The following is a 50258-nucleotide window of genomic DNA, read 5'->3' on the forward strand; positions in this document are numbered from 1 at the left end:
ATTGGAAAATTAAATTGGTTGATACAGTAGCGGATAATGGCTCGTCAGCAAAGGTTGTAATTGGTAATACATTCTCTAGCATCGACAAAGTAGATTTACGTACAACTGGAATGACACTGTATAAAAATAATAGTTTAATTGCAACGGGTGCTGGGGCGGCCGCATTAGGGCATCCTGCACAAGCTATTGCCTGGTTAGCTAATAAACTACATGAATTTAATATTGGATTAAAAGCAGGTGAGTTAATTTTACCAGGTGCGTTATCTGGTGCAGTCTCAGTGAATAGTAAAGACAGTATTCAAGCTGACTTCGGATCACTCGGATCAGTTTCTGTTACATTCATATAGGTTAAAGTGTTGAGAAAAGGGGGGATAGATGTGAAGAAAGTAAAGGCGGCTATAATTGGATCAGGTAATATTGGTACGGATTTAATGTATAAATTAAAAAATAGTAAAGTTATAGAGCTAAATGCCATGATTGGAATAGATTCCGAATCGGATGGTTTAAAGAGAGCGAAAGAAGCCGGATATGAGGTTTTTGATAATGGAATACAAGCAATTATTGATAATCCGAGTTTAGCTGATATTGTATTTGACGCAACTTCAGCTAAAGCACATAGTTATCATGCGAAAATATTAGAAGAGCTTGGGAAAATAGTAATTGACTTAACTCCGGCTGCATATGGGCCATTTGTTTGTCCTGCTATTCGAAATAATGATTTTTTAGATAAGCAAAACGTTAATATGATTACGTGCGGGGGACAAGCAACAATTCCGATTGTTCATGCTATTAATGAGGTAGCAAATGTTACATATGCAGAGATAGTTGCTACAATTTCCAGTTTAAGTGCAGGTCCAGGTACAAGGGCAAATATTGATGAATTTACAATTACGACAAAGCGTGGAATTGAAGAAATTGGTGGGGCTGATAAGGGGAAGGCGATAATTATATTAAACCCTGCAGAGCCACCTATATTAATGAGAGATACGATTTATTGTGAAGTTAAGGATATGGATGAGGTTTCTATCTATGAAGCAATTCATAAGATGGTTGAACGGGTTAGGACGTATGTTCCTGGTTACTCTTTGAAACAAGAGCCAATGTTTGATGGGAATCGTGTAACTGTATTTTTAGAAGTTGAAGGAGCTGGAGATTATTTTCCTCCTTATGCCGGTAATTTAGATATTATGACAGCTGCAGCATTAAAAGTAGGTGAAGAATTTGCAACGCAAATCGTTTCAGAGAAGAAAAGAGGTGTAATGAATGAGGCGAAATAGTGAAAGACCAGTGAGAATAACGGAAGTTTGTTTACGTGATGGAAGTCATGTAATGAAACATCAATTCACAGAAGAGCAAGTTCGATCTGTAACAAGGACATTAGATGAGGCAGGTATGCATTATATCGAAGTGAGTCATGGAGATGGTTTAGGTGGCTCTACTTTACAATATGGGAAGTCATTAGTTAACGAAATGAAGCTCATTGAAGCCGCGGTAGATGAGTGTAAGCAAGCTAAAGTAGCTGTCTTGTTAATTCCTGGTATTGGAACGATTCATGAATTAAAGCAAGCTGCAAATATCGGTGCGAAACTTGTTCGTGTAGCAACACATGTAACAGAAGCGGATGTTTCCGCTCAGCATATTCAATTTGCACGTGAGTTAGGTATGGAAGTGTGCGGTTTTTTAATGATGGCACATTCTGCATCGGTTGAAAAGTTAGTAGAGCAAGCAAAGCTTATGGAAAGTTATGGTGCAGAAGCAGTTTATGTAACAGATTCTGCAGGAGCTTTATTGCCTCATGAAGTACGTGAACGTATCCGTGCTTTGCGTCAATCTTTAAATATTGAAATTGGTTTCCATGGTCATAATAATCTTTCGGTTGCAGTAGCAAATACAATTACTGCAATTGAGGAGGGCGCGACACGTATTGATGGAAGTGTACGATGTCTTGGGGCAGGAGCTGGAAATGCCCAAACAGAAGTATTGCTCGCTGTTTTGGATCGTATGGGATATAAGCTGGATATAGATTTATATAAGATGATGGACGTCGCAGAGGAGGGTGTTGCCCCTTTATTACCAGTACCACAAGAAATTCAAAAAGGTAGTCTAGTAATGGGATATGCAGGGGTATACTCTAGCTTTTTATTACACGCTGAAAGGGCGGCACAACGCTTTAATGTAGACGCACGTGATATTTTAATAGAACTGGGAAAAAGAAAAGTAGTTGGAGGACAAGAGGATATGATTTTAGATGTAGCTGCAGAATTAGCAAAGATAAAAATGGAGGTGTAACATATGGCTTTAGTGAAAGGGGCAGATTTGGAAATCGTTGACTATTTACTTCAAGCTGAAAAGGAAAGAAAAGAAGTAGTAAAAGTAACGGATAAGCATCCTGATTTAACAGTAGAGGATGCTTATAAATTGCAAAAACGTTTAATTGAACAAAAAATGAGCGAAGGTTCTAAAAGAGTTGGTGTGAAACTTGGATTAACGAGTAAGGCAAAACAACAAATGATGGGGATTGATGAAGCGATTTACGGATATTTATTGCACGATATGCTTGCATTCGAATGGGAGCCATTGCAATATGAAACGTTGATTCATCCGAAAGTAGAGCCAGAGATTGCTTTTTTAATAGGTGAGGATTTACAGGGAACAAATGTGACAGTTGACGATGTATTAAAGGCAACAAAATATGTTGCGCCAGCTTTAGAGGTGATTGATAGTAGATATTTAAATTTTAAATTTACATTACCTGATGTAATAGCAGATAATTGTTCCTCTTCAAAATTTTTGTTAGGAAGTAAATGGATTGATGTTAAGAATATAGATTTAGCAAATGTAGGAATGGTTATGTCAAAGAACGGTAAGATTGCTACGACTGGGACAGGAGCAGCTGTGCTGGGACATCCAGCAGAGGCAATTGCTTGGGCGGTAAATAAACTTGGTTTACAAAATGAAGGATTTAAAAAAGGTGATATTGTATTAAGTGGAGCATTATCTGAAGCGATTGCATTTAAAGCCGGAGATTCTATCATTGCACAATTTGATGATTTGGGAAGTGTAGCAATGTTTTGTGAATAAATAGTAAAGCGAGAGATAAAAATGCCCATTATACAAATTCAAATAATAGAAGGTAGAAAGCAGGAGCAAATTCAAAATCTAATATTTGATGTTACAGAGGTAGTTGCGAAAAACTTAGATGTAGATGTTAGACGGGTTCGTGTTTTAGTGAATGAAATCCCAAGTTCGCATTGGGGAGTAGGCGGAAGGTCTAAAGAAAGTTTAAAAGAAAGTTAGTTAATAATAAAAGCAATTTTCATTCTTATATGAATGAGGATTGCTTTTATTATTTTGAAATTTTTAAATAATATGTTAAAATTTAGTCTTAGTTTTAAGGAGATGAGGGGGAATATACATGCAAATACTACTAATACGCCATGGAGAATCTAAAGCAGATATTTTACATGTACATGAAGGACGAGCTGACTTTGAATTAACAGAAAAAGGAAGAAGGCAAGTGCAAAGGCTTGTACAGAAAGTGAAAGCAGATTTTCCGCCAGATTTCATTTGGGCAAGTACATTAAAACGTGCTCGTGAAACGGGTGAAACATTAGCGGAAGGAATTGGGTGTCCAATTCAATTAGAAGAGGAATTAATGGAGTTCAATAATGGAGTGCAAGCAGGTCTTTCATTTGAAGAAGCTAAGAAATATCCCGAGCCAAAGTTTCTTCATGACCGATTTGAAAACGGGGAATCATTTATTGAATTTAGAATGAGAATAGAAGGAATCTTTTCTAAAATCGTAACAGAGAATACGTATGACCGAATTGCCATTGTTGCACATGGTGGTGTAATAAATAGTCTATTACGTGCATTTTTCAAAATGCCCATTTCAATGGATTATTATTTTAAAATGGGAGATACGGGAATAAGCTTAATTGAAATGGATGGCGAACAAAAAACGGTACATTTTATTAATGATACGAATCATTTGGATGGGATGTAGAGAATTATGTACAAAGTTGTATTTTTCGATGTTGACGGTACGCTTTTAAGTGAGATTCATAGAAGTATGCACGAAAGTACAAAAGAAGCGATACATAGGTTAATAGATAAAGGGATTCATGTAGTTGTTACGACAGGGAGACCATATAGCTTATGTTCGCAATTTATGGAACTAGGCATAAATACGTTTATTTCTGCAAATGGTGCCCATATAAAATGTGGTGAAAAAGTTATACATAAATCAGTACTTTCACGTGAAATCGTTCATGATATCTCGAGATTTGCTGAATTACATGGTCACAGTATTTCTTATTTTACCGAGGATTTTGCAATGAACGGAATAGCCTCGGATAATGAGCGTGTAATGCAAGCGCTTAGCGAGACGTTGAATTTAGAGAAGTATCCTGAAAAAAGCAAGGATTTATCTAAAGAGATTTATTGTTTATGTCTGTATGCGGATGAAATGGAATCTCAAAAATTTATTGAAAAGTACCCGATGCTTACATTCGAACGTTTTCATGGTTATGTCATAAATGTATTGGAAGATAGTAAAGTATCGAAGCTCACCGCAATTCAAAAAGTATTGGATCATTTAAATATTTGTAAATCAGAAGCAATTGCTTTTGGCGACGGTAGAAATGATATTGAGATGTTGCAGTATGTAGGATTAGGTATTGCAATGGGGAATGGCGGAGAAGAGTTAAAAACAAGAGCTGATTTTGTTACAAAGAAAGCGAGTGAAGGTGGTATTTTATTCGCCTTAGAAAAGTTTCATATCGTCTAACATACCTTTATTGAAATAAAGGTATGTTAGGATCTTTCATATGCTCGCACAATAAAATATGTATTTGTCCACGATGATGATAAAAGTGGGCAACAATTTCCAGCAACCATTCAAAGCGTGAATAAGAAATACCCCAATAAGCAGTCTTCATTTCTGCTAATTGTTCATTGGAATAGGATAAAAAAGTTTTAGAAAGTAAATCGTAGCCCTGTATCATCGTTTTTTGCATTTGCGCAATTGTTTCGGGTGTTTGTTCTTTATAGAAAGTATGCAGCTCTTTTTCCGTACTACCATTTAAAATGAGTAAATCAGCATGGCAAATAAGAGAAAGATGTGCATACATTTCAAATAATGAACGCTTCGATTGAATCGGAGCTATTTTCAAATCAATTTCAGTATATTGATCCAGCATTTGAATAGAAGTATCAACAGCAACTTTAAGTTGATGCAATGCAGATTGTACAAACATTGTAATTCTCCTCGTCTCCGTATATAATAGTTTCTTGAGGGTATTATATCATACTAAAAATTCCGAAAATTCTAGTAGTTTGACTAGCATATTGAAAAGTATTATATTGTAAAAGGTCATATGAAACGTGAAATAGAATGGAATGCAATTATTGAGTTAGGAGTTAGACCAATGAGTTTGAAATATGGAAGAGATACAATTGTTGAAGTTGACTTAAATGCAGTAAAACATAATGTAAAAGAATTTAAAAAACGTGTGAATGATGAAAATATTGCAATGATGGCTGCTGTAAAAGCAAATGGGTATGGCCACGGAGCAGTTGAAGTTGCGAAAGCTGCTATTGAAGCGGGAATAAACCAGCTTGCAGTTGCATTTGTAGATGAAGCGATAGAGTTAAGAGAAGCAGGAATTAACGTGCCGATTTTAATTTTAGGCTATACGTCAGTAGCGGCTGCGGAAGAAGCAATTCAATATGACGTTATGATGACTGTTTATAGAAGTGAAGATTTACAAGGTATAAATGAAATCGCAAACCGTCTTCAAAAGAAAGCGCAAATTCAAGTGAAAATTGATACAGGGATGAGTCGTATCGGTTTACAAGAAGAAGAGGTTAAACCATTTTTAGAAGAATTAAAACGTATGGAGTATGTGGAGGTAGTAGGAATGTTTACACATTACTCTACGGCAGATGAAATCGATAAATCATATACGAATATGCAAACAAGTTTATTTGAGAAAGCTGTCAATGCAGCAAAAGAATTAGGAATTCATATTCCGTATATTCATAGTTCAAATAGTGCAGGTTCAATGGAACTTAGCAATACATTTCAAAATATGGTTCGTGTAGGTATCGGAATTTATGGAATGTATCCTTCAAAAGAGGTAGATCATTCAGTTGTTTCTCTACAGCCTGCGTTGTCGTTAAAATCAAAAGTAGCCCATATTAAGCATGCGAAGAAAAATCGCGGTGTAAGTTATGGGAATACGTATGTAACGACTGGTGAAGAATGGATTGCCACTGTACCGATTGGTTATGCTGATGGCTATAACCGTCAGTTATCTAATAAAGGGTATGCATTAATAAATGGAGTTCGAGTACCTGTTATTGGTCGTGTTTGTATGGATCAGCTTATGTTAGACGTTTCAAAAGCAATGCCAGTACAAGTGGGAGACGAAGTAGTATTCTACGGTAAACAAGGCGAAGAAAACATCGCAGTAGAAGAAATAGCGGATATGTTAGGTACAATTAACTATGAAGTTACATGTATGTTAGACAGAAGAATCCCGCGAGTTTATAAAGAAAATAATGAAACGACTGCTATTGTAAATATACTAAGAAAAAACTGAATCGATATGATTCAGTTTTTTTATTTTTGACAAATGAAAAACGCTCTATTTGTACCGTGTGATTGAATATTCTTAAAACCTACGGATTCTAGCAAATAAATTATTTCTTCATTTGAATAACAAGCTTCTTCAAATGAAAAGTCACTTCTTGTCCAATTATTATCTATGTCATGTTGAAATAGTATAAAGTTCATGACTGCTTTTTTATTTTCATCATCATATGTAGAATCAATCGTACAAACATATTCATCCGCTGTAATATGAAATGAAGCAATCAGATTTTCAAGAAATCCTTTTTCCATATTCATATCAAATACGAATGTACCTTCGCTATGAAATACGGAGTAGACATTATGAAAAACACTTTTTAATTCATCTAATTTCAAAATATGGTTTAAGCTATCGCCAGTAGAGATAACATATTGAAATTGCTCATTTATATTGAAATAGCGAGCATCATCGACGATAAAGGTTGCGTTTGGAGCGTTTTGACGTGCGTATTCAATCATTTGGGCAGAACCATCTATACCAGTTACTACAAAATGATTATCGATTAATTTCTTAGTTAGGTGACCAGTCCCGCAGCAAAGATCTAAAATATGAGAATGTGGTGGTGCATATTGTAAAACAAGTTTTTCCAAAAGTAGATAGGAGTGTTCAGCAAAATGCCCCCAATGTTTATCCCACTTTAATGGGCAGTAAGACCCCCACCTCAAGATTCAGCGAAAGCAAAGAAGTTAGGTGGGGGATCAACTGCCCATAAAAGTCCGATTGGTTCAACTAATAATCAGTGGGGGATGAAGAAAACCCCCACTGATTAAAGTTTCACTTTATTATAAATGGATGCGAAAATATCATAATCAGAATATATTAGTTTTTTAGACACATGCATTCACCTCAAAATTCATTACATTATAGTAGTCATGCTTCGTTTTCATTTCAAAACCACATTGTGTATAGCGTTGTAAAGCATTGTTATTTTTCGTTTCAACGTCTAATTCAATTGTTGAAGCTCCTTTTGTAATAAGGGTATGTACCATGGACATAAGAATATCTTTTCCGTATCCTTTACCTTGATAGGAAGGATGAACGGCGAATCCTGATAGTATAGTAGATTGCTCTTGCTTCGAAACTGTAATCGTTCCTATCACTTTTTAGTTCAATATTCATTTTATAATTCCTCACATTCGTATTTAAAAATAGGATGGATGACTTAGCCACTTCTCTAACTCCACACTGCCCTGAATAGATAATAACCGGTACAAATATCGATAGGGATGTCTACATTCTACAAGATTAGGAATAGGCATAATGGTTTCGTAACCTTGTTTAAAAGCATGAGCTTCCTTTTCTGTAAATACATATTCTAAGCTGATAAAATCAAGTTCTCGGGGAGCAACTGCGTAAGCTTCTGTATCTACTAAGCCTGTAATAGTTGTACCATCAGATAAAAACTGAGTAGGGTCCATATCAATTAAAACGAGCGTAGCTTCCTTTGGTGTTGGCAAGGAAGAAAGTTGTGATTCAAAAGTAGAAAATGCGTTACGGATGCTCGTATTATCGGAATAAAACCTATTTACAAGTTCTTTACTGACTTTTAATATGTGAGACTTAAATTCTTCTAGTGGAACTTGGAAAGTACCTGATGGATTTCCTATAAACTCTGCTTGAAACGAATGAATTTCTGCTAGTCCTTTTCCAAGGCTGAATAAAATTGAATCAGATTGTCCGACAAAGGATTGCAGCGTACTTCCTGTTAGTTTTTCGACACTAACATACTTTCGGCCATTTAAAACATGTTTTTGCAAAATAGTGGGGATGGGCAAGTTAGTATGCTTTTTCAATAATTCGTGTATATATTCTAAATGATGTACGTTCCTTGGATCGATTCCAAAAAGGTTTTTGCATCCCCACCAAAAATCATTGTTTGGTTCTTCAGTCATTTTTGAGGAACGAACGATGACTTCTTCATCTTTAGTTTGGACGAGAAACACATCGCTTGCATGGTCTTCATAACTTGGATGTAAAGTTTGAACAGATAATATAGGTGAAGCGAAGAGTTGTTGTAGCATGAAGGTGCTCCTTTTCTGTAAATTCGATAAATTCATTATATAACAGAATGTGTACGAAGTGGATAATGATAGGGACAACATAGAACTTAAATAAATTTACGGTGAGAAATCAGTGTGAAAATTATATTTTTCTACTTTTGTATGAATTGTCAAAATAATTTTTGATGATAAATCTGTAAAAATACAAAATATAAATCTCATATTTTTCAGTAAATGAAGAGCTAAGCACACTTTCAATAGGGGTATAAAGTAGGTTATGAAAAATATTTCTCAATAATAAAATGAAGAGAAAAATGTGAAGAAATAGAATAGATTCCTTTATAATAGTTTTAAATTGATTAATATAATTAATTATTAATAATATTAGATAGGAGAGAATATGATGGCAAACGTACTCGTAATAAATTTCCCTGGAGAAGGTCATATAAATCCGACTTTAGCTATTGTAAGTGAGTTAATTCGGCGAGGGGAGACAGTTGTTTCGTATTGTATTGAAGATTATAGAAAGAAGATTGAAGCAACAGGTGCACAATTCCGAGTGTTTGAGAATTTCCTCTCTCAAATTAATATTATGGAGCGAGTAAATGAAGGTGGGAGTCCTTTGACGATGCTGTCTCATATGATGGAAGCATCAGAACGTATTGTTACTCAAATTGTAGAAGAAACAAAAGGGGAAAAGTACGATTATTTGATATATGATAATCACTTTCCAGTAGGACGTATTATAGCCAATGTTTTAAAGTTACCTAGTGTTTCTTCTTGTACAACGTTTGCTTTTAATCAGTACATTACTTTTAACGATGAACATGAATCAAGAGAAGTAGATGAAACGAATCCATTGTATCAATCTTGTTTAGCGGGAATGGAAAAATGGAACAAACAGTATGGAATGAAATGTAATAGTATGTATGATATTATGAACCATCCTGGTGATATTACAATTGTGTATACTTCAAAGGAATATCAGCCGCGTTCAGATGTATTCGATGAATCGTATAAGTTTGTTGGCCCATCAATTGCTACTCGAAAAGAAGTAGGTAGCTTTCCTATGGAAGATTTAAAAGATGAAAAATTGATTTTCATTTCTATGGGAACAGTTTTTAATGAACAACCTGAGTTATATGAAAAATGTTTTGAAGCGTTTAAAGATGTAGAAGCGACAGTCGTATTAGTTGTTGGTAAGAAGATAAATATAAGTCAATTTGAAAACATTCCGAATAACTTTAAGTTGTATAATTATGTGCCGCAATTAGAACTATTACAGTATGCTGATGTATTCGTAACACACGGCGGTATGAATAGTTCAAGTGAAGCACTATATTACGGTGTCCCGTTAGTTGTAATTCCGGTAACAGGAGATCAGCCTTTAGTTGCGAAACGAGTAAATGAAGTAGGGGCTGGAATAAGGCTTAATCGCAAAGAATTAACTTCTGAAATGTTACGTGAGTCTGTAAAGAAAGTGATGGATGATGTAACGTTTAAGGAAAAAAGTCGTAAAGTTGGAGAGTCACTTCGAAATGCTGGTGGTTATAATAGGGCAGTTGATGAAATATTAAAAATGAATTCATACTCAAAACTTAAATAAATGTTTGGAGCACACTTACTGTAATATGTAAGTGTGTTTCTATAAATAAATTACATAAAAAATCATTGTAAAGGTGAAACTTTTGTGTATATAAACTGATATCTTTGAATTAGCATTGAAATTACGTTAAAATAATACTAAGAAAATATATAAGTTTTGGGGGTAATGAATGAAGAAAGTATTTGAATACATATTATTAACAATTGGCTCGATTATTGTAGCGGGTTCATTGGAGCTTATTTTAGCACCTAACGGATTAGTAGATGGCGGGGTAACGGCTATTGCTATTATGGCGAATAAAGTTGCTGGGTTGCCGCTTTATGGGGTGTTCTTAGGAATTAATATCCCGATTTTATTATTTACTGCAAAAGTAATGGGAAAGAAGTTCTTTATCCGTACGTCCTATGCAAATGTTGTGACAACACTCGGATTGATTTATTTAAAACCATTTCCAGCAATTACAACTTCTGAATTGTTAATTGTTCTTTATGGAGGAGTTCTATTTGGTGTTGGTGTAGGGATTGTAGTAAAAATGGGCGGAGCAATTGATGGATCAGAAATGTTAGCTGTTTGGATGAATAAACATTTTAAAGTGCCAATTAGTACATTTTTACTTGCTGTAAATGCAGTTATTTTCATCTTTGTTGCCATTTTGTTTTCAATTGAACAAGCGATGTTCTCATTAGCAATTTTCTATATTGTTACGAAGATGATTGATTTCATATTAGATGGTATTAATCAAGGAAAGAGCGTTATGATTATTTCTGGTAAAAATAAAGAAATAGGCGATCTACTTATGAAAGAACTGCAATTATCCGTTACATATCTACATGGAGAAGGTGGTTTTTTAGGAGAACATAAAAGAATCATCTACTGTATTACAAACCGTTTCATTTATCCGAAAATGAAAGATCTCGTTCTCTCTGTAGATCCAACTGCTATAATTGAAGCGTCTTATTCAACAGAAACAACTGGTGTCAAACGTCCGGGAAGGGCAGCGAGATCAGAAAAATAGTGAATGAAATAGCTCCACGTAAGTTATACTTACGTGGAGCTATTCTTATTTGGGGAACCAGGCCTTTTTCAATAATTGGACAACGGTTTCGATACGATTCTCTGGAATACTACCAAAACCGAGTAATACATATGACTCCTCCCTCACATTATGAACAGAATCGTATGTCGAGAGAGGGTATAACTTAATACGTTGTTTTGCAGCTGCATGAATAAGTTCTTGTTCGTTCATACCATTATGAACGTGAAGTACAATATGAAGTCCAGATTGTTCACCGAGTATATGCACGTTATTCCCCATTTCGTTTGTAATAGATTTAATTAAAGAAATATGCTTTCTTTTATATAACGTACGACTTCGGTTAATATGACGTTCCCAATCCCCACTTTGAATAAAGGTAGCAAAGGTAAGTTGTTGCATTGTAGAAACCGTTTGTTTATACATGCCACCAAGTTCTTTATAGGTTTTTAGCAGATGAGGTGGTAAAACGATATATCCCATTCGTAAAGAAGGTAAAAAAGATTTCGAAAAAGTTCCCATATAAATAACACGTTCATTTGAATCTAGTCCTTGTAAAGAAGGAATAGGTTTTCCAATATAGCGAAATTCTCCATCATAATCATCTTCAACAATATACCCTTTACAATCATTCGCCCATTTTAATAACTCGAGTCTTCTAGATAACGGCATAATGATTCCGAGTGGAAATTGGTGAGATGGAGTGACATATGCCACATTGGAACCTGATTCACGTAAAGCAGAAATATGAATTCCTTTATCATCTAAAGGGATAGGGTGAACAGGAAGTCCAGAACTTTGAATCATAGCAGGTATACGGTGAAATCCAGGGTTTTCGATTCCGTATTCTTTTTTTGAACCAAGTAGTTGAAGGAGTAGCCAAAGAAGAGGCTGCGTACCTGCTCCAATAATAATTTGATCAGGTGAAGAATGTACCCCGCGAGCATGATATAAATATTTTGAAATATGTTCTCGTAGAACGAGCTCACCTTGTGGATCCTCTTTGGCAAATAATTCATTTTCATACTGAAATAAAGTTTCGTGTAATGCTCTTTTCCAGTTTGTTATGGGAAAAGCTTTTTGATCAATAAGTCCTTGACTACAATCATAATCATATTGTTCTTTTTCTTTATTGTTAGCACTGTTTGACACAATTTGTTGTTTCTTTTGAATGACATCAATATCTACTTCCGCAACAAAAATCCCGCGTTTCGGTTTGCTTTCTACGTAACCTTCAGCTAGTAATTGTTGATAAGCGGATTCAACTGTAATACGGCTCACATTAAGCTGCATAGCTAAATTTCTGTGAGAAGGAAGGCGTGTACCAGCACATAGTGATCCATGAGAGATTTCGCGTTTCATATATTCGTAAATTTGTAAGTAAATAGGTGTTTTATTTTGTAACACTAAAGGAATATTCAGCTCCATTTGTAGACGCTCCTTTTAATGCTGGCCTTATAAAAAAGAATAGAACTGCCACTTAAGTTAAGGGCAGTCGCTTTCTATAATGATGATATAACATTTAGAAAATTTTATAAATAGTAAGGGGCGAATCATAATGAATGTTAAAGCAGTAGTAACAGAAGCGGATTTACACGATGTATTTCCCGTATTACAACAATTAAGAACGAAAATTTCAAGAGAAGAGGCAAGTTCTTTATTTCAAAAAATGAAAGAAGAAAATTATAAACTATTTTCGCTACGTAATGAAGATGAAGAAGTTGTTAGTCTAGCTGGTGTAGCGATTTGTACGAATTTTTATAACGAGAAACATGTTTTTGTGTATGACCTTGTAACTGCGGAAGCTCACAGATCAAAAGGGTATGGTAAGGTTCTGCTGTCATATGTAGAAAAATGGGGGGAAGAAAAAGGATGCAGTTCTATCGTTCTTACATCTGCGTTTCCAAGAATTGATGCACATCGTTTTTATGAAAGAGAGGGCTTTAATAAGGTAAGCTATTCTTTTTATAAAGCGTTATAATATTAAGTAGGTTCCATATGTACAAATATATGGAACCTATTTTCTTTTTCAGATTTGAGCTAGGAACAGGTCTAGCAATATAATTTGTCGAATATTAGAAATTAAAAATGGAATCTTGAATTTAGAGAATGTTAGGAGCGTTTAAACTTGGAAAAAATAAAGAAATTATCTATACCAAATGATGTAAGAGTCATCATTATTTCTGATATTCATGGAGAATTAGATCTTTTTAAGGAACTATTATATAAAGTTAATTTTAACGATGAGGATTATTTAATTATTAATGGTGATCTTTGTGAGAATGGAAGAAATAGTATTGGCGTCGTAAACTATGTCATGAATCTTGTAAAGAACAATTCAAATGTTCATGTTGTTGAAGGGAATTGTGAAGTTATAGTTGAAGCGCTTGTAAATGAAAATCCTGCTTTAATAAATTATTTGTGTACGCGGAAAAATACAATTTTTAATGAATGGCTAGCGCAATTGAATATTAACGTTCATGAAGAAAGTGATATCCGTGAATTGAAAACAAAATTAATGAGCCATTTCTCAAAAGAAATAAAGTGGCTAACAGAGTTACCAACAGCGATTGAAACGGAAGATTATATATTTGTACATGCTGGCCTTGAAGATAGAGAGGATTGGAAAGAAACAGAACGAAAAAATGCGATAGCAATGCCGGAGTTTTTCAATCAATCACATAAAGTAAATAAGTATGTAGTTGTTGGACATTGGCCTGTTGTAAACTATTCAGAGAAGGCACCATCTAACAATCCTGTTATTGATAAGCAAAAAAAGATTATTGCAATTGACGGCGGAAATACGATTAAAGAGGCAGGGCAATTAAATGCATTTATCATTCATAGGAAACCAACAGGTGATAAGTTTTCTTATACATATGTAGACTGTTTTCCAGAGTATGAAGTAATAGCAGATTTTCATGCCGATGCAACAATGCAGGGCGGGGTTACCTATCCACATTATTACATAGAGCCTATTGAGAAGAAGCAAGATTACACAATATGTAGGCAAAAGGAAACGAATACATTACTTTCTGTGAAAGATGAATACATTAGGCAACTTGATTCAGGTGAATACACAGTGAAAACGGATATATCTTGTGCGCAAATAAGCGTAAAAAAAGGGGATATTGTTTCTCTCATTGATGGTAGCTGCTCAGGATATGATTTAATTAAAAAAGATGGAGTAGAAGGCTGGATAGAGAAAGGGATTTTAGTTGAGATAGAAAAGACGAAAAAGAAAATATTTAGCTGAAATAGGAGGGATGTAACCTCCTATTTTTTTTAAGAAGTAGATTGCTTGCTATCTTTAATAAGTAAATAAATCGTACTCGGTAAAATGACAAGCGTCATTCCTAAAATAATCGCTAGTATGGCATAACCTCTATATGGAGCAGAAACGATAAATGGAAGCCCCGCTAGGAAAATACCTGCTATCATCATTGAAATACTACAAATATTTGAAGCTCTTTTTTCAAGGTGCTTATCATTCCATTCCAATGAAACGGTTGATTTAGTCGTATCAATTTTGGAACTGAAATAACCTATTAATATAAATAAAAGCCCTAATGCTAAAAATATGAAATAATCAAGAGGAAGTGAAAAGCCAAGGGCGATAAGGGCAATGACAATATCAACAAAAAATAAGAATAGTAACATTGTGTTGCCGATCCAATGGAGAAATTTCTCGTTACTCGCTGCTTTAGATAAAGCTAAAAATAAAAAGAATAAGAAGGAACATATAATTATATTTACGATCACAAAAGTACTTTTATCCATCATTGACGTAGGTGTTCCATTGAAGTCCCATTTCGTAACAATACGTAATGGTAAGAAGAAATAGAGAATAATATTTGTCGTAATAATAGTGAGAAACAAAGTGATACTAAATCGATTATTCATTGAATCACCAGCTTTCTACATGAATAATTGGTATCTTATAACAAAATTATACAATATAATAAACGATATTTGTTTTGATTTTTCAGAAAAAACATTATAATTATATATGAAATAAAGAGGAACGTAGGAGGAAATTATGAAAAGCGTAATCGTAAAAGGGGATAGAGTAACAATTCGTACAATTGAAGAATCAGATATAAAAACATTATGGAATCTCGTGTTTAAAGAAGAAAATCCAGAATGGAAAAAATGGGATGCACCGTATTTTCCGTTTTCAATGCAAGAATACTCATCCTATAAGGAGAAGATGCAAACTCGTTTAAAAGAAGAACCTCTATCCAATTTAATTATAGAACATAACGGTCAAGTTATAGGGACGGTCGGATTTTATTGGGAGTATAAACCGACGCGCTGGTTGGAGATGGGAATTGTCATTTATAATCCGGCTTACTGGAATGGCGGCTACGGTACAGAAGCGTTAACGTTATATCGGGATTTACTATTTGAAAAGATGGAGATTGGTAGAGTAGGGCTCACGACTTGGTCTGGTAATGAACGAATGATGAAAGTAGCGGAGAAAATAGGAATGACTTTAGAAGGTAGAATGCGCAAATGTCGTTATTATAACGGAACGTACTATGATTCTATTCGAATGGGGATGATTCGTGAAGAATGGGAAGCGCTATTTGTAACAAAGGGGTGAAGGGATATGTACGCTATTATTGCTACATTTGATCGTGTGTTTACTAATAAAATTACAGAATTGCAAAATGAATTAACAAATATCATTGGCACAAATCAATTAGCCGGAGTAGAACCTCATATTACGTTAGCTGATTATAATGAGTTAGATGTTCATTTGTATAAGGAGAAATTAGGAGAGTTTGTAGCTATGCAAGAAAATACGGACCCAGTAACTTTTCCTTCTGTTGGAGTTTTTCCTACTAACGGAACGGTCTTTCTAGCGCCGACTGTTACCGATGAATTGTTAAAACTTCATCATTCTTTTCATGATTATTTAAAAATTTTTCATGACAACCCAAATTCATATTACGTACCGGGAAAATGGGTTCCGCATTGTACGATTGCAAATAGATTATATACAAAGCAGTTTTTACGTGTAATGGAATATATTTATGAAAAATTTGATCATGCAACAGCTTCAATTGAGAAATTAAAATTAATAAAGGTGAATTATGAAAATGGCTCTGCCATTTCTTCTCGTATATTAGCAGAATATAATTTAAAAAGAATGGAGACATCGAGATGACATATGTAATTAGAGAAATGAAGCAGGAAGATATTCATGCTGTACAATCAGTAGCGAAAATAGCTTGGCATGATACATACGAAGGCATTATTCCGAGAGAGATTCAAGACAGTTTTTTAGACGAGGCTTATTCTGATGAAAAAATGAAATATCGTCTTGAGAATACACATTTATTCGTTGCAGAAGAAGAGGGAGAAGTAATTGGCTTTGCAAATTTTTCACCTGTTAGGCTGCAAAACGAAGCAGAATTAGGAGCGATTTATTTGTTACCAGATCAACAAGGAAAAGGGATAGGAAGTGCTTTATTACAAAAAGGGTTAACGGTATTAAAAGAAATTCGGAAACTATACATTCATGTGGAAGCAGCGAATGAAAAAGGAAAACGTTTTTATGAAGCGAAAGGTTTTGCACAATTAGAGGAATTCGAAGAAGATTTTGAAGGACATATGATGCAGACAGTAAGGATGGTTTTATACATATAAGGAGGACTAGAAGTGAAGATTTTTGATTTTAGTGAAAAAGTAGGAAAGCAAATCACAGCATTTCAATCTAATTTCATAATGTCGAAAATAGTAAATCATCAAGGGAATATACATATCGGTGCTATGCATTTAAAAGAGAATGGAATAATTGGATATCATGAAGCAGTTGTATCGCAACTGCTTCTTATTGTGGACGGCGAAGGATATGTATGTGGGGCAGATAAAGAAAAAGTGAAGGTGGAAGCGGGACAAGCTGTGTTTTGGGAGAAGGGCGAAGTTCATGAAACGAGTACGGAAAAGGGATTGATGGCAATTGTGGTTGAGTCGGAGGAACTTGAACAAGCAATATTAATGCCTATTAAAGAGGAGAGTTGTGAAAAATGATAGAAAAGGCAAACCGGGAAGACACGAACGAAATAATACAATATGCAGCTCAATCGCTTTTTGAAGGCACGAGGGGAAATTGTCAGTTAAGTACAGAGAAAGCAATTGAAATTACAAGGCCGATTGTAGAAAAGGGAGCATATTATTTAGTCGTTAAAGAAGAAAACAATGTAATGGGATGGATATTAATAGGAGAAAATACGGACTATTTTTCTCATGAAAAACTAGGTTTTATATATGAATTGTATGTTTTTCCAGAGTACCGCGGGAAAGGATTATCAAGAAAATTAATGGAGGCTGGTATTAAGGAATTACAAAAGAATTATTCAGAAATTCGTTTGAATGTATTTGCTGGAAATTTTGCAAAAGAGATGTATGAACAGTTTGGTTTTGTTGAAAGGCAGGTAATTATGACTTTGAAGTGAGAATAATAGTTTAAACGGGAGAAGTGAAAGAATGAGAAAAGAAAATGAGTATGTTGCGTATTTACAAAGGTTGTATCCTGAATTACAAATAAATTCTGTTTATATAAATGAAATAGGTCAAAATAATGATGTGTTAATTGTAAATGATAATATAGTATTCCGGTTTCCGAAATATGAAAAAGGTATTCAGAAACTTCGAATAGAAACACAGTTACTAGAGAAAATAAGACCCTTCATTACGCTTCAAATTCCCAATCCAAGTTATCAAGGGTTTCAAAATGAAGTACCAGGGAAAGTATTTGCAGGTTATGAGATGATTGAAGGAGACCCGTTTTGGAAAAATGTTTTTACAGAAATAAATGATGAAAAGCAATTACAGAAACTTGCGTACACATTGGCGAGATTTTTAAAAGAGTTGCATGAAATTCCGTTATCTACATTCGAAAGTATTATGCAATGTGATAGTACTGATATGTATTCAGAAATAAATAGTTTATATAGCCAATTAAAAGAACATGTTTATCCATTCATGAGAAATGTAGCAAGAAAAGAGGTCTCAACATCGTTTGAGTTATATTTAAATGAAAGTAGTCATTTTAACTTTACTCCTAGTCTTGTTCATGGGGACTTTGGCATGACAAACATTTTATATAGTGCAACAAAAAAGAATATTTCAGGGGTCATAGATTTTGGGGGAGCGAGCATTGGAGATCCGGCTTATGATTTTGCTGGCATATTAGCTAGTTATGGAGAAGAGTTTTTACAACTATTTGAAGCCTATTATCCTAACTTAGAAGCAGTAAAGGAGCGAATGTATTTTTATAAGAGTACATTTGCGCTTCAAGAAGCATTATTTGGCGTACTAAATAATGATAAGAAAGCTTTTGAAGCTGGAATAGCACAATATGTATAAAAGCCGATTTTAAATCGGCTTTTAATTATCGATACATCGTCCACATCCCAATATCTTTAAACCCTAATCGTTTATAAATTCGTCCAGCAGCTGGGTTGTTATAAAATAAACAAAGTGTTCGGCCTTCATTCGTAAAGTCCCGAATCATTTTTTGTAATATAAGCGAAGCGTAGCCACTCCCTCGATAATGCGGGTGTGTACATACACCAACTACCATAGCGGATAATGAATTTTCAGCAGATGTAGAGGCGGATGCAATAATAGCACCGTCTTTTTCAATATAATATGTACGTCCTGTATTTGCTTCGAGAGCTTGTCTTAATATTTTCTCTGATTCATTAGCAGTCGGGAATTCAGCAATGTTACTTCGTAATTGCATAATTCGCTCTACATCATCTAGTGTGGCAAGTTTAATTGTTTCTTGGGCAGGCGTACTAGGCAAGTTGTCGGCATCTATACATTCGCAAAAATACATTTCATTTTTGGAGCCTAATTGTAGACTGGGAGCAGTTTCAAACCTTTCTACAATAGTTGACTTACCAGAGAGTTTAAGCGGCTTATATGCGGAAAGAAGTGTCTCATAATCAGTGGTAACAAGTTCTTCTTTACTATAGGGTATAAATGAATCGTGGAATCGGAGTAGAATTGATTTTAATGTTCCATTCTCTTTAAATACGCCCCATAATTCTTGAAAATCTGTGTCATAACCGAAAGCTTCAATATCTCCAATAATAAACAAGTTAATGGCTGCTTCTTCTTTTAGGTAAGCGAATACTTGTTCATGATCTTTCTTTGTTAATTATCGCATCATAACGAATCCACCTCTTTTTTTATTTTTCTAAATATTACAACTTAAGTTTTTTGAAATCAATATAAAATTTTATGTTTAGTTCACAAACTTTCGGAAAAACTAGGAAAGATATGACAAAGGAGGTTATGAACGGTGGATCATCCAATTCAAGGATTAATGAAAGCGGCAATGGAAAATTTAAAAGAAATGGTCGATGTAAATACGATTGTTGGAGAGCCTGTTCAAACGGCTGACGGTGGTGTAGTGTTAACGGTTTCTAAAGTAGCGTTCGGGTTTGGAGCAGGAGGTTCTGATTTCCAAACGAATGATGGACAACGAGCGAACGGTAACCCTGCATTTGGTGGCGGTAGCGCGGGTGGTGTTTCTATTACGCCAGTAGCATTTCTTGTGGTGAATAAAGATGGAGTAAATATTCTTCATTTACAAAATGCGACACATTTAGCAGAAAAAATGATTGAATTAGCTCCACAAACAATTGATAAAATTCAATCGATGTTCCAAAAAGATGAAAAGAAAGAGGGAAATCATCATCCTCAAAACCCAGATGAAATCCTTTAAAAACGCCTGCTTACGAGCAGGTGTTTTTTCTTGTAATCACTATGTAATAAAACACATGAAATTGTAAATAGTTTTTGAAGTTTTTTCTATGTTTCTAAAATTTTTCATGTTAAAATATGCTATAGAATTGAAACATATAAAACGAAGGTGGCTAGGTGCTTTGTCTGGAGGATCTGACCAAGTAAAGAATATGATATATATTAATGGTAATCGTCGGGGTCATTGTTTTATTACATCAGGAATTACGTTTAAAGAGTTTGCAAGTAACATCCCTTCACCGCTTCATCAAGTGTTGCTTTTGAAGCATAACTTTGAATGGACAGATTTTCATTATCATACTTTATTTGAATATGTTGAGGAAGAAAATATACATAAGTTAATTCAAGCAGAGATTGATGAATTTGATGAATTTTGTTGGGTAGATTTTGATGATGCAAGCGATTTAGATGAACTAGAGCCAAAAGAAATTGCAGAGCTTTTATATTTGGCTCACAAAAAAGAACCACTTGCAAGAACGTTCTTTCCGCTATTGAAAAATAGATTTGTTTATTTTTCACATGATGACGGATGGTACAACAAAGTGTATTATCGTAGAATTGCTGATTTTGTAGGAATGTTAAGTAAAGTTATTCCTTATAAACTCGGTGTTTTCGGTAAGAAACGTTTTTCTTTCTTCCAAAAATCGAAAATTTTCCCAGCAATTTCTAAAGAAGTGATTATGGGGCTTATTCCATTAATGGAAGATGGTCTTTATATTGATCTGGCAGGAAAAATTGAGTCAAGAAGAGGTCTTGAAATTCCGGTATATGTAGTGGGTTCGTATGAAAGTACGGATGAGGTACTAGATAATATCGATGAATTGAAAGAAGAAGCAACAGAGACTGGTTGGCTTATTTTTGATAAGAAAGAACAAGAGTGGCAATGGGTTGTAGACTAAGAAAACTTGGCGCATGCAGTCAAGTTTTCTTGTCTTTTGAAAGGAGTACAAATGAAGAAGTATTATACAATTGTGGGTATTGTAAGTATTATTCTTGTGGCAATTTTACTTATCACTTGTCCGAAAGAATCAGATTTTAAATTGTATCTAGAAGATAAGTATGCATTGAAATGTGATGAGAGTAGTTTTGAATGCACACAAAATGTAGATGGTAAAAAAGAAAAACTAAAATTTGAAAGTACAGATGCACGAAATGGTGTATTCTTTATGACTGTAAAGCAAACATTTAAAACAGAAGCTGGTGTTACGAAAGAATATAGCGGAGTAGGAATGTTTGGTACATTTCTTTTTGTTTCAGAGAAGACTTTCTAGTAATAGAAGGTCTTTTTCTTATGCTTATGTTCATATAGATGAAGTAAGACAAGCATAGGAGGGGTATTGATGAAGAACACATGTATTGTTTGTGGCGGTGAGGAGTTTTTCTCTTCTACATTATACGCACGTACGAAACAAGATTGGGCATATGCACCAAATATGTACCGTTTTGAAAAGGTGTTTATTGAGCATCGGGATGAAGAAAATTATCCAGTGTTTCAAGAAATTACAGCGAAACATTGTTGTGGATGCGGTCATATTATGTTGTATCACGAATGAACACACCAAGTATAACTTGGTGTGTTTTTTTAAAAAGCTGACAAAGCAAGCGGATAAAGTAAAGTAAATAAAACAGAAAAACTACCAAAACCAATTGCGGTATATCCAAGTGTTCTTGCTCCAAAATTGACAGCTAATAAGCCGACTAAAATCGCAAGAGAACCGAGTGTAACTGGATAAAATGCAATGGAGAAAAGCGAAAGAAATAAAGCGACATAGCCTATCATTGCACCGGTATTTGTACCTTCTATTTCATTTGCAATTTCTTTACGCTTATGTCTAATTGGAATGCCAGCTGGTGATATTTCAGCTGCATACTCTTCGTTTTTTTCACCACTTTTAAAATGATGATTTCTTTTTCTTCGCATGTACATCCCTCTCTTTCAATTGGGTGTACCTATAGTATCTTTCATAAAAGAAAGAACATGAGTATGAGTTAAACCCAAGTAAAGCAAAAATTGGAGAATAAAGATTCCTTCATTAGCATGTACATCTCCTTATGAAGATAAAACAGGGATTTTGGAAAATGATGTAGAATGAAATGAGTGACAAAACGTGAAGGTAGGGGATTGCATGACAAAATTTAATTGGCATGAGTCAGCAGAGAAAAAATGGGATAGTAGTGCAGAATTTTGGAACCAAAATAGTCAGGAGATGTGGGATAGTGGGAGTAGGAGTACGATTATTCCATTTTTTGAACAATACGTGAAGAAAGAAGCCAAGGTGCTTGACGTTGGTTGTGGTGATGGATACGGTACATATCAATTAAGTCGCGCGGGCTATAAAGCAGTTGGAGTGGATTTATCAGAAGTGATGATTCAAAAAGGGAAGGAGCGTGGAGAGGGACCGGATTTATCCTTTATAAAAGGAGATCTTTCTTCCTTACCATTTGAAAATGAACAATTTGAAGCAATTATGGCAATTAATTCTTTAGAATGGACCGAGGAGCCATTACGAGCATTAAATGAGATAAAGCGTGTTCTAAAAAGGGATGGATATGCATGTATTGCAATTTTAGGACCGACAGCAAAGCCGCGAGAGAACAGTTATCCTCGTTTATATGGCAAGGATGTTGTTTGTAATACGATGATGCCTTGGGAATTTGAACAGTTAGCGCAAGAACAAGGTTTTAAAGTTGTAGATGGTATCGGTGTATATAAGCGCGGAGTAAATGAGAAGATGTTAGGTCAACTATCTACAGAGTTACAACAATCGTTAACATTTTTATGGGTATTTATGTTAAAAAGCGCATAAAGAAATGAAAGAATTTTTAGGAGGTAAATAAGTGCAGAAAATACAAAAAACTGATACAATATCATCAGAACCAATTAAAGGGGGACTAGGGTATATGACAACTACTACAACAGTTAAATCCGACATTGAAATCGCACAAGAAGCGAGTATGAAAAAGATTCAAGAAATTGCAGCTGATTTAAATATTTTAGAAGATGAATTAGAGCCATACGGGCATTATAAAGGTAAGTTATCTCTTGATATTTTTAAGCGCTTACAGAATGAGAAAGACGGTAAAGTTGTTTTAGTAACAGCGATTAACCCAACTCCAGCTGGAGAAGGTAAATCAACAGTAACAGTTGGTTTAGGTCAAGCTTTTAATAAAATTGGTAAGAAAACAGTAATTGCACTTCGCGAACCATCTCTTGGGCCAACGATGGGACTAAAAGGCGGAGCAGCAGGTGGTGGTTTTTCACAGGTTGTACCTATGGAAGACATTAACCTTCACTTTACTGGAGATATCCATGCGATCACAACTGCTAATAACGCGTTAGCGGCGTTTATTGATAATCATATCCAACAAGGAAATACACTTGGAATTGATACGCGTAAAATCGTTTGGAAACGCTGTGTTGACTTGAATGATCGTGCTCTACGTAACGTAGTAATTGGTCTTGGTGGACCGGTTCAAGGTGTACCACGTGAAGATGGTTTTGATATTACAGTAGCATCTGAAATTATGGCCGTATTCTGCCTTGCAACAGATATTCAAGATTTAAAAGCACGTCTATCGCGCATCGTAGTTGCTTATAATTTTGCAAATCAACCTGTAACGGTTAAAGATTTAGGTGTAGAAGGTGCGTTAACATTATTATTAAAAGACGCATTAAAACCAAACTTAGTACAAACGCTAGAAAATACACCAGCTATCATTCACGGCGGACCATTTGCGAATATCGCTCACGGTTGTAACAGTGTTATCGCTACAACAATGGCAGCAAAATTAGGTGATTATGTTATTACAGAAGCTGGATTTGGTGCTGATTTAGGTGCAGAGAAGTTTTTAGATATTAAAGCTCGTGCAGCTGGTATTAAACCAGAAGCAGTTGTTATTGTTGCGACGATTCGTGCGCTTAAAATGCATGGCGGCGTAGCAAAAGATCAATTAAAAGAAGAAAATGTAGATGCATTAGCAAAAGGTATGGAAAACTTACAGAAGCACGTTGAAACAATTCAAAGCTTCGGTGTGCCTTTCGTAATTGCAATTAATAAATTCATTACAGATACAGATGCAGAAGTTGCATACTTACAAGAATGGTGTAATGAGCGTGGCTATGCAGTATCCTTAACAGAAGTTTGGGAGAAAGGTGGCCAAGGTGGAGTTGACCTTGCTGAAAAAGTGTTAAAAGAAATCGAAAAAGGCGAAAACAACTACGCACCACTTTATGAGTTAGAATTACCATTAGAAGAAAAAATCCGTACAATTGCTCAAAAAGTGTACGGTGCAAAAGATATTGAATTTGCTCCGAAAGCACGTAAGCAATTAGCTCAATATGAAGGAGAAGGTTGGAGTAACCTACCAGTTTGTATGGCGAAAACACAATACTCTCTTTCTGACGATGCAACAAAATTAGGTCGTCCATCTGACTTTATCGTTACAATTCGTGAGTTAAAACCATCTATCGGTGCAGGCTTTATCGTTGCGTTAACAGGTACAATGTTAACAATGCCAGGTCTTCCAAAACAACCAGCAGCACTTCAAATGGATGTAAATGAAGATGGAAAAGCAGTAGGTTTATTCTAAAAGGTTGTAATTCATCTCGTTTATCTGTAAACTATATATACATCAAGTGGCGCCTTTCCATCGAAAGGCGCCTGTTTTTTGGAGGAAATTATGTTTGATCCAACTGCTTTTGATAATTTAAAAGTAATCGTAGAAGGTGCTGTGTATGATTTTGATCTACATGGAGATATTCTTGTAACAGATCGAAAAGATATGATGGATCTTGCTTCATTAAGTCGTATATATCATATCTCATTTCAATTAACAGAACCGTTTGAACCGTTAGTAGAAGCAACATTTTCATTATCTGTGGATGCAAAGAACTTGTCTGGTGAAATACTAGAAGTGCCTCAGTTTACACCTGGTTGTGAGATGAAGCTAGCATTTTCATTCCCGTTAGAACAACCAGAAGTAAAATGCGAAGAAATTGAAACATTAATGCGTTCTATATGGGGAAAAGAAAGAATGATTATGCAGAAAGTTTCATACGAATATAATAAGCAAGCGATTTCATATCATAATAAGGTAGAGGTTCTATTTCAAAAAGCGATTACAGAAGACCATGTTGATGATTTAATAGCTGTTATTTCACACATGATAGAAACGGTGCGAACAATACAGCATTTTCTTCAAAAATAGAGATAAAGGAGAAAAACAAATGATAAAAGATATGCAACCATTTTTACAACAAGCTTGGGAGAAGGCTGGTTTTAAAGAGTTAACTGAAATTCAAAAACAAGCGATTCCAACTATTTTAGAAGGACAAGACGTTATAGCTGAATCTCCAACTGGAACAGGAAAAACATTAGCGTACTTATTACCCCTTTTACATAAAATTAATCCTGAAGTAAAACAGCCACAAGTTGTTGTTTTAGCGCCAACACGTGAACTTGTCATGCAAATTCATGAAGAGGTTCAAAAGTTTACAGCAGGAACTGAAATTTCAGGTGCATCTTTAATTGGTGGTGCAGATATTAAGCGCCAAGTTGAAAAATTAAAGAAACACCCAAGAGTAATTGTCGGTTCACCAGGACGTATTTTAGAATTAATTCGTATGAAAAAGCTAAAAATGCATGAAGTAAAAACAATTGTATTTGATGAGTTTGATCAAATTGTAAAGCAAAAAATGATGGGCGCAGTGCAAGATGTAATTAAATCTACGATGCGCGATCGTCAATTAGTATTTTTCTCCGCTACAATGACAAAAGCTGCAGAAGATGCGGCACGTGATTTAGCAGTTGAACCACAATTAGTACGTGTAACACGTGCAGAATCAAAAAGCTTAGTTGAGCATACGTATATTATTTGTGAGCGACGCGAAAAAAATGATTACGTAAGAAGAATTATGCATATGGGCGATGTAAAAGCAGTTGCGTTCTTAAACGATCCATTCCGTTTAGATGAAATTACTGAGAAATTGAAATTCCGTAAAATGAAAGCAGCGGCTCTTCATGCAGAAGCAAGTAAGCAAGAACGTGAAGCAACGATGCGTGCATTCCGCGGAGGGAAATTAGAAATTCTACTTGCTACTGATATTGCAGCACGTGGAATCGATATTGACGACTTAACACATGTAATTCACTTAGAATTACCAGACACAGTAGACCAATACATTCACCGCTCAGGACGTACTGGACGTATGGGTAAAGAAGGAACTGTTGTATCTCTTGTAACACCGCAAGAAGAGCGTAAATTACTACAATTTGCGAAAAAACTAGGTATCGTATTTACGAAGCAAGAAATGTTCAAAGGATCATTTGTAGAAACGAAACCGAAAGCACCAAAGAAAAAGAAACCAGCGTTTACAGGGAAGAAAAAGCCTAGATAAATGATGGGGAAGGCGTAACTATTTGTAGTTACGCCTTTTTTGTTTGTAATCAAGTGATAATGGGAATTGTATTAGTGTTTTTAATGTGCCTATATATGCTTCTACTGGGGGTATCGAAAAAAGGTAGTTTATTTATTTGGTTTATACGAGGAAATAATATAAAAAAAGTCGAATATTAAATTGGATTCAATGGATATAACATGATCGAAAGAAATGATTATTTTGACGGACTAGATGGGATGAGTCAGTCGATAAATTTTGCAAAGAAGTACATACCAACTCAAAAGGAATAATGATAGTACATGTAGAAACCTACTTAGAATATAAAAAACATTAGGGGGAAATGAAATGATTCATAAGGTCGGACAAATTATGCTGTATGTAAACAATCAAGATGAGGCAGTCAATTTTTGGACGGAAAAGGTAGGGTTTCATGTAGTTGCAGAGGAAGATAACCAACAAGGAATGAGATGGATTGAAATCGCTCCGAAAAGTGGGGCAGAAACAAGCATTATATTACATAATAAAGAAGTGATTTCTAAGATGAGCCCAGAATTAAATCTTGGTACACCGTCACTAATGTTCTTCTCAGAAAGTCTGGATCAATTATATACAGATTTAAAAAATAAAAATGTTACTGTTGGTGAAATGGTAACTATGCCTTCTGGTAAAGTATTTAACTTTGCTGATAGTGAAGGGAATTATTTTGCGGTTATGGAAAAGAACCGATAATAATATTGCTATGTGAAAATCCCCCTCAAACATATTGAGGGGGATTAAATCTTTGAAATGAATTTTTCATTGGAGAGTTGATTAATATAAAATGCACCTTTTTCAATAGCAGTTTCCATATAACCGACCATTTGATTAAACGTAAATACCTGTAAGTCTTCATGCAAATGTTGCTCTGGATACAACATATCTTCAAAAAGATACTTTCGAAAAGCCAAAACGTTTTCTTTAGAAACCTCTTCAATATCCACAATGTGAGCCTCTTGATTGAGAAGAGAGAAGAGCTGTTGTTCTTTATCGTAATGATGAAGCAACTTTGCATTTAACAATTTAAAATCGTTATAGTACATAGGTGCAATCGTTTCGTCATTTTCTATTCTATTTTTTAGCCAAGGTAGAAAAAAGCCGCTTAGCCAATTGTCATCGGCAATGAGGTGGGTGTAATAGCCTAAAAGAAAAGGGGAATCCATATGGGCTCTATATTTTTGAAAAAAAGAATTGAAATCTATCCTTCTCGTATAGTTTTTCGTCGTGCCTGCGTAAAAATGTGAAGTTCCTTTTTCTTCTGTTGAATGAACCGCATCAGGGGCTACACCTCCGAGTATGAAAGAAGTTTTATCTTGAATACATAGTTTTTCGGCAATACCGTTAGCGATAATAGCATGCATAATTCGTGATCCCATGAATGACACCTCGGTTTCAAGTATTCATTTCAGGAAGATGACTGAACAGTTAGTATTACTTTCCCTGTACTTTTTCTACTTTCGACCCATTCATGTGCTTTCCCTGCATCTTGGAGTGGAAAAGATTTCGTAGCCGTTATTTGCAAACGCCCGTCACGCAAATAACGGAATACTTCATTTGCAGTTGCTTGGAGTAGTTCAGGACGTTTTTTTCGTGTAGTTCCAAAGCTAAAACCGAGTATAGAACGGCAACTTGCATGTAAATCTTTCGTTTGGAAATTGCCAATTTCACCACTAGCATTACCGAAATGAACGAGGCGACCGTAATAAGCAAGACATTTTAAACTTCTTTCCGAAACAGTTCCAGAAATAGAATCTAAAATTACATCAACCCCTTCACCGTTTGTCAGCTCATTGACTTTCTCTGCAAAATCTTCATTCTGATGACAAATTATATAATCAGCTCCAGCATATAAAGGAATTTCTTTTTTTGCTTCACTTCCGACAGTACCGATAACTGTTCCAGCCCCTAATAGTTTTGCAAGTTGAATAGCTGTAGTACCGATTCCACCAGCAGCCGCATGAATGAGTACTGATTCGCCTTGTTGAAGCCTTGCAACATTTGCGAGTAAATTATAACTTGTAAAAGATACAATCGGACAAGCAGCTGCAGTTTGAAAGTCGACTTCATCAGGTAATACGAAAGTAAGATTTTCATTTGAAACAACGTATTCTGCATAAGATCCATTTTGAGGAAAAGCAATGACACGTTGTCCAGGGTTTATATTTTTCACATGAGAGCCGACACGTTCTACTATACCAGCGACATCTATCCCTGGAATAAAAGGTAGTGCTTTATTTCCTTTTTTGCCATAACGTGATTTAATGTCAGCGAAATTTACACTTGTAGCAACAACGCGAATTAAAACTTGATTTTCTGAAATAACCGGCATATCCACATCTGTATATTTCATCACTTCAGGACCACCGAACGATGTTACAATGATAGCTTTCATTATTTATCCCCCTAAATTTGACTATATAAATCATTTTAAATCTTTATCAGAAATTGGAAAATTATATAATAGTTATGCAAGGTTATAAGTGAAGCTTATGAACGTATTGAATCATTATATTAATTTATATAAAAACTTTTGAAAAAATCGAACGAAATATGGATTACTTGCCAATATAAAGTGTAAGACAAAGGAGGGATGGTACATGAAGGATGAAACAGTGTATACAGATTTGATCCAATTAACTTTATCAGGCAATAAAGAAGCGTATAGCGAATTGTATGATGTAACGATTCACGAAGTATATAAGACAGCACATTTTTTAATAGATGATAAAGCGGATGTAGATGATGTCGTTCAAGAAATATACATACAACTATATGAATCGCTTCGTAAGTATGATAGCGAGAAGCCATTTCGTCCTTGGCTAATTGGACTTGCGATTAAACAAATTCACTCTTATAGAAGAAAGAGGTGGATGCGACTACGAATTATAAAAAAAGCAGAAGAGCAGAGAAAACCGGTACAAATTGATTTTTCTAACGATGTTGTAAGTAAAATATCAAATCAAAAGCTAATCGAACTTATTCATAAATTACCGTATAAATTGAAACAAGTTATTATTTTAAGATACTTGCACGACTACTCACAAGAAGAAGTAGCACAAATATTACATATTCCAATTGGTACTGTGAAATCTAGAATTCATTCGGCCTTAAAGAAACTACGTCAAAAAGAGCAAGTAGAAGAAATCTTTTTAGGAGAGGTAGGGAATGTGAAATGAGTTTAGATTGTAAGGTTCGAGAATCTATACAAGAAGAAGCGAAGGGGATTGTTGCACCGCCGGAGTTAAAAGAAAAAGTAATCGTTCAAATAAAAATGAATCGTGGTGGAAGTAAGGTGAAAAAACGCCTTATCGCAGGAGTTCTTGCAGCGGCCTTTTTAATCCCGACAACTGGTTTTGCGTATCAATCTATTATGGCAGATGGTATATACGGGTCTTTTGAAAACTTAAAAAAACATGCTGGAACGATGACATTAGAGGCGTACATGCGTTTTAGTGCAAAGCTATCAGAAGCGAAAGATGAAATGGGGACAAAAGAATATGAAGTGTTTACAAAAGAACTAAAGAAATTAACAAATGCAAAGCTTGCGTACGGAGATGCGAACGGTAATATTGATTATGATGCATTATCACCAGAAAAAAGAGAAGAAATGAAAACGGTAAGTATGGGCCTTCAACCATACTTTGATAAATTAAATGGTCATAAATCTAGTAAAGAAGTATTAACGCAAGAAGAGTTTGATCGCTATATGGAAGCTTTAATGACACATGAAATAGTACGAGTGAAAACAAAATCAACTGGTGCAATAAAAGTAGAAGAAGTACCTGAGGCATATAAAGAAAGATTTATGAAAGCGGAGCAGTTTATGGAGTATGTAGATGAAAAGGTGAGATAAGTAAAAAAGCTCAGAGTCTAAGCTCCGAGCTTTTCTTATTGAAACGTAAATATATTAACCACCTATGCCTTTTGCTAGCAATAGGAAGTATACAACTACTAATATTAAGCCATTTAATGCAGTACCAACTATTCTGAATAACCAATTTTTTGATGCGATTGCAAAAATAATACCTAGTAATGAAAGTATACCTAGTAATGAAAGTATACCTAGAATCGTAATAATTAAGGTTAAATTTGTATGAGGTCCTCTTAGAATAAAGAAAGAACATATACTTGCGAGAAACATTAGACACGAGAATCCAAAAAGTCTATACATAATAATTCTCCCTTGATTGAAATGTAATTTGGCTTAGTACGTGATTTTCTTTAGTTTAACATAAATTTCCTAGTACAAATTGACTATATACACTATAAAAAACGAGTATAAAATATACGTGATTTCATACTCGTTTTAATATTACTTAAATTTCCTTACTGCATGAATAGCTACTCTTACAAGCAATATCGCGCTTATAAATAAACCACAGTAACCAACGACACTTAAAAATTGATCATTTGGTTCTTTCGCATTGTTTGCTAAATGCAATACGCCTACTGAAATCCCACCAAATGCAGTTCCAATAAATGCAATGAGGAATTGTGAGATGAATGTAGTAATAAATGATGCATTTGTTTCGTCAGAGAAAAAGCCGACCTTTACGGATAGTTCTCCGTTTTCTAGTTTTGAACTTAAATCATCTAGTTTTCTAGGAATGCGTCGCATGGCAGGTAACATAGAAAGTAATTCGTTTGTTGCAGCTTCTTTTAGATTTGAATAATTGTTAATTGGCATGAAACTAGCTGCATGATCTCTCGCAAAGCGCTTTGCTTCATCCATTAAATTGAATTCAGGATTTAGTTGTACCATCGTTCCTTCTAGCGTAATGAGAGAGCGGAAAGCACCTGCAACCATTGGATAAAATGCTAATTCAAATTCAGCGATTATTTGAAATAACCCTTGCATGAATTCTTCAGAACTATTTGTAGAAACGTACGTACTTTGGATTAATAATTGACTGATAGATTGTTCTAATCCTTCTTTATCAACATTTGGTTTCTTTTCAACTAATTGAAGCAGTCCATCAAGCAAGACATATGAATTTTTGCGCTCAAAGCCGATAAGCAGTCTCTTGAATGCATCTTGTTGTAGTGTTCCTAAACGTCCGACAGAACCAAAATCAAGTAATGCAGGAGTGCCATCACGAAGAATATACACATTACCTGGATGAGGGTCTGCATGGAAAATACCTTTAAAGAAAATCTGTTCTAAAATACAATCAAAGAGTTGTCGTTGTACTTTTTTCGTATCAATTTGTAATTCATTTAATAATGCTGACCCACTTTTAACACTTACTCCATCTAAAAATTCAAGCACAAGTATTTTTGAATTACTGTATTCTTGATATACTTTCGGTATTTTTACTGTCGTTTCACTATTTTTTAGTGAATCTGACACTTGTTCGAAGTTACGAGCCTCAATTTTGAAATCAATTTCTTCTTTCATTGCGATAGAGAAGCCATGTGCTAAATCAAGAAATCCGATATTTTTAGCCCAAGTTGATTTGTTGGAAATCCATAGAGCGAAGTGAATTAAAATATCTAAGTCACGTTTAATTGTCTCAGAAATATTAGGACGTAGTAGTTTAACGACGACATCCTGGTCGTTATCTTTCAACTTCGCTTTATGTACTTGGCCAATAGAGGCAGCAGCTAACGGTTCCATTTCAAAGGAGCTGAAAATTTCATCTTTTGGTATATGTAGTTCCTTTTGCAATATTTCTTCAACTTGTTGTTGTGATAAACGTGTTACATTTTCTTGAAGGTTGGATAACTCGTAAATAAAAACTGGAGGTAGTAAATCAGATCGAGTTGATAAAACTTGTCCGAATTTAATAAATATACCACCGCATTCTTCCAGTGTATTTCGAAGGGAAGTGGCGAGCTTACGATCTACTTCTGGTGAGCGCTTTAAAGCTAAATATTTTCCCATTCCGTGTTTTATTGCAATAGAAGAGACGCGCATATATCTTTTTTGTCTACCAATCTTAGCGAAGAATTTTGAAATAGGATTTCTGCTTTCTATTAATACGTCATCCATTTCGCCACGCTTAATAGGATCAAATAATTCAAAAACTAGGTAACAAAGCATCGATACAATTAATGAGCTTCCTAGCCAAAAATATCTATCAACACCGACAATCGATTCATCTTGATAGCGTAAATATAAAAACCAATACATAGCTGACGTAAGTGAAACACCTAAAGTGGCCGCACTTGCTTGTTTGAAAAAATTTAATTTTGTACCAATTAGTCGACCACTAATAAAAGACATAATGACTGCTAGTAGAAAAAATTGAAAAAACATTGTATCATTCCTCTGAATTTTATTCGATTACTGTATTATACTGGAATACAATTATTCTAACAACAAGCCAAGGAAATATAATCCTTGACTGGCAAGATTTAATGAAGTATTCAATTATATTTTTTCATATGTGCAGTATCTTTTTGTATAAAACAATCTAAAAGGGAATAGCCAGCTATTAAACTAATTATCGTAACAAAAGTTGTATTGATAAGAATAATATTAGTTATATAAGGTAGGTATGCACCAACTGGTGAAAAGAGTAGAGCTGGAGAAAAGGAAATGAATAGTGTAGGCACAGTAATGGCGATAAATTTATCCGGTTGAAAGCGCCAGTTTTGTTTACTTGTTTCACGATTAATGGATTGAAGGAATCGTAATAAAATGCCGACTATAAGAGGGAAGAGTGTAAAGTAGAATAATCTTGGATAAACGTTAAAGTTTACTTGTGCGTCTGTATCTAAATAAAATTGAATTTTCACTCCGACAAATAATAATAAGACGATAAATAATGTAAAGCAGAGGTATAGCATCACTTTTTGCATTATATTCCACCATCCTTTACTCAAAATATATTCAAAAAAAGAAGAGATATACAATAACTACTGCTGTATATCTCTTCTTTTACGGTTATTTAATAGTGGCGTTTGCTTTTTCTTGCTTCGTGAAATAATCTATAATGCCCATCGCACTAATTTCTATATCTAGATGTAAAATGTTATAAACGGAATGATCTGATGGAACGTTTAACTTTGTAAGGTGAGAAGAGACCTTATCCATTAATACAGTTTGCAAAGCTTTAGTAGCCTCATCGAAATCATTATATTTTTCAAAGACCTCTTTACCAGTATGAACGAAAATAGGTAACCAATGTTCTAGTTGCTTATATACTTCTGTAACATTGGATGATGCGCCGTAATGGCCGAAATAAATAGTATTTACATTCATACTTTGAATATGATTTTTAGAAGCAATCATCGCATCTGGTTGGAATTGTGAAGGGGACGTTGATGGTAGATATAGTTCTACACCAACGTCTGCAAGTTCTCTATAATAAATTCCAATTGTATCGCCAGTAAAAATGCCGTTTGTTAATGAATCGTGAATGCTAATATGGTGCTTTGCATGTCCCGGTGTATCATAAAATGTAAGGATGCGGTCTTCTGCAATTTGTAACGTATCACCATGTTGTACAATATGAACACGTTCTTCTTCAATTGGAAGAATTGGATCAAAAAGTTTATCGAAATCTTCTTTGTACACAGCTTTTGCACCTAAAATGAGTTTTGTTGGATCAATCATATGACGAGCACCGCGAGAATGCACATATAAAGTAGCATTTGGGCACTTTTCCATCATTAAACCAGCAGCACCGGCGTGATCTAAATGAACATGTGTAACGATAATGTTTTTAACTTCGTTTAAATCAATATGTAATTGTTGTAAGCCGTCTAAAATATACGGAAGAGAAGGGGCTGCACAAGTTTCAATTAAAGTAATATCATCACCTAATAAAACGTACGTACCAGTTCGTTCATTATGTTGTAAATCAAAATCATCAATCAGATATAGGTGAGAAGATAATTGTTCTACTTTTTTCATCTTTACCACTCCTTATATACGGTATGTAACTATTATACGCTAAAAATACAAAAAGGCAGAAAACGAAAGTTTCGTCTTCTGCCTTTTTGTAATGTTCTTATTGTCTTTGTTGTTTATTAATAGACATAACGAATAGTCCAACAATGCCGCCAACTAATGGAAGCATAATCTCTCCCGCTAAATTAAAGTAGGAGCTTAAGAATAAACCATTTACATCGATTACCCAGCCAATCACATACAATAACATCATATATAGTACGAAATAAAACTCGCGATTTGAAATCGTTTCATGTTGTGCAGTTTTCATATTGAACACCATCCTTTTCTATAATAATAGAATATAAACTGTCACATTTTGTTCACAATTTAATTGTAAAACTTTCCATCATAAAAGTCTAGTAATTTGTGTCGAATTTTCGAACGAAAATAAAGCGTTTACAATCGTGGGAAGAAAATACGTAATAAGAGCTGTATATTCACGAATGTAGTATAGTATAAACATAGAATGATAGTGAAGAGAGGGGCAAGGATAATGACAGTTTATGATTTTTCAGCTAAAACGATAACAGGGGAAGAAAAATCGTTAAAAGATTACGAAGGAAAAGCGCTTCTTATTGTAAATGTAGCTAGTAAATGCGGGTTTACACCACAGTATAAAGGATTACAAGAAGTATATGATAAATATAAAGAACAAGGGCTAGAAATACTCGGTTTCCCTTGTAACCAATTCGGAGGACAAGAACCAGGTACAGAAGCAGATATTACAAGCTTTTGTGAATTAAACTACGGTGTAAACTTCCCGATGTTTGCAAAAATTGATGTGAAAGGTGATAAAGCTCATCCGCTGTATACATACATGACAGAACAAGCACCAGGTTTACTCGGTATGAAAGCAGTAAAATGGAACTTTACAAAATTTCTAATTGGAAAAGACGGGAAAGTAGTAGGGCGTTTTGCGCCGCAAACGAAGCCGGTTGATTTAGAGGTTGAGATTGAGAAGGTACTTGGGAATAACTAGGAGTTTCACTTAATTAAAAAATGCCTCAAAGAACTACTTTGTTCTTTGAGGCGTTTTCTTTACATTCACATTACCAAGATTAAATGGCTGAATGGAAGTCATTTGATTTAGGCGGAGAAGTTGCTTTTTTCATAAGTACTTCCCATAAGTGTACGGATTTTTTCCATTCTGCTGCGGCTTGTCCTTTTTGATATATAGCACTCTCATAATTGAAAGTAAGTTGTTGCATATCCGTCGAGTTGTAAAGTGTATCAACATGGAGAGCATATTCTCGGAATGTTTGACTCTCGTCTCGTCGTATACCAATTCGTGCAAATTGTTTTAGGAGAGAATCGTAAGCTTTTGTATAAACAGCATCATCTTTTCGATATTTATAGAAAAGAATGATAAAAAATGTAATCCATTTCATTCTAGTAGCGAAGAGAGTGTAGCCGATGATACTAATTGGTATCGTAGAAAGGAATACGTACCACCAAGAAAATTTATTTTTAGCATTTGTAATTTTTTTAGTAGGAGTTTCTTCAGTATCTTCTATTAAACTTTTAAGCTTTGCTTCATTGTTTCTTTCGTGCATTTGCGCGTTTTGAGAATTAGTTTCTTCGCTATTTTGTAGAGTAGGAGCAGGAGTATTATTTATAAAATTATAGGGATTCGTAAATCCTTTTGTCGGTTCGAATGGAATCCATCCGTATTCTGGGAAATATACTTCGACCCAAGAGTGTGCGTTATCGTTCGCGACTTTATAAACATCCTCACCTTCAGCACCCACCAGCGTATTGTCAAGAGTTCCTTCTGTATAACCTTTTACCCAGCGAGCTGGAATCCCGGCAGAACGAAGTAACACGATCATAGATGTCGAAAAATTATTACAGTAGCCACTTTTTGTATCGAAAAGAAATTGATCTACATAATCTTGGTTTTTGGTAGGGAATGAGACATTCGTTGTTTCATATACAAAAGAATGGTCGGTGAAATAGTTTTCAATAGCTAATACTTTATCGTATCGGGTGTCTTTATCCTTTGTTAGACTACTAGCTAAGTCTTTTACTCGCTGCGGTAATGCTTCTGGAAGTTGCGTGTACTTTGTTATGAAATAAGGATTTGTTTCCTGACCTTCATTCGTTTTTACAGCTTTTAAGTTTTCTATGGAAAACTCCGGGACCTCATACGTTACTTTATATGAATGTAAAGTAGTGGAAGAGTTTCCGTCCATCGTATAGATTTTTTCAGAAAATGGGTCAACGCTGTATGATATATCAGAAGAAGCCTCAACTGATATTAACCCTGCTGGATAGGTAAGGTGAGGATAACTTTTTTGCATGGTGATTGTTGCCTTAGTTGTCTCCGTTTTTGTATTTTGTTCGTACCAACTCACCACGTCATTTTTATTTTTAAAAGAAATCTTCTTTTGATTTTCAGAAACTTCCCATCCTTTTCCGGTATAAAAATCTTTCGTTTCTACTCTCCAATATTGTTTGTTTTGCGTTGCGGCTGTAAAAACAATTGTAGGATCTGCTTTAAAAGGACCACCTAATCGTGAGTCATCTAAACCATACCCAATTTTAGAAACTTCTTGCTGTTTACTTGCTTCGGATGTGTTGAATTTTAAAAAATCCATTGGGTTGGGCCATTGAGGACCAAATTTTGGAGCGAAGTATGCGATGGTTGCTGACAATACAATAAATATTGTAAGAGGTCTAAGTAATTTTGAGATTTCTCTAGCATAATTTTGTAAGTGTTCACTCTCTTTTATTCGTTCTATGCGAAGAAGACTAAGCATAAAAAAGCCGATGACAACAGTACGAATAATAGCGTAGTTTGCATTGTATAAATGTAAGTTATGAAAAACGGTGATATAAATAATAGTCAATATAAGAAATAACAACCCACGTTTTTTATGAATCATCCAAAAAGAGATGAAAGCACTCAAAAACCAAAATGATAAAAAAAATAAAAGTGTTGGAAAAACTGGAGAAATATCTAGCAAATTCCCTTGAAATAACAGAGAGGAATTTTGAGAAATATCATTAAAAAATTTTGTTAACCAAGATGGATTTATAAAAGCATTTTTATAGTATAAGAAATGAATGGTGAATAAAATCGTGAAGACTTTTATTGGAATCTGCCACTTTGTTTGAAAAAAAGAGAGAGTGAAGCAAATCCCTATAAATATTACAAAAATATCTAATCTACCTACGTTTGTAATACCGATGAGGGGCCTTAGCCATTCTAGTAAAAGTAGAAATGCGCATGCATGCATGAAAAATCTAGTCATATCCCATTGTTTTTTTGTCTGTAATGTTATCATTTGCTCACCTCAAAAAACACGTTTGTATACTGGTTTCCATAAACCACATTTACAAATATTTTTCGTTTTTGTAGAGTTTCTAGAATACTAAGTTCTCGATGTGATAGTTGATTTGCTTTTTCTTTTACGACAAACACCATTAATTTTCTATTTTTTATAGCAGCATAGTCAGCTGCCTTTTGAATATCGGGAGAAAGATCACTTGTCACGAGTATAATCGTTACGGGCTCATAAACTTTTCTTAATTCCATTTCTACACTTCGGGAGAGCGGGAATACACTGTCCGCTTGTACTTTCGCTAAATGACAAAAGATTTGATGTAACTGACTATCTCCATTGTTTAAAGGGAAAAAGGTTCGTTCTTTTCCGACAGATACGAATGACGCCGGTGAATTTTGCTTCAAAACAGATCTGACAATAGAGGCAGTAAATGTGACGACTGATTCGAATAGAGGGGATGGGGTTCTATCCATGAATATCATAATATTATGGCTGCGCTGTTGTTCAAACTCTTTTGTCATAATGTTGTTTGTTCGTGCAGTTGCTTTCCAATCAATCCATGAAAAGCGGTCACCAGGTTTATAGTCTCTCACACCGACAGAAATGGTAGAGTCTTTTACTAAATTTATATTTGCTGAAAGTGCTCCTTGTTCGAAATGATTTTCCATTTGTCGATATGTTATATCTACATACTGAGGGTAGACTAAAAATGTATCTGGAACTGAAAAAATTACTTCTTTCTCCATCATACCGAATAAATCGCCAGTTTTGACACGTACGCTTGAAAAAGTATGCTCTCCTCTAGGGATTGTGTCGATTGCATATTGAAACGAAATATTTCGCTTCAATCCTGGAAAAAGTATTACTTTATTCATCTTCGTTTGTTTACACTTTGTAAATTGTGATGGTAATTCATCTTCTATAATTAAGTAAAGTAATGGAAAAGGAAATCTTCTTTTTATTGTAATGGTGCTTAAAAAAGGTTCTCCTGCTGCATATTCGTCTTGATTTGTTATTCGTATTACTTCAGCGTTCCGCAAAGCATAGAAGGGGAGTAATAGTGAATAAAGGCCAATAGGAATTGTACTGTAAAACAAAAACCAACTTACAAATCCTCCTTGAAGCATAGCGTATAAAAATGTTAAGACTAGGCATAACGGAATGAATGATAACTTAATAAAATGATAGAGTACTCGTAGAATCCTTTTCATCAAAGGTTCATCTTCCTTTGGGTAGGCACGGTAGTTCGTGCAACGATTTTTGCGATAACTTGTTCTCCTGTTATTCCTTCAAATTTTGCTTCCATTTTTAAAATGAGTCTGTGAGCCAACACGTAAGGAGCTAAAAATTTAACATCGTCTGGAATAACATAATTTCTGCCATGAATAAATGCATAAGCTTGTGAAGCTTTCATTAAAGCAATCGAGCCACGCGGACTTGCACCTAGTTGTATAGAACTATAAGACCGAGTTTGACTAACAAGCTTTACAATGTAATGCTTAATCGCTTTGTCCACGCTTATTTCCCGTACGCTTTGCTGTAAATAAAGTAATTCTTCTATTGTAGTAATAGCTTGTAAATGGGAGAGGGGGGGTGTTTTTTCCATCCGGTTTAAAATTTCAAATTCTTCTTCTTGTGTAGGATATCCCATTTTTAGTTTCAACAAGAAACGATCGAGCTGTGCTTCTGGTAAAGGATATGTTCCCTCATATTCAACAGGATTTTGTGTAGCCATTACAAAGAATGGCTTGGGTAACGGTCTTGTCATACCATCAATTGTAATATTGCCTTCTTCCATACTTTCAAGTAAGGCGGATTGTGTTTTGGGAGATGTACGATTAATTTCATCAGCAAGTATAAAATTCCCCATGATTGGTCCAGGCTTGAACTCAAATTGGAGCTCTTTCGGATTGTAAATAGAAACACCTGTTACATCTGATGGAAGTAAATCAGGTGTAAATTGAATACGTTTGTAATCAGCATCAATAGATTTAGAAAGAGCACGTACTAACATCGTTTTCCCAACGCCAGGAACATCTTCTAATAGTACATGACCTTCAGCTAAGAGAGCTGTTAAAGCTAATAGTGTTTCTTTTCGCTTTCCGACCATTAACTTTTCAATATTGTTAATTATTTTTTCTATAATGGGATGTAATGAATCAAGCTGGTGCATCGTAATCCTCCTAATGTGTTATTATCGTTTTCTAATCTATTTAGTGAAAAATAGAATGTATTCTTCTACTTGCGAGTAGTAAAGCTCTTACCTTAAATTCTGAGAATATTCAGATTATTTATTGTGAGTACATCTAGTATAATTGTTTCCGTAACTAAGGGCAATATGGTAAATAATGATTTGTAGTTTTATGTAAAATATGTCTGGATATAAAATAGTTTTTTAAAGAAAAAAACTATTTTATACAATTTCTCATCTTTTCCTTATGTCATTTTTGAAATAATATCAAAACTCTTTTTAATAGATTTATAAAGCAAAACGCAGGAATTTCTCCTACGTTTTTTCTTTTTTTAAATAGTCGATACCTCAAAATACCATTCTCCTAATAATCACGATTAACCATAAAACTTCACAACGGAAAAAAGATTTTCTCACAAACTTATTTTCTACTAAATTTTTGACAATCTCTTGAACTGTGCGAAATGTCACACCTGTATTTTACAACCTCTTTTATAGTAAGGGTATGTAAGAGAGACGTATTAAAGGAGTGAACAGTATGAAGAAGAAACCTTCAGCACTAATGAGATGTTTAAAATATTTTTCACCAATAGATCGTTATAACGATAATCATACACAAGAAACATATGAAGATCGCGAATGGGAAAATGTGTACAGAAAGCGTTGGCAACATGATAAAGTAATTCGTTCTACACATGGCGTGAACTGTACTGGTTCATGTAGTCGGAACATTTATGTGAAAGATGGAATTGTAACTTGGGAAGGGCAGGAGCTTAACTATCCGACTACAGGTCCTGATATGCCTAATTTTGAACCGCGAGGATGTCCACGTGGAGCAAGTTTTTCTTGGTATATTTATAGTCCACTTCGTGTGAAATATCCGTATGTACGTGGTGTTTTTTGGAATATGTGGCAAGAAGAATTACAAAATAACGAGTCACCACTAGAAGCTTGAAAAAGCATTGTGGAAAACCCTGAAAAGGCACGTACGTATAAGCAGGCGCGTGGTAAAGGGGGATTCATTCGTGCGAATTGGGATGAAGTATTACAACTCGTTTCAGCATCATTACTGTACACAGTAATGAAATACGGTCCAGACCGAAATGTCGGTTTCTCACCAATTCCAGCTATGTCGATGTTAAGTCATGCTGCAGGTAGTCGCTTTATGCAACTTATGGGTGGACCGATGCTTAGCTTCTATGATTGGTACGCAGATTTACCACCAGCTTCTCCACAAATTTGGGGCGATCAAACAGATGTACCAGAAAGTAGTGACTGGTATAACTCTGGTTACATTATGACATGGGGCTTAAATGTACCAATGACAAGAACATCAGATGCAAACTTTTTAGCAGAGGTTCGATATAAAGGAACGAAAGTTGTTTCTGTCAGTCCTGACTTCGCTGAATCTACAAAGTTTGCGGATGATTGGATTAGTGTGAAACAAGGTACAGACGATGCACTTGCGATGGCAATGGGGCACGTAATCTTACAAGAATTTTACGTAGATAATCAAGTGGAATACTTCACAAAGTATGCGAAGCAATATACTGATTTTCCTTTCTTCGTCACATTGAAACAAAAAGGAGGTCAATTCGTTGCTGATCGTTTCTTAAATGCTTCTGATATTGGACGCGAAACGAAGTTAGGAGAATGGAAACCTGTACTTTGGAACGAGAATACGAATGATTTTACAACACCTCATGGCACAATGGGGTCATGTTGGGATAACGAAAAGAAGTGGAACTTACGTTTAGAAGATGAAGAAACAGGTGAAAAGATTGATCCACGTCTTTCTTTACTTGGAATGGAAGATGCAGTTGGTACGGTACAAATTCCATACTTCTCTGATGATGGAAACAAAGTATTAGAACGTACCATTCCAGTGAAAAAAATTACGACAGAAGAAGGCGAAGTGTTCGTTACAACTGTATACGACTTAACGTTAGCAAATTACGGTGTGAACCGAGGACTCGGCGGACAAGAACCGAAAGACTTCAATGATGAGATGCCGTTTACACCTGCATGGCAAGAGAAAATGACAGGGGTAAAACGTGAGCTTATTATTCAAATCGCTCGTGAGTTCGCGCAAAATGCTGTTGATATGAACGGTCGCTCAATGAGTATTGTCGGAGCTGGTATTAACCATTGGTTTAACAATGAAAGTTTTAATTCATATTTTGATATTTGACCCAGAATGAGGCCGTATAGTAAAGTGGTTATTACGTTTAGTGGAATACAAAGTGCTATTCAAGCTACTCAAAAGGCATTGCAGTGACGACTATGTCATATAGAAAGCATTTTTCAACGTACTGTATTTAATTTATAAATAATGTGTCAGGAGTGAAGTTAAGTATTCAAATAAGAGCGCAAGTAAATAGCGCCCTTATTTGAAATGATTTGTATCTATTTGATTCATTTATTTAAAAAATGTTCAATAACAATTGAAGTTGTACCTAACGCTGGAGCATTTTTTCCTAAAGAAGAAGGCAACAACTCATAGGTGCCTTCTATTTGAGAATAAACTCTAGAAGAGACTGCATTTTTGATTGCGTTTAAAACAATAGGGTTAGATTCTATTATGTGATTTCTTAGAATAACGGCTTCGGCATCAAAAGTATTTAAAATATTTGTCAGACCAATACCTATGTAGAAACCAAAATTTTGCAAAGCATTTAAGACTTCTACGTCATTTTTATGTGCAAGCTCAATAATTTCGTGGCATGAAATTGCCTTTCCATCTTTAAAAAATGAATTTAATAATGCTTTTTCTGAAGCATATAGTTCCCAGCATCCGCGATTTCCACAGCTACATTTTGGACCGTTAAAATCTATGGCCATATGTCCCATTTCTCCTGAGAATCCATTAATCCCTTTATATAATTCATTATTAATAATAATTCCGATACCTATTCCAACATTAATACTTACATAAATGATATTGGAAAAGTTCTTAGTATTCCCAAACACTTTTTCTCCATAAGCGCCAGCATTTGCTTCATTTTCAATGAAAACGGGCACATTGAATTCTGTTTCAATTACAGCTTTTAAATCTTTTATTTCCCATTTAGAGTTAGGCATAAAAATGATTTTTTGTTGTTTGTCTACAAGGCCTGGTACACATATACCTATTCCTATTAGCCCGTAAGGAGATTCAGGCATATGGCTTACAAAATATTTGATGATTGTAAATAGAATTTCTTTTACTTCATCTGAAGAGGGAATAGGTAGATTATAGGATTTTTCAAGAACTATGTTGCCTTCTAAATCTGTTAAAATCCCATTGATATAATCAACACCTACATCTATTCCTATAGAATATCCTGCGTTTTTGTTAAATACAAGCATCACAGGTCTTCTTCCACCCCTAGATTGTCCTTCTCCTATTTCAAAAATAAACTTATTTTCAAGTAGTGTATTTACTTGGGAAGAAATAGTGGATTTATTGAGGCCTGTTATTTCAGATAGTTTTGCTCTAGAAATGGGTGAATTTTTTAAGATTTCATTCAATATTAGCTTTTGGTTTATTTTTTTAACTAAAGTTTGGTCTGCAATATGTATGATAATCTCTCCTTTTGTTTATTCAGTAAACTAAGATTGTCTTTTTTATTAAATTGGAAACTCTGAATATGTTATATATCATTGTATATTATAACTAATCATTCTAAAAAAATCATTGAAATAACTAATCGTTTTATATATTATATAAGAAAGTTAGTTTATTGGCGCAACAAACTAAGATTAACTTGAAATGTAATTTAATAATTTATTTTAGCTAAATTAAAGGGGGACGCAACAAATGGCTCAATCTAGTACAAATAAAGTTAGTTATTTTGAAAGCGTAAACAAAGTTTTATACGAAGGTAAAGGTTCTAAAAACCCTTTAGCTTTTAAATACTATAATCCGGAAGAAATAGTTGGCGATAAAACAATGAAGGAGCAACTTCGTTTCTCTATTGCTTATTGGCACACATTTACAGCGGATGGTACAGATCCATTTGGTGCTGCTACAATGCAAAGAGCATGGGATAAATACGATGGAATGGATTTAGCGAAAGCTAGAGTGGAAGCAGCCTTTCAACTCTTTGAAAAATTAAATGTTCCTTTCTTTGCATTTCATGATCGAGACATTGCACCTGAAGGGAGCACGTTGAGAGAAACAAATAAAAATTTAGATGTAATCGTAACTATGATTAAAGATTATATGAAAACAAGCAATGTAAAATTGTTATGGAATACGGCTAATATGTTTACAAATCCTCGTTTCGTCCATGGTGCAGCTACCTCTTGTAACGCAGATGTATTTGCTTATGCAGCTGCACAAGTGAAAAAGGGACTTGAAACTGCCAAAGAGCTAGGTGCGGAAAATTATGTATTCTGGGGCGGTCGTGAAGGCTATGACACATTACTAAATACAAATCTGAAATTAGAGTTGGATAACCTAGCTAGATTTATGCAAATGTCCGTAGATTATGCAAAAGAAATTGGATATACAGGGCAATTCTTAATTGAACCTAAACCCAAAGAACCAACAACACATCAATATGATACAGATGCTGCTACGACTATTTCATTCTTGAGACAATATGGGCTAGAAAATCATTTTAAATTAAACCTTGAAGCTAATCATGCAACTTTAGCTGGCCATACTTTTGAACATGAATTACGAGTAGCGAGGGTGCAAGGCTTTTTAGGATCAGTCGATGCAAACCAAGGTAACCCTCTTTTAGGATGGGATACAGATGAATTTCCAACGAATCTATATTCTACAACTTTAGCAATGTATGAAATTCTTCAAAATGGCGGACTAGGTAGTGGTGGATTAAACTTTGATGCAAAAGTACGTAGAGCATCCTTTGAAGAAGAAGATTTAGTATATGCTCATATCGCTGGAATGGATGCATTTGCTAGAGGGCTAAAAGTAGCTCATAAATTATTAGAAGATCGTGTATTTGAAAACATTATTGACGAACGTTACCACAGTTTTAGAGACGGTATTGGTCTTGAAATTGTTGAAGGAAGAGCAAATTTCCATACATTAGAGCAGTATGCATTACAAAACTCAATTATTAAGAACCAATCAGGAAAACAAGAACGATTAAAGGCAATCTTAAATCAATATATCTTAGAAGTTTAATTTGCGAAAGAGGGTAAAAAGGTTGGTATCAATCTATGCCCTCTTTTGTACAGGTGGAGGTATGAACATGAAATATGTGATTGGGATTGATCTAGGAACGAGTGCTGTGAAAACACTTTTAGTTAATTCAAAAGGTGTGCTCTGTGCAGAGGTTTCTAAAAGCTATCCACTTATTCATGAAAAGACAGGGTATAGTGAGCAAAATCCAGAGGAGTGGGTTCAGCAGACGACTAGCGCATTACAGGAATTAGTATTCGAATCTCAAATTAGACCAGAAGACATAGAGGGAATTAGTTATTCTGGACAAATGCATGGTCTTGTACTGTTAGATAAAAATAATAACCTTTTACGTAATGCTATTCTGTGGAATGATACGAGAACGACTGAACAATGCGAGCAAATATATGAAATGATCGATGAAAAAAGTCTTTTAGAGATAACTAAAAATCAAGCGTTGGAAGGTTTTACTCTACCTAAGTTATTGTGGGTTAAACAGCACGAACCAGAAATATTTAAAAAAGTAGCTGTATTTATGTTGCCTAAAGACTATTTGCGCTTTAGAATGACTGGTTTCATTCACAGTGAATATTCAGATGCTGCTGGAACTTTGTTGTTAAATATAAGCGAGAAAACATGGAGTAAAGAGCTTTGTGAAATAGTTGGCATTGATATAAACATTTGTCCACCTTTAGTAGAATCAAATGAGTGTGTAGGGACAGTGAATGACGAATTCGCTCAAAAGACTGGTCTATCCTCATTAACTAAAGTGTTTGCAGGTGGAGCTGATAATGCTTGTGGAGCGATTGGATCAGGGATCTTATCATCAGGAAAAACGTTATGCAGTATTGGAACATCTGGTGTCGTACTTTCTTATGAAGAGCGAAATAATAGAGAATTTAATGGGAAAGTTCATTATTTTAATCATGGAAAGGAAAATGCTTTTTATACGATGGGCGTAACATTATCGGCTGGCCATAGTTTAAATTGGTTTAGGGATAATTTTGCTGAAAATGAAACATTTGAAGAGTTACTGAATGATATCACAAATGTTCCAATTGGATCAAACGGACTTTTGTTTACTCCCTACTTGGTAGGGGAACGCACACCGCATGCGGATGCTAATATTCGTGGAAGCTTTATTGGTCTTGATTCTTCACATAAAAAGAGGGATTTTGTACGGGCGATCATCGAGGGAATTACCTTTTCATTAAATGAATCAATTGAAATTTTTCGGGAAAGTGGTAAGAATATTGATGCTATTGTATCAATTGGTGGCGGAGCAAAAAATGATACATGGCTTCAGATTCAAGCAGATATTTTTAATGCGAAAATTATAAAATTATCTACTGAGCAAGGACCAGCATTAGGGGCAGCCATACTAGCTGCTTATGGGGCTGGCTGGTATAAGTCTTTAGATGAATGTGCAAATTTGTTTATCTCTTCTTCAAAAACATATAGTCCTATTTCAGAAAATGTTAGATTATACGCCCGACTGTATTGCTTATATAAAGATATATATGGCCAAACAAAAAAGCTAAATAAAGGATTAAATGAATTTAGAAAAAATTAACTTGTTACAAATTTCAACTCACAGAACTTATGTTTATCCCGCTATAGGCAGGCAGTAAGATCCCAACTCAAGATGTGGTGAAAGTAAAAGAGGTTAGATGGGGGATAAACTGCCCGTAAAGGCTCGATAGGTGAGGAATGGCTAAAATTTCATTTTATGAGGAGATTAAAATGAATGTAAAAGAGGAGATTTTTGGTGAGGTAGATGGTAGAGAAGTAAAATCATTTACCATGATGAATGATCAAGGAATGAAAATCACTTGTATTGATTTAGGATGTACGATTACTAGAATTGATGTACCAGATAAGAAAGGTAATTTAGAAAATATCGTTTTAGGCTTTGATTGTTTAGAAGAATATCTAAAATATTCACCATACTTTGGTGCGGTAATTGGTCGAGTTGCAGGGAGGATATATCCATCAAGTTTCAATCTGGATGATGTAACATACCACCTACCAAATAATGAAGGAGAAACTCATTTACACGGAGGGCCTAACGGTTTTCATCAAGTTATTTGGGAATCTTCTATTAGTCAAAGTCCTAATGAAATAAATATTACATTTACCTATATGAGCCCAGACGGTGAAGGAGGATATCCTGGAAATCTTAAAGTGAGTGTAGTTTATACCCTAACTAATAATAATGAATTAGTCATTACTTATTATGGAATTTCAGATAAGAACACCTTGTTGAATGTGACAAATCATACTTACTTTAATTTAAGTGGGAATCTAAAAAAAGATATCTTGCAGCATGAATTAACTATAAAAAGTGATCAATTCTTAGAACTTAATCGTTCATTACTTCCCACGAGTAAGTTAATTAACGTCGAAAATACACCTTTTGATTTTAGAAGTGGAAAAAGGATCATTTGTGGAGTGAAATCGGAACACCCACAAAATAAAATTGTTGGTAGAGGATATGATCACCCATTTTTATTAGGTGAGAATAAGCAGCAAATTTGTTTGATTGATCATTCTAATGGAAGAAAAATGATCATAAAAACGGATGAACCATGTGTTGTTTTATATACAGGAAATATGTTGGGAGATCACTTTCAAATTAGGGGTGTTCCTTGTCGAAAGTATCTTGGTCTATGCCTTGAAACACAACGTCCACCCAACTCCATTCATAATAGGGAATTTGCTTCTATTTTATTAGAAAAAGATAAAGAGTATCATTCTAAAACCTGTTTTAGTTTTACATTAGCGTAGGAATAGATTAATTAATAAGAGCAATTTTAAAGGTTTATAAGTATGATTTTTCCTACAGTAATATATAAATTTAAAGTAGAGGGGAGTATAAAGGCAGTTAGTAGAATTGCAGGTAAAAGGAAAAAAATTTTATTCTTAATTAAATGAGTTTTTTTGAAAGCGCTACAAAAATGTGTAGTACATGCTTGAGATAATCACCACATACATGGATTATTTCATAAAAAGATTATTGATGAATAGAATTCCTTGCAATCTATTAAATTAACCTGTCTTTAGTTAAATATGAAGCAAAAACGAAACTCACTGTATATTTTTTCTATTACATTAGTAGCTGCAATTGGAGGTTTATTGTTTGGTTATGATACAGCTGTAATATCTGGAGCGGAAGAATCATTGAAAGTTTACTTCATTGACAGCCTTGGATTAGGTTCCTTAGCACATGGAGTTACTGTATCAAGTGCATTAATAGGATGTATTATTGGAGGGGTAATATCCGGCTACTGTGCTTCAAAATTCGGTCGTAAAAGATCACTTATAATTGCAGCAATACTCTTTATCGTATCGGCGCTAGGTGCATCTTATCCTGAATTTTTATTTTTTACAAAGGGTGAACCAACAATCGTTTTGTTACTAGCTTTTAACCTTTATCGAATCATAGGTGGAATTGGCGTTGGATTGGCTTCAGCTATTTGTCCGATATATATAGGGGAAATTGCTCCAGCTGATATTCGTGGTAGGTTAGTGTCATTTAATCAATTTATGATTATTTTTGGTATGTTAGTGGTTTATTTTGTTAACTGGGGTATTGCGAATGGAGAAACACTAGAATGGATAAATGATGTGGGCTGGAGGTACATGTTTGCGTCAGGGGTAATTCCAGCTATAATATTCGCTATACTTTTGTTATTTGTACCTGAAACACCTCGATATCTAGCGATACAGCATCAGGACAAAAAGGCTCTGGCTATACTTACAAAGATTAATGGTCCTTTAGAAGCTAAAGCTATTTTAGATGATATTAAACAAACTATGGCTATAAATGTTTCCTCAGAAAAGTTATTCTCTTATGGAAAATTAGTTATTATTGTCGGAGTGTTACTTTCTGTATTTCAACAGTTTGTAGGCATAAATGTTGCCTTATATTATGCTCCCCGCATTTTTGAAAGTATGGGAGCAGCTAAAGATTCCTCTATGATGCAAACCATTATTATGGGATTAGTAAACGTTATATTTACAGTTATCGCTATTTTAACAGTTGATAGATGGGGAAGAAAACCATTATTAATAGTGGGTTCTATTGGTATGGCAATTGGAATGTTTGGTGTAGCAAGCATGGCTTTTGCTAATATCATTGGAATTGGTACTCTCATATTTATTATTGTCTATACAGCTTCATTTATGATGTCATGGGGGCCGATTTGTTGGGTATTAATTTCAGAAATTTTCCCTAATAAAATCCGTGGGCAAGCTGTAGCCATTGCAGTAGCTGCTCAATGGGCGGCTAACTATTTCATTTCATCTACATACCCAATGATGATGGAATATAGCGGGGGACTAACATATAGTTTTTATGGTTTAATGAGTGTACTTTCTGCCTTATTTGTCTGGAAGTTAGTTCCTGAAACGAAAGGTAAAACTCTTGAACAGATGGAGAATACGTGGAAAAAACAAACTGAATATATAAGTTAATATACAATACAAACTTTAATTATTTATTCCGCTTTAATGGGCTGTCCATAAAAGCCCGATTGGTGAGGGCTGATTAAAGTTTCACTTTATATTAGGTGACAACATGGGTGTTATAACTCTGGGGAAATTTTCAAAACTCCTGTAGAAAAGTACAGGAGTTTTTGTATAGATTGAAAAAAGCATAAATCTGGGGACATTATATATCCCCATAAACTTAAGAGAAGCTGTGGAACTATAAAAATACATTTTTCATTTCAACATATTGATAAAATACGTGTTATTTTTTCAAAGTAACCACTTTTTCAGTGGCATCCTATAAAGCTAATGTTTTTTGGAAAAACTACGAGTGTCTGAAGCTGATGGGATATGGAGGAATAATCGTGTGCGCGAGAATCAATACTACAAACAGAAGCAGAGCAATCTTCACATGCAATTTCACATTTTAAAAATTGCAAATCGTGGATTGTAATCTTTCCTTTATGAAAGTAAAAAAGAAGCTTACTAGAAGCTTCTTTTTTACTACTATTTTTCACATGCAACTCCATCGCCATCACGATCAAGATGTGAGGCATAACCTGGTTGTCCTTTATATAGGGGAGCTTTCCCAGCAGCTCTAACTGCAGCACAATTTTTGTAATATGCACTACTAGTATTTCCTGAAGCAGGTTGTGTTTGAGTTTGCTGTGCTTTTTTCTGTTCCTCTTGTTGTTTACGAGCTTGTTCATCAGCTTGGCGTTTTTGCTCTTCTTGTTGTT

53 protein-coding genes and 3 pseudogenes (1 of these 56 running past the window's edge) are annotated in these 50258 nt (G+C 34.7%); 36 read left to right on the top strand and 20 right to left on the bottom strand.

Annotated elements, in window-relative coordinates; translation table 11 throughout:
• The 7 genes from RTP99_RS03720 to RTP99_RS03750 all read left to right on the top strand — a co-directional run.
• Positions 1-347, top strand: the 3' end of a protein-coding gene (locus tag RTP99_RS03720) for a 2-keto-4-pentenoate hydratase (RefSeq protein ID WP_172656210.1). It extends 427 nt beyond the left edge of the window; 347 of the gene's 774 nt are visible here — the last part of the coding sequence; its start codon lies off the left edge, out of view; it ends in the stop codon at positions 345-347.
• A 30-nt stretch (positions 348-377) separates the two neighbouring features.
• On the top strand, positions 378-1277 hold the full coding sequence (locus RTP99_RS03725; protein ID WP_000756050.1) for an acetaldehyde dehydrogenase (acetylating): 900 nt from the start codon (positions 378-380) through the stop codon (positions 1275-1277).
• A complete protein-coding gene (gene dmpG, locus RTP99_RS03730) occupies positions 1264-2289 on the top strand; it encodes a 4-hydroxy-2-oxovalerate aldolase (RefSeq protein WP_001254091.1) in 1026 nt (341 codons plus the stop codon). Before RTP99_RS03725 ends, dmpG begins: the two co-directional genes overlap by 14 nt.
• A 3-nt stretch (positions 2290-2292) precedes the next feature.
• Positions 2293-3081, top strand: a complete 789-nt coding sequence (locus tag RTP99_RS03735) for a 2-keto-4-pentenoate hydratase (protein ID WP_001229807.1) — start codon at positions 2293-2295, stop codon at positions 3079-3081.
• A gap of 15 nt (positions 3082-3096) precedes the next feature.
• Complete coding sequence (locus RTP99_RS03740; RefSeq protein WP_262722239.1) at positions 3097-3297, top strand: 4-oxalocrotonate tautomerase; 201 nt, start codon at positions 3097-3099, stop codon at positions 3295-3297.
• A gap of 118 nt (positions 3298-3415) precedes the next feature.
• Positions 3416-4006 (top strand): histidine phosphatase family protein, encoded by a 591-nt coding sequence (locus RTP99_RS03745; protein WP_001166478.1) that lies wholly within the window; start codon positions 3416-3418, stop codon positions 4004-4006.
• A gap of 6 nt (positions 4007-4012) precedes the next feature.
• Entirely contained in the window at positions 4013-4789 is a 777-nt protein-coding gene (locus RTP99_RS03750; protein ID WP_000278984.1) for a Cof-type HAD-IIB family hydrolase, read from the top strand.
• A gap of 7 nt (positions 4790-4796) precedes the next feature.
• On the opposite strand, the gene RTP99_RS03755 is transcribed toward RTP99_RS03750, so the two are convergent.
• Positions 4797-5258, bottom strand: a complete 462-nt coding sequence (locus RTP99_RS03755; protein ID WP_000498020.1) for a DinB family protein — start codon at positions 5256-5258, stop codon at positions 4797-4799.
• 171 nt (positions 5259-5429) lie between these two features.
• Here RTP99_RS03755 and alr point away from each other — a divergent pair, with 171 nt between their 5' ends.
• Positions 5430-6605, top strand: coding sequence for an alanine racemase (gene alr, locus RTP99_RS03760; protein ID WP_011040256.1), 1176 nt, complete (start codon positions 5430-5432; stop codon positions 6603-6605).
• 20 nt (positions 6606-6625) lie between these two features.
• Here the strand turns inward: alr and RTP99_RS03765 are convergent, their stop codons facing one another.
• The 3 genes and pseudogenes from RTP99_RS03765 to RTP99_RS03775 all read right to left on the bottom strand — a co-directional run bounded on the left by RTP99_RS03765 (position 6626) and on the right by RTP99_RS03775 (position 8677).
• Positions 6626-7246 (bottom strand): class I SAM-dependent methyltransferase, encoded by a 621-nt coding sequence (locus RTP99_RS03765; protein ID WP_000413824.1) that lies wholly within the window; start codon positions 7244-7246, stop codon positions 6626-6628.
• 237 nt (positions 7247-7483) lie between these two features.
• Positions 7484-7759: pseudogene (locus RTP99_RS03770) on the bottom strand (GNAT family N-acetyltransferase); the annotation flags it as partial.
• A 39-nt stretch (positions 7760-7798) separates the two neighbouring features.
• On the bottom strand, positions 7799-8677 hold the full coding sequence (locus RTP99_RS03775) for a hypothetical protein (RefSeq protein WP_000941362.1): 879 nt from the start codon (positions 8675-8677) through the stop codon (positions 7799-7801).
• Between the two features lie 382 nt (positions 8678-9059).
• Between RTP99_RS03775 and RTP99_RS03780 the strand changes: the two genes are divergently transcribed.
• Positions 9060-10262: a macrolide family glycosyltransferase gene (locus RTP99_RS03780; protein ID WP_000024485.1), complete on the top strand. Its 1203-nt coding sequence runs from the start codon at positions 9060-9062 to the stop codon at positions 10260-10262.
• Positions 10263-10431: 169 nt separating this feature from the next.
• The gene (locus tag RTP99_RS03785) at positions 10432-11277 is read left to right on the top strand and encodes a YitT family protein (protein WP_000755119.1); all 846 of its coding nucleotides are present in this window, start codon (positions 10432-10434) and stop codon (positions 11275-11277) included.
• 45 nt (positions 11278-11322) lie between these two features.
• Here RTP99_RS03785 and pdxR read toward each other — a convergent pair whose 3' ends face one another.
• Positions 11323-12723 (bottom strand): MocR-like pyridoxine biosynthesis transcription factor PdxR, encoded by a 1401-nt coding sequence (gene pdxR, locus RTP99_RS03790; protein WP_000422412.1) that lies wholly within the window; start codon positions 12721-12723, stop codon positions 11323-11325.
• Positions 12724-12853: 130 nt separating this feature from the next.
• On the opposite strand from pdxR, the gene RTP99_RS03795 reads away from it, so the two are divergent.
• The gene (locus RTP99_RS03795; protein ID WP_001101048.1) at positions 12854-13276 is read left to right on the top strand and encodes a GNAT family N-acetyltransferase; all 423 of its coding nucleotides are present in this window, start codon (positions 12854-12856) and stop codon (positions 13274-13276) included.
• A 147-nt stretch (positions 13277-13423) separates the two neighbouring features.
• The gene (locus RTP99_RS03800) at positions 13424-14551 is read left to right on the top strand and encodes a metallophosphoesterase (RefSeq protein ID WP_000411330.1); all 1128 of its coding nucleotides are present in this window, start codon (positions 13424-13426) and stop codon (positions 14549-14551) included.
• Between the two features lie 29 nt (positions 14552-14580).
• Here RTP99_RS03800 and RTP99_RS03805 read toward each other — a convergent pair whose 3' ends face one another.
• On the bottom strand, positions 14581-15198 hold the full coding sequence (locus RTP99_RS03805; protein ID WP_001065179.1) for a DUF1648 domain-containing protein: 618 nt from the start codon (positions 15196-15198) through the stop codon (positions 14581-14583).
• Positions 15199-15334: 136 nt separating this feature from the next.
• Between RTP99_RS03805 and RTP99_RS03810 the strand changes: the two genes are divergently transcribed.
• From RTP99_RS03810 to RTP99_RS03835, 6 genes are read left to right on the top strand one after another with little or no spacing between them, the layout of a single operon-like run.
• The gene (locus tag RTP99_RS03810; protein ID WP_000843695.1) at positions 15335-15901 is read left to right on the top strand and encodes a GNAT family N-acetyltransferase; all 567 of its coding nucleotides are present in this window, start codon (positions 15335-15337) and stop codon (positions 15899-15901) included.
• A gap of 6 nt (positions 15902-15907) precedes the next feature.
• Positions 15908-16468 carry a 2'-5' RNA ligase family protein gene (locus tag RTP99_RS03815; RefSeq protein ID WP_000270880.1) on the top strand — a complete coding sequence of 187 codons (561 nt, stop codon included), beginning with the start codon at positions 15908-15910 and terminating at the stop codon, positions 16466-16468.
• The gene (locus RTP99_RS03820) at positions 16465-16950 is read left to right on the top strand and encodes a GNAT family N-acetyltransferase (RefSeq protein ID WP_000222821.1); all 486 of its coding nucleotides are present in this window, start codon (positions 16465-16467) and stop codon (positions 16948-16950) included. Before RTP99_RS03815 ends, RTP99_RS03820 begins: the two co-directional genes overlap by 4 nt.
• Before the next feature lie 12 nt (positions 16951-16962).
• On the top strand, positions 16963-17334 hold the full coding sequence (locus RTP99_RS03825) for a cupin domain-containing protein (RefSeq protein ID WP_000688087.1): 372 nt from the start codon (positions 16963-16965) through the stop codon (positions 17332-17334).
• Entirely contained in the window at positions 17331-17759 is a 429-nt protein-coding gene (locus RTP99_RS03830) for a GNAT family N-acetyltransferase (protein WP_000570278.1), read from the top strand. The genes RTP99_RS03825 and RTP99_RS03830 overlap by 4 nt, the downstream gene beginning before the upstream one ends.
• A 31-nt stretch (positions 17760-17790) precedes the next feature.
• On the top strand, positions 17791-18672 hold the full coding sequence (locus RTP99_RS03835; RefSeq protein WP_001224480.1) for a phosphotransferase family protein: 882 nt from the start codon (positions 17791-17793) through the stop codon (positions 18670-18672).
• 25 nt (positions 18673-18697) lie between these two features.
• Here the strand turns inward: RTP99_RS03835 and RTP99_RS03840 are convergent, their stop codons facing one another.
• Positions 18698-19411 carry a GNAT family N-acetyltransferase gene (locus tag RTP99_RS03840; RefSeq protein ID WP_000469900.1) on the bottom strand — a complete coding sequence of 238 codons (714 nt, stop codon included), beginning with the start codon at positions 19409-19411 and terminating at the stop codon, positions 18698-18700.
• A gap of 204 nt (positions 19412-19615) precedes the next feature.
• Between RTP99_RS03840 and ytfJ the strand changes: the two genes are divergently transcribed.
• The 4 genes from ytfJ to RTP99_RS03860 all read left to right on the top strand — a co-directional run bounded on the left by ytfJ (position 19616) and on the right by RTP99_RS03860 (position 21632).
• Positions 19616-20041 (top strand): GerW family sporulation protein, encoded by a 426-nt coding sequence (gene ytfJ / locus RTP99_RS03845; protein WP_000349987.1) that lies wholly within the window; start codon positions 19616-19618, stop codon positions 20039-20041.
• A gap of 160 nt (positions 20042-20201) precedes the next feature.
• Positions 20202-20978 carry a hypothetical protein gene (locus RTP99_RS03850; RefSeq protein ID WP_000014095.1) on the top strand — a complete coding sequence of 259 codons (777 nt, stop codon included), beginning with the start codon at positions 20202-20204 and terminating at the stop codon, positions 20976-20978.
• A 51-nt stretch (positions 20979-21029) separates the two neighbouring features.
• Complete coding sequence (locus RTP99_RS03855; protein ID WP_000761181.1) at positions 21030-21350, top strand: hypothetical protein; 321 nt, start codon at positions 21030-21032, stop codon at positions 21348-21350.
• A gap of 69 nt (positions 21351-21419) precedes the next feature.
• Positions 21420-21632, top strand: a complete 213-nt coding sequence (locus RTP99_RS03860) for a hypothetical protein (protein ID WP_000798747.1) — start codon at positions 21420-21422, stop codon at positions 21630-21632.
• A gap of 29 nt (positions 21633-21661) precedes the next feature.
• On the opposite strand, the gene RTP99_RS03865 is transcribed toward RTP99_RS03860, so the two are convergent.
• Positions 21662-22000, bottom strand: coding sequence for a hypothetical protein (locus tag RTP99_RS03865; protein WP_001253199.1), 339 nt, complete (start codon positions 21998-22000; stop codon positions 21662-21664).
• 187 nt (positions 22001-22187) lie between these two features.
• On the opposite strand from RTP99_RS03865, the gene RTP99_RS03870 reads away from it, so the two are divergent.
• The 6 genes and pseudogenes from RTP99_RS03870 to RTP99_RS03895 all read left to right on the top strand — a co-directional run bounded on the left by RTP99_RS03870 (position 22188) and on the right by RTP99_RS03895 (position 27208).
• Positions 22188-22886 (top strand): class I SAM-dependent methyltransferase, encoded by a 699-nt coding sequence (locus RTP99_RS03870; protein ID WP_116733350.1) that lies wholly within the window; start codon positions 22188-22190, stop codon positions 22884-22886.
• A 94-nt stretch (positions 22887-22980) separates the two neighbouring features.
• Positions 22981-24669 carry a formate--tetrahydrofolate ligase gene (locus RTP99_RS03875; RefSeq protein ID WP_011040261.1) on the top strand — a complete coding sequence of 563 codons (1689 nt, stop codon included), beginning with the start codon at positions 22981-22983 and terminating at the stop codon, positions 24667-24669.
• Positions 24670-24759: 90 nt separating this feature from the next.
• On the top strand, positions 24760-25287 hold the full coding sequence (locus RTP99_RS03880; protein WP_000460219.1) for a hypothetical protein: 528 nt from the start codon (positions 24760-24762) through the stop codon (positions 25285-25287).
• A gap of 19 nt (positions 25288-25306) precedes the next feature.
• Positions 25307-26476 (top strand): DEAD/DEAH box helicase, encoded by a 1170-nt coding sequence (locus RTP99_RS03885; protein WP_000588613.1) that lies wholly within the window; start codon positions 25307-25309, stop codon positions 26474-26476.
• Between the two features lie 179 nt (positions 26477-26655).
• Positions 26656-26769: pseudogene (locus tag RTP99_RS03890) on the top strand (sugar phosphate isomerase/epimerase family protein); the annotation flags it as partial.
• A 55-nt stretch (positions 26770-26824) separates the two neighbouring features.
• Positions 26825-27208, top strand: coding sequence for a VOC family protein (locus RTP99_RS03895; protein WP_000581485.1), 384 nt, complete (start codon positions 26825-26827; stop codon positions 27206-27208).
• A gap of 44 nt (positions 27209-27252) precedes the next feature.
• On the opposite strand, the gene RTP99_RS03900 is transcribed toward RTP99_RS03895, so the two are convergent.
• Entirely contained in the window at positions 27253-27891 is a 639-nt protein-coding gene (locus RTP99_RS03900; RefSeq protein WP_000535593.1) for a zinc dependent phospholipase C family protein, read from the bottom strand.
• A 29-nt stretch (positions 27892-27920) separates the two neighbouring features.
• Positions 27921-28907, bottom strand: a complete 987-nt coding sequence (locus tag RTP99_RS03905) for a quinone oxidoreductase family protein (protein ID WP_000644142.1) — start codon at positions 28905-28907, stop codon at positions 27921-27923.
• Positions 28908-29112: 205 nt separating this feature from the next.
• Between RTP99_RS03905 and RTP99_RS03910 the strand changes: the two genes are divergently transcribed.
• The gene (locus tag RTP99_RS03910) at positions 29113-29691 is read left to right on the top strand and encodes a sigma-70 family RNA polymerase sigma factor (protein WP_000651117.1); all 579 of its coding nucleotides are present in this window, start codon (positions 29113-29115) and stop codon (positions 29689-29691) included.
• A complete protein-coding gene (locus RTP99_RS03915; RefSeq protein WP_000050659.1) occupies positions 29688-30368 on the top strand; it encodes a DUF3600 domain-containing protein in 681 nt (226 codons plus the stop codon). The genes RTP99_RS03910 and RTP99_RS03915 overlap by 4 nt, the downstream gene beginning before the upstream one ends.
• Positions 30369-30422: 54 nt before the next feature.
• Here RTP99_RS03915 and RTP99_RS03920 read toward each other — a convergent pair whose 3' ends face one another.
• The 5 genes from RTP99_RS03920 to RTP99_RS03940 form a co-directional block, all read right to left on the bottom strand.
• Positions 30423-30686, bottom strand: a complete 264-nt coding sequence (locus RTP99_RS03920; RefSeq protein WP_000285968.1) for a hypothetical protein — start codon at positions 30684-30686, stop codon at positions 30423-30425.
• A gap of 141 nt (positions 30687-30827) precedes the next feature.
• Positions 30828-32774 carry an ABC1 kinase family protein gene (locus RTP99_RS03925; protein ID WP_000466002.1) on the bottom strand — a complete coding sequence of 649 codons (1947 nt, stop codon included), beginning with the start codon at positions 32772-32774 and terminating at the stop codon, positions 30828-30830.
• Positions 32775-32884: 110 nt separating this feature from the next.
• Positions 32885-33319, bottom strand: coding sequence for a hypothetical protein (locus RTP99_RS03930; RefSeq protein WP_001174530.1), 435 nt, complete (start codon positions 33317-33319; stop codon positions 32885-32887).
• An 85-nt stretch (positions 33320-33404) separates the two neighbouring features.
• Complete coding sequence (locus RTP99_RS03935; RefSeq protein WP_046646904.1) at positions 33405-34376, bottom strand: MBL fold metallo-hydrolase; 972 nt, start codon at positions 34374-34376, stop codon at positions 33405-33407.
• A gap of 97 nt (positions 34377-34473) precedes the next feature.
• Positions 34474-34683, bottom strand: a complete 210-nt coding sequence (locus RTP99_RS03940; RefSeq protein ID WP_000844978.1) for a DUF3925 family protein — start codon at positions 34681-34683, stop codon at positions 34474-34476.
• A 225-nt stretch (positions 34684-34908) separates the two neighbouring features.
• On the opposite strand from RTP99_RS03940, the gene bsaA reads away from it, so the two are divergent.
• Positions 34909-35394 (top strand): glutathione peroxidase, encoded by a 486-nt coding sequence (gene bsaA / locus RTP99_RS03945; RefSeq protein ID WP_000219436.1) that lies wholly within the window; start codon positions 34909-34911, stop codon positions 35392-35394.
• A 79-nt stretch (positions 35395-35473) separates the two neighbouring features.
• Here the strand turns inward: bsaA and RTP99_RS03950 are convergent, their stop codons facing one another.
• From RTP99_RS03950 to RTP99_RS03960, 3 genes are read right to left on the bottom strand one after another with little or no spacing between them, the layout of a single operon-like run.
• Positions 35474-37702, bottom strand: a complete 2229-nt coding sequence (locus RTP99_RS03950; RefSeq protein WP_000631782.1) for a transglutaminase TgpA family protein — start codon at positions 37700-37702, stop codon at positions 35474-35476.
• Positions 37699-38913: a DUF58 domain-containing protein gene (locus tag RTP99_RS03955; RefSeq protein WP_000821920.1), complete on the bottom strand. Its 1215-nt coding sequence runs from the start codon at positions 38911-38913 to the stop codon at positions 37699-37701. The genes RTP99_RS03950 and RTP99_RS03955 overlap by 4 nt, the downstream gene beginning before the upstream one ends.
• On the bottom strand, positions 38913-39875 hold the full coding sequence (locus RTP99_RS03960) for an AAA family ATPase (RefSeq protein WP_000553998.1): 963 nt from the start codon (positions 39873-39875) through the stop codon (positions 38913-38915). Before RTP99_RS03960 ends, RTP99_RS03955 begins: the two co-directional genes overlap by 1 nt.
• A 556-nt stretch (positions 39876-40431) precedes the next feature.
• On the opposite strand from RTP99_RS03960, the pseudogene RTP99_RS03965 reads away from it, so the two are divergent.
• Positions 40432-42060, top strand: a pseudogene (locus RTP99_RS03965) (molybdopterin-dependent oxidoreductase); the annotation flags it as partial.
• Between the two features lie 248 nt (positions 42061-42308).
• Here RTP99_RS03965 and xylR read toward each other — a convergent pair.
• Positions 42309-43454: a transcriptional repressor XylR gene (gene xylR / locus RTP99_RS03970; RefSeq protein ID WP_041184662.1), complete on the bottom strand. Its 1146-nt coding sequence runs from the start codon at positions 43452-43454 to the stop codon at positions 42309-42311.
• Positions 43455-43692: 238 nt separating this feature from the next.
• Between xylR and xylA the strand changes: the two genes are divergently transcribed.
• The 4 genes from xylA to xylE all read left to right on the top strand — a co-directional run bounded on the left by xylA (position 43693) and on the right by xylE (position 49503).
• Positions 43693-45030 carry a xylose isomerase gene (gene xylA, locus RTP99_RS03975; protein WP_000079401.1) on the top strand — a complete coding sequence of 446 codons (1338 nt, stop codon included), beginning with the start codon at positions 43693-43695 and terminating at the stop codon, positions 45028-45030.
• Between the two features lie 67 nt (positions 45031-45097).
• Positions 45098-46600, top strand: a complete 1503-nt coding sequence (gene xylB / locus RTP99_RS03980) for a xylulokinase (protein ID WP_000878302.1) — start codon at positions 45098-45100, stop codon at positions 46598-46600.
• Positions 46601-46770: 170 nt separating this feature from the next.
• Positions 46771-47814 (top strand): aldose epimerase family protein, encoded by a 1044-nt coding sequence (locus RTP99_RS03985; protein WP_001101055.1) that lies wholly within the window; start codon positions 46771-46773, stop codon positions 47812-47814.
• A gap of 282 nt (positions 47815-48096) precedes the next feature.
• A complete protein-coding gene (xylE, locus tag RTP99_RS03990; protein ID WP_011040269.1) occupies positions 48097-49503 on the top strand; it encodes a D-xylose transporter XylE in 1407 nt (468 codons plus the stop codon).
• A 522-nt stretch (positions 49504-50025) separates the two neighbouring features.
• Here xylE and RTP99_RS03995 read toward each other — a convergent pair.
• Positions 50026-50258: excalibur calcium-binding domain-containing protein (locus RTP99_RS03995; protein WP_312364187.1), on the bottom strand; the 233-nt coding region annotated here is incomplete at its 5' end.

It is taken from the genome of Bacillus sp. (in: firmicutes) (assembly GCF_031983925.1).
In the GTDB taxonomy this organism is placed as follows: Bacteria; Bacillota; Bacilli; order Bacillales; family Bacillaceae_G; genus Bacillus_A; species Bacillus_A pacificus.

What these genes read in the sequence shown, in the direction of transcription:
- RTP99_RS03815 (WP_000270880.1), top strand. Translation starts at nt 15,908, where the DNA reads ATGTACGCTATTATTGCTACATTTGATCGTGTGTTTACTAATAAAATT.
- RTP99_RS03755 (WP_000498020.1), bottom strand. Translation starts at nt 5,258, where the DNA reads ATGTTTGTACAATCTGCATTGCATCAACTTAAAGTTGCTGTTGATACT.
- RTP99_RS03885 (WP_000588613.1), top strand. Translation starts at nt 25,307, where the DNA reads ATGATAAAAGATATGCAACCATTTTTACAACAAGCTTGGGAGAAGGCT.
- RTP99_RS03735 (WP_001229807.1), top strand. Translation starts at nt 2,293, where the DNA reads ATGGCTTTAGTGAAAGGGGCAGATTTGGAAATCGTTGACTATTTACTT.
- RTP99_RS03905 (WP_000644142.1), bottom strand. Translation starts at nt 28,907, where the DNA reads ATGAAAGCTATCATTGTAACATCGTTCGGTGGTCCTGAAGTGATGAAA.
- RTP99_RS03780 (WP_000024485.1), top strand. Translation starts at nt 9,060, where the DNA reads ATGGCAAACGTACTCGTAATAAATTTCCCTGGAGAAGGTCATATAAAT.
- RTP99_RS03960 (WP_000553998.1), bottom strand. Translation starts at nt 39,875, where the DNA reads ATGCACCAGCTTGATTCATTACATCCCATTATAGAAAAAATAATTAAC.
- RTP99_RS03950 (WP_000631782.1), bottom strand. Translation starts at nt 37,702, where the DNA reads ATGATAACATTACAGACAAAAAAACAATGGGATATGACTAGATTTTTC.
- xylE (WP_011040269.1), top strand. Translation starts at nt 48,097, where the DNA reads ATGAAGCAAAAACGAAACTCACTGTATATTTTTTCTATTACATTAGTA.
- RTP99_RS03750 (WP_000278984.1), top strand. Translation starts at nt 4,013, where the DNA reads ATGTACAAAGTTGTATTTTTCGATGTTGACGGTACGCTTTTAAGTGAG.
- RTP99_RS03805 (WP_001065179.1), bottom strand. Translation starts at nt 15,198, where the DNA reads ATGAATAATCGATTTAGTATCACTTTGTTTCTCACTATTATTACGACA.
- RTP99_RS03830 (WP_000570278.1), top strand. Translation starts at nt 17,331, where the DNA reads ATGATAGAAAAGGCAAACCGGGAAGACACGAACGAAATAATACAATAT.
- pdxR (WP_000422412.1), bottom strand. Translation starts at nt 12,723, where the DNA reads ATGGAGCTGAATATTCCTTTAGTGTTACAAAATAAAACACCTATTTAC.
- RTP99_RS03795 (WP_001101048.1), top strand. Translation starts at nt 12,854, where the DNA reads ATGAATGTTAAAGCAGTAGTAACAGAAGCGGATTTACACGATGTATTT.
- RTP99_RS03810 (WP_000843695.1), top strand. Translation starts at nt 15,335, where the DNA reads ATGAAAAGCGTAATCGTAAAAGGGGATAGAGTAACAATTCGTACAATT.
- RTP99_RS03985 (WP_001101055.1), top strand. Translation starts at nt 46,771, where the DNA reads ATGAATGTAAAAGAGGAGATTTTTGGTGAGGTAGATGGTAGAGAAGTA.
- RTP99_RS03875 (WP_011040261.1), top strand. Translation starts at nt 22,981, where the DNA reads ATGACAACTACTACAACAGTTAAATCCGACATTGAAATCGCACAAGAA.
- RTP99_RS03935 (WP_046646904.1), bottom strand. Translation starts at nt 34,376, where the DNA reads ATGAAAAAAGTAGAACAATTATCTTCTCACCTATATCTGATTGATGAT.
- RTP99_RS03855 (WP_000761181.1), top strand. Translation starts at nt 21,030, where the DNA reads ATGAAGAAGTATTATACAATTGTGGGTATTGTAAGTATTATTCTTGTG.
- RTP99_RS03785 (WP_000755119.1), top strand. Translation starts at nt 10,432, where the DNA reads ATGAAGAAAGTATTTGAATACATATTATTAACAATTGGCTCGATTATT.
- RTP99_RS03915 (WP_000050659.1), top strand. Translation starts at nt 29,688, where the DNA reads ATGAGTTTAGATTGTAAGGTTCGAGAATCTATACAAGAAGAAGCGAAG.
- dmpG (WP_001254091.1), top strand. Translation starts at nt 1,264, where the DNA reads ATGAGGCGAAATAGTGAAAGACCAGTGAGAATAACGGAAGTTTGTTTA.
- RTP99_RS03860 (WP_000798747.1), top strand. Translation starts at nt 21,420, where the DNA reads ATGAAGAACACATGTATTGTTTGTGGCGGTGAGGAGTTTTTCTCTTCT.
- RTP99_RS03835 (WP_001224480.1), top strand. Translation starts at nt 17,791, where the DNA reads ATGAGAAAAGAAAATGAGTATGTTGCGTATTTACAAAGGTTGTATCCT.
- RTP99_RS03925 (WP_000466002.1), bottom strand. Translation starts at nt 32,774, where the DNA reads ATGTTTTTTCAATTTTTTCTACTAGCAGTCATTATGTCTTTTATTAGT.
- RTP99_RS03955 (WP_000821920.1), bottom strand. Translation starts at nt 38,913, where the DNA reads ATGAAAAGGATTCTACGAGTACTCTATCATTTTATTAAGTTATCATTC.
- bsaA (WP_000219436.1), top strand. Translation starts at nt 34,909, where the DNA reads ATGACAGTTTATGATTTTTCAGCTAAAACGATAACAGGGGAAGAAAAA.
- xylB (WP_000878302.1), top strand. Translation starts at nt 45,098, where the DNA reads ATGAAATATGTGATTGGGATTGATCTAGGAACGAGTGCTGTGAAAACA.
- RTP99_RS03820 (WP_000222821.1), top strand. Translation starts at nt 16,465, where the DNA reads ATGACATATGTAATTAGAGAAATGAAGCAGGAAGATATTCATGCTGTA.
- RTP99_RS03930 (WP_001174530.1), bottom strand. Translation starts at nt 33,319, where the DNA reads ATGCAAAAAGTGATGCTATACCTCTGCTTTACATTATTTATCGTCTTA.
- xylA (WP_000079401.1), top strand. Translation starts at nt 43,693, where the DNA reads ATGGCTCAATCTAGTACAAATAAAGTTAGTTATTTTGAAAGCGTAAAC.
- RTP99_RS03900 (WP_000535593.1), bottom strand. Translation starts at nt 27,891, where the DNA reads ATGGGATCACGAATTATGCATGCTATTATCGCTAACGGTATTGCCGAA.
- RTP99_RS03940 (WP_000844978.1), bottom strand. Translation starts at nt 34,683, where the DNA reads ATGAAAACTGCACAACATGAAACGATTTCAAATCGCGAGTTTTATTTC.
- RTP99_RS03865 (WP_001253199.1), bottom strand. Translation starts at nt 22,000, where the DNA reads ATGCGAAGAAAAAGAAATCATCATTTTAAAAGTGGTGAAAAAAACGAA.
- RTP99_RS03920 (WP_000285968.1), bottom strand. Translation starts at nt 30,686, where the DNA reads ATGTATAGACTTTTTGGATTCTCGTGTCTAATGTTTCTCGCAAGTATA.
- RTP99_RS03775 (WP_000941362.1), bottom strand. Translation starts at nt 8,677, where the DNA reads ATGCTACAACAACTCTTCGCTTCACCTATATTATCTGTTCAAACTTTA.
- alr (WP_011040256.1), top strand. Translation starts at nt 5,430, where the DNA reads ATGAGTTTGAAATATGGAAGAGATACAATTGTTGAAGTTGACTTAAAT.
- RTP99_RS03895 (WP_000581485.1), top strand. Translation starts at nt 26,825, where the DNA reads ATGATTCATAAGGTCGGACAAATTATGCTGTATGTAAACAATCAAGAT.
- RTP99_RS03745 (WP_001166478.1), top strand. Translation starts at nt 3,416, where the DNA reads ATGCAAATACTACTAATACGCCATGGAGAATCTAAAGCAGATATTTTA.
- RTP99_RS03880 (WP_000460219.1), top strand. Translation starts at nt 24,760, where the DNA reads ATGTTTGATCCAACTGCTTTTGATAATTTAAAAGTAATCGTAGAAGGT.
- RTP99_RS03910 (WP_000651117.1), top strand. Translation starts at nt 29,113, where the DNA reads ATGAAGGATGAAACAGTGTATACAGATTTGATCCAATTAACTTTATCA.